37 protein-coding genes, 1 pseudogene and 1 riboswitch are annotated in these 47,526 nt (G+C 50.3%); of the genes and pseudogenes, 13 read left to right on the forward strand and 25 right to left on the reverse strand.

What is annotated here, in order from left to right:
* The first annotated feature begins 130 nt into the window (after window positions 1-130).
* A complete protein-coding gene (locus tag ACPV3A_RS20110) occupies window positions 131-991 on the forward strand; it encodes a helix-turn-helix domain-containing protein (RefSeq protein ID WP_426200793.1) in 861 nt (286 codons plus the stop codon).
* Between the two features lie 26 nt (window positions 992-1,017).
* Here ACPV3A_RS20110 and ACPV3A_RS20115 read toward each other — a convergent pair whose 3' ends face one another.
* The 3 genes from ACPV3A_RS20115 to ACPV3A_RS20125 all read right to left on the reverse strand — a co-directional run bounded on the left by ACPV3A_RS20115 (window position 1,018) and on the right by ACPV3A_RS20125 (window position 4,090).
* Window positions 1,018-1,812: an SDR family NAD(P)-dependent oxidoreductase gene (locus tag ACPV3A_RS20115; RefSeq protein ID WP_071220423.1), complete on the reverse strand. Its 795-nt coding sequence runs from the start codon at window positions 1,810-1,812 to the stop codon at window positions 1,018-1,020.
* A 118-nt stretch (window positions 1,813-1,930) separates the two neighbouring features.
* A complete protein-coding gene (locus ACPV3A_RS20120; protein WP_426200795.1) occupies window positions 1,931-2,776 on the reverse strand; it encodes an aldo/keto reductase in 846 nt (281 codons plus the stop codon).
* Between the two features lie 108 nt (window positions 2,777-2,884).
* Complete coding sequence (locus ACPV3A_RS20125; protein WP_194543314.1) at window positions 2,885-4,090, reverse strand: MFS transporter; 1,206 nt, start codon at window positions 4,088-4,090, stop codon at window positions 2,885-2,887.
* A gap of 192 nt (window positions 4,091-4,282) precedes the next feature.
* Between ACPV3A_RS20125 and ACPV3A_RS20130 the strand changes: the two genes are divergently transcribed.
* Window positions 4,283-4,687: a winged helix-turn-helix transcriptional regulator gene (locus ACPV3A_RS20130; RefSeq protein WP_194543315.1), complete on the forward strand. Its 405-nt coding sequence runs from the start codon at window positions 4,283-4,285 to the stop codon at window positions 4,685-4,687.
* A 169-nt stretch (window positions 4,688-4,856) separates the two neighbouring features.
* On the opposite strand, the gene ACPV3A_RS20135 is transcribed toward ACPV3A_RS20130, so the two are convergent.
* From ACPV3A_RS20135 to ACPV3A_RS20150, 4 genes and pseudogenes are all read right to left on the reverse strand, one after another.
* Window positions 4,857-5,855, reverse strand: coding sequence for an ABC transporter substrate-binding protein (locus tag ACPV3A_RS20135; RefSeq protein WP_426200798.1), 999 nt, complete (start codon window positions 5,853-5,855; stop codon window positions 4,857-4,859).
* Between the two features lie 33 nt (window positions 5,856-5,888).
* Complete coding sequence (locus ACPV3A_RS20140; RefSeq protein WP_071220418.1) at window positions 5,889-7,604, reverse strand: ABC transporter ATP-binding protein; 1,716 nt, start codon at window positions 7,602-7,604, stop codon at window positions 5,889-5,891.
* A gap of 94 nt (window positions 7,605-7,698) precedes the next feature.
* Window positions 7,699-8,733 (reverse strand): FecCD family ABC transporter permease, encoded by a 1,035-nt coding sequence (locus ACPV3A_RS20145; RefSeq protein ID WP_426200801.1) that lies wholly within the window; start codon window positions 8,731-8,733, stop codon window positions 7,699-7,701.
* Window positions 8,733-9,757 (reverse strand): annotated as a pseudogene (locus tag ACPV3A_RS20150) (FecCD family ABC transporter permease). The gene ACPV3A_RS20145 and the pseudogene ACPV3A_RS20150 overlap by 1 nt, the downstream one beginning before the upstream one ends.
* A 233-nt stretch (window positions 9,758-9,990) precedes the next feature.
* Window positions 9,991-10,051, forward strand: a riboswitch (Fluoride riboswitch).
* A 72-nt stretch (window positions 10,052-10,123) separates the two neighbouring features.
* Between ACPV3A_RS20150 and ACPV3A_RS20155 the strand changes: the two are divergent.
* Window positions 10,124-11,449 (forward strand): voltage-gated chloride channel family protein, encoded by a 1,326-nt coding sequence (locus ACPV3A_RS20155; RefSeq protein WP_220684771.1) that lies wholly within the window; start codon window positions 10,124-10,126, stop codon window positions 11,447-11,449.
* 17 nt (window positions 11,450-11,466) lie between these two features.
* Here ACPV3A_RS20155 and ACPV3A_RS20160 read toward each other — a convergent pair whose 3' ends face one another.
* The 3 genes from ACPV3A_RS20160 to ACPV3A_RS20170 are packed head-to-tail and all read right to left on the reverse strand — an operon-like array spanning window position 11,467 to window position 13,405.
* On the reverse strand, window positions 11,467-12,150 hold the full coding sequence (locus ACPV3A_RS20160) for a hypothetical protein (RefSeq protein ID WP_194543320.1): 684 nt from the start codon (window positions 12,148-12,150) through the stop codon (window positions 11,467-11,469).
* Window positions 12,147-13,037, reverse strand: a complete 891-nt coding sequence (locus tag ACPV3A_RS20165; protein ID WP_194543321.1) for an ABC transporter ATP-binding protein — start codon at window positions 13,035-13,037, stop codon at window positions 12,147-12,149. The genes ACPV3A_RS20160 and ACPV3A_RS20165 overlap by 4 nt, the downstream gene beginning before the upstream one ends.
* Window positions 13,037-13,405: a GntR family transcriptional regulator gene (locus ACPV3A_RS20170; protein WP_009591066.1), complete on the reverse strand. Its 369-nt coding sequence runs from the start codon at window positions 13,403-13,405 to the stop codon at window positions 13,037-13,039. Before ACPV3A_RS20170 ends, ACPV3A_RS20165 begins: the two co-directional genes overlap by 1 nt.
* Before the next feature lie 234 nt (window positions 13,406-13,639).
* Here ACPV3A_RS20170 and ACPV3A_RS20175 point away from each other — a divergent pair, with 234 nt between their 5' ends.
* The 3 genes from ACPV3A_RS20175 to ACPV3A_RS20185 all read left to right on the forward strand — a co-directional run bounded on the left by ACPV3A_RS20175 (window position 13,640) and on the right by ACPV3A_RS20185 (window position 17,539).
* Window positions 13,640-14,773: a phosphodiester glycosidase family protein gene (locus tag ACPV3A_RS20175; protein WP_426200803.1), complete on the forward strand. Its 1,134-nt coding sequence runs from the start codon at window positions 13,640-13,642 to the stop codon at window positions 14,771-14,773.
* Window positions 14,774-14,964: 191 nt separating this feature from the next.
* Window positions 14,965-17,118 (forward strand): restriction endonuclease fold toxin, encoded by a 2,154-nt coding sequence (locus ACPV3A_RS20180; RefSeq protein WP_426200805.1) that lies wholly within the window; start codon window positions 14,965-14,967, stop codon window positions 17,116-17,118.
* Window positions 17,119-17,137: 19 nt separating this feature from the next.
* Entirely contained in the window at window positions 17,138-17,539 is a 402-nt protein-coding gene (locus tag ACPV3A_RS20185) for an immunity 7 family protein (protein WP_194543323.1), read from the forward strand.
* Between the two features lie 170 nt (window positions 17,540-17,709).
* Here ACPV3A_RS20185 and ACPV3A_RS20190 read toward each other — a convergent pair whose 3' ends face one another.
* From ACPV3A_RS20190 to pxpB, 4 genes are all read right to left on the reverse strand, one after another.
* Window positions 17,710-18,348, reverse strand: a complete 639-nt coding sequence (locus ACPV3A_RS20190) for a pyroglutamyl-peptidase I (RefSeq protein ID WP_426200807.1) — start codon at window positions 18,346-18,348, stop codon at window positions 17,710-17,712.
* A gap of 63 nt (window positions 18,349-18,411) precedes the next feature.
* Entirely contained in the window at window positions 18,412-19,170 is a 759-nt protein-coding gene (locus tag ACPV3A_RS20195) for a LamB/YcsF family protein (protein ID WP_194543324.1), read from the reverse strand.
* A 6-nt stretch (window positions 19,171-19,176) separates the two neighbouring features.
* On the reverse strand, window positions 19,177-20,178 hold the full coding sequence (locus tag ACPV3A_RS20200; protein ID WP_426200810.1) for a biotin-dependent carboxyltransferase family protein: 1,002 nt from the start codon (window positions 20,176-20,178) through the stop codon (window positions 19,177-19,179).
* The gene (gene pxpB, locus ACPV3A_RS20205) at window positions 20,175-20,894 is read right to left on the reverse strand and encodes a 5-oxoprolinase subunit PxpB (protein WP_194543326.1); all 720 of its coding nucleotides are present in this window, start codon (window positions 20,892-20,894) and stop codon (window positions 20,175-20,177) included. Before pxpB ends, ACPV3A_RS20200 begins: the two co-directional genes overlap by 4 nt.
* Before the next feature lie 235 nt (window positions 20,895-21,129).
* On the opposite strand from pxpB, the gene ACPV3A_RS20210 reads away from it, so the two are divergent.
* Entirely contained in the window at window positions 21,130-21,306 is a 177-nt protein-coding gene (locus ACPV3A_RS20210) for a hypothetical protein (protein ID WP_181469919.1), read from the forward strand.
* Between the two features lie 164 nt (window positions 21,307-21,470).
* Here ACPV3A_RS20210 and ACPV3A_RS20215 read toward each other — a convergent pair whose 3' ends face one another.
* The 7 genes from ACPV3A_RS20215 to yqeK all read right to left on the reverse strand — a co-directional run bounded on the left by ACPV3A_RS20215 (window position 21,471) and on the right by yqeK (window position 31,151).
* Entirely contained in the window at window positions 21,471-22,682 is a 1,212-nt protein-coding gene (locus ACPV3A_RS20215; RefSeq protein ID WP_426200813.1) for a VWA domain-containing protein, read from the reverse strand.
* Between the two features lie 3 nt (window positions 22,683-22,685).
* A complete protein-coding gene (locus ACPV3A_RS20220) occupies window positions 22,686-25,058 on the reverse strand; it encodes a DUF5682 family protein (protein ID WP_426200814.1) in 2,373 nt (790 codons plus the stop codon).
* Entirely contained in the window at window positions 25,037-26,140 is a 1,104-nt protein-coding gene (locus ACPV3A_RS20225) for an ATP-binding protein (RefSeq protein WP_339218071.1), read from the reverse strand. The genes ACPV3A_RS20220 and ACPV3A_RS20225 overlap by 22 nt, the downstream gene beginning before the upstream one ends.
* Window positions 26,141-26,155: 15 nt before the next feature.
* Entirely contained in the window at window positions 26,156-28,018 is a 1,863-nt protein-coding gene (locus tag ACPV3A_RS20230) for a HEAT repeat domain-containing protein (protein WP_426200816.1), read from the reverse strand.
* A 26-nt stretch (window positions 28,019-28,044) separates the two neighbouring features.
* Window positions 28,045-29,475 (reverse strand): SWIM zinc finger family protein, encoded by a 1,431-nt coding sequence (locus ACPV3A_RS20235; protein ID WP_426200818.1) that lies wholly within the window; start codon window positions 29,473-29,475, stop codon window positions 28,045-28,047.
* Between the two features lie 286 nt (window positions 29,476-29,761).
* On the reverse strand, window positions 29,762-30,493 hold the full coding sequence (locus tag ACPV3A_RS20240; RefSeq protein WP_194543332.1) for a metallophosphoesterase family protein: 732 nt from the start codon (window positions 30,491-30,493) through the stop codon (window positions 29,762-29,764).
* Window positions 30,494-30,515: 22 nt separating this feature from the next.
* Complete coding sequence (gene yqeK, locus ACPV3A_RS20245) at window positions 30,516-31,151, reverse strand: bis(5'-nucleosyl)-tetraphosphatase (symmetrical) YqeK (RefSeq protein ID WP_339296702.1); 636 nt, start codon at window positions 31,149-31,151, stop codon at window positions 30,516-30,518.
* 438 nt (window positions 31,152-31,589) lie between these two features.
* Here yqeK and ACPV3A_RS20250 point away from each other — a divergent pair, with 438 nt between their 5' ends.
* The 3 genes from ACPV3A_RS20250 (at window position 31,590) to ACPV3A_RS20260 (ending at window position 34,725) form a co-directional block, all read left to right on the forward strand.
* Window positions 31,590-32,846: an ABC transporter substrate-binding protein gene (locus tag ACPV3A_RS20250; RefSeq protein ID WP_339218075.1), complete on the forward strand. Its 1,257-nt coding sequence runs from the start codon at window positions 31,590-31,592 to the stop codon at window positions 32,844-32,846.
* A gap of 81 nt (window positions 32,847-32,927) precedes the next feature.
* Window positions 32,928-33,887 carry a carbohydrate ABC transporter permease gene (locus ACPV3A_RS20255; protein ID WP_071220399.1) on the forward strand — a complete coding sequence of 320 codons (960 nt, stop codon included), beginning with the start codon at window positions 32,928-32,930 and terminating at the stop codon, window positions 33,885-33,887.
* 16 nt (window positions 33,888-33,903) lie between these two features.
* Window positions 33,904-34,725 (forward strand): carbohydrate ABC transporter permease, encoded by an 822-nt coding sequence (locus ACPV3A_RS20260; RefSeq protein ID WP_113061135.1) that lies wholly within the window; start codon window positions 33,904-33,906, stop codon window positions 34,723-34,725.
* 110 nt (window positions 34,726-34,835) lie between these two features.
* Here the strand turns inward: ACPV3A_RS20260 and ACPV3A_RS20265 are convergent, their stop codons facing one another.
* A complete protein-coding gene (locus ACPV3A_RS20265; RefSeq protein WP_220684761.1) occupies window positions 34,836-36,422 on the reverse strand; it encodes an MDR family MFS transporter in 1,587 nt (528 codons plus the stop codon).
* A gap of 205 nt (window positions 36,423-36,627) precedes the next feature.
* Here ACPV3A_RS20265 and ACPV3A_RS20270 point away from each other — a divergent pair, with 205 nt between their 5' ends.
* The 3 genes from ACPV3A_RS20270 to ACPV3A_RS20280 all read left to right on the forward strand — a co-directional run bounded on the left by ACPV3A_RS20270 (window position 36,628) and on the right by ACPV3A_RS20280 (window position 39,598).
* Window positions 36,628-36,999, forward strand: a complete 372-nt coding sequence (locus tag ACPV3A_RS20270) for a MerR family transcriptional regulator (protein ID WP_194543336.1) — start codon at window positions 36,628-36,630, stop codon at window positions 36,997-36,999.
* A gap of 126 nt (window positions 37,000-37,125) precedes the next feature.
* Complete coding sequence (locus ACPV3A_RS20275; RefSeq protein WP_339218077.1) at window positions 37,126-38,355, forward strand: aminopeptidase; 1,230 nt, start codon at window positions 37,126-37,128, stop codon at window positions 38,353-38,355.
* Window positions 38,356-38,647: 292 nt separating this feature from the next.
* A complete protein-coding gene (locus ACPV3A_RS20280; RefSeq protein ID WP_426200898.1) occupies window positions 38,648-39,598 on the forward strand; it encodes a glycoside hydrolase family 43 protein in 951 nt (316 codons plus the stop codon).
* A gap of 102 nt (window positions 39,599-39,700) precedes the next feature.
* On the opposite strand, the gene ACPV3A_RS20285 is transcribed toward ACPV3A_RS20280, so the two are convergent.
* The 3 genes from ACPV3A_RS20285 to hemG form a co-directional block, all read right to left on the reverse strand.
* Window positions 39,701-44,923, reverse strand: coding sequence for an S-layer homology domain-containing protein (locus tag ACPV3A_RS20285; protein ID WP_426200822.1), 5,223 nt, complete (start codon window positions 44,921-44,923; stop codon window positions 39,701-39,703).
* 795 nt (window positions 44,924-45,718) lie between these two features.
* Window positions 45,719-46,282 carry a DUF1697 domain-containing protein gene (locus tag ACPV3A_RS20290; RefSeq protein WP_194543340.1) on the reverse strand — a complete coding sequence of 188 codons (564 nt, stop codon included), beginning with the start codon at window positions 46,280-46,282 and terminating at the stop codon, window positions 45,719-45,721.
* Window positions 46,282-47,526, reverse strand: a 1,245-nt coding sequence (gene hemG, locus ACPV3A_RS20295) for a protoporphyrinogen oxidase (RefSeq protein WP_426200824.1), incomplete at its 5' end; no start/stop codon positions are given. The genes hemG and ACPV3A_RS20290, both read right to left, overlap by 1 nt.

Raw genomic sequence — 47,526 nt, forward strand, 5'->3', positions numbered from 1 at the left:
CCCGGGCGGTGCCCTATACACAGAAACAACATCTTTTTATCCGATTGCAACATGCTGGCGTATTGAATCCGGACCGGCAAAGCGATTATCATAGAGAAAAGTCCGTTTTGAGGAGGAGGCCTGGTCGCAGATGATCTTCCAGTTCATGGCGCCGCCGTTGCCCCACTATATCATTTGTGGAGAAGATACCTATCAGGTAGGAGACAAACATCCGGATCGCTATAACATTGGGGTCTTTGATCTGATTCTGGTGACAAAAGGGGCGCTTTTCCTGGAGGAGAACGGTGCTGCTTACAGGGTGAAGGCCGGCTGCTACTTTATTCTTAGACCGGATGCAGCCCACCGGACATTTGAGCCCTGTCAGGAGGAAACCCACTTTTATTGGCTGCATTTTCAGACGCTAGGGTCTTGGATTGAAACAGAGGAGCTGACCCTTTTTGCCTTATCGCAAACCAATCAGCCTTATGTGCAGATCGAGCGTTTCTCTTTTTATATACCCAAGTATGGAGAGCTGCCTTCGATAGAGCAGGCGAAACTCCTGTTAGAGCAATTGCAGAACCTTCAGTCATCGTCTTCTTCCGCGGCACGCTGGAAACAGGAGCAGCTGCTGCATGAGCTGCTCCTGCTGCTTCAAGCCGAAGAGGACGGGATCCAGCATCAGAATCCTCAATATGCCATAGCCGAACGAACCGCCAACTATTTGAGACAACATTACAAAGAACCGGTTAGCTATCAGAGATTATCCGAGGCCATGCACTTCCACCAGAACTATCTGTCGATCTGCATGAATAAAACGTTCGGCTGTACGCCCCTGGAATTTCTAACACGGCATCGGATCGAACAAGCCAAGCGACTATTAATCCACACCAACGATCCGATCGGACGCATTGCCGAAGAATCCGGATTCGGTTCTTTTCCGTATTTCATTCGCAGCTTTATTCGGTATACAGGCTTCAAACCCAAATCCTTTAGGCAGAAATACCGTTCCTAACAAAGCGTTCACAACACCTCGGTTGCTTAGAATACGCTTCGTACCAAGCCCCCGTCGATTCGAAGCGCTGAACCGTTAATCGCCGAGGATTTGGGACTGCTGAGATACGTAACAAAATCCGCAATCTCCTCCGGTCGAATCAATCGCTGAATGATGGAAGTCGGCCGATTCTCCTTCATAAACCGCTGCTCTGCTTCTTCGATCGAAAGATCCTCATCCGGATATAGCGTATTCAGCATCGTTTCAACGCCTTCCGTAAGCGTGGAGCCAGGCATGACGGTATTCACCGTGACGCGGGTCCCTGTCGTCAGCTCAGCCAAGCTTCGGGAAAGGGACAGCTGCATCGTCTTGGTTGCGCTGTAATGTGCCATCTCCTGGGACGGCATGATGGCCGCTTCACTCGCGATAAATATAATTCGACCTTCATTGCGATTGATCATATTCTTCAAATAGTGCCGGGTTAAGCGAACTCCGCTCATGATATTGGTCTCGAAGAACCTGAACCAATCCGCATCAGGGATATCGAAAAATTCGGCAGGCTCAAATATCCCCAAATTATTGATCAGAATATCAACGACCGGAGCAGCTTCCCTGACCTGATGACAGCCCTCCTCCGTTCCGAGATCCGCCACGGCAATACGCAGCTCGGCATCCGGATGCACAGCGTGAATATCATGGATCGTCTGTTTTACTTTGTCCTCATGTCTTCCATTTATAATGACGGACGCTCCCTCGGCTGCAAGCGACATGGCAATCGCTTTGCCGATGCCGGACGTTGAACCTGTTACCAATGCGACTTTTCCCTTCAGATCCAAATTCATTAAACATCTCTCCTTCCGTTATGTAGGAATGACCCTCCCGATTCCCGTCGTTACCGCCCGAGGTTCGGGAGAGCCACAATATTCATTAAACTTCTGTCCTTACTTAAACGAAGATTCCTTAGAAATCAAAATTGTCCGGATCCGGTCCCACCCTGTGATTTTGATTCAAGCTATCGATGCGCTGCATATCCTCAGCGGACAATTCAAAATCAAAGATATCCGCATTCTCGGCGATCCGATGTTCTTTGGTCGATTTCGGAATCGTGACAACGCCGTTTTGTAAATCCCAACGAAGAATAATCTGCGCGATCGATTTATGATGCTTCTCTGCGATGTGCTGAAGATCCTCTTGATCCAGCAGCTGTCCTTGCATTAATGGAGACCATGCTTCAAGCTGAATTCCATTCGCCTGGCAGTACGCCTGCAGTTCTTTTTGCGTTAGTCTTGGATGATATTCCACCTGGTTCACCATCGGTTTAATTTCCGTTTCCTTCATTAAACGCTCCAGATGATGGATCTGAAAATTGCTCACGCCAATGGCTTTAACGCGTCCTTCCTTGTACAACGTTTCTAACGCCTTCCACGCATCTATATATTTCCCTTCAACCGGCCAGTGTATAAGGTACAAATCCAAATATTCCAGACCCAGCTTTCGCAGACTTTCATCGTATGCCTTCAATGTCGATTCATAACCGAGATCGGCATTCCATACTTTAGATGTGACAAACAGATCTTCCCGTTTAATTCCGGCAGCTTCCAAGCCCTCGCGAATGCCTTGTCCAACGCCTTCTTCATTGCCGTATATGGCGGCAGTGTCTATGCTCCGATATCCATGCTGGATGGCCGTGCGAACGGCATTCACCAGCTCCGGTCCTTCTTCTACTTTAAATACGCCAAGTCCAAACCAAGGCATGTTAACTCCATTATATAAAGTGGTTGTATCTTGTAAGTGTTGTGCTGTCATGTTGATAAACCTCCGAACATTTTTTTGTTTTTGTTGTAAAAAGTTAGCCTATACAGCAGTATCCCCGATAATACGCTTAGACATCACCTCCCTTCATAAAATGATCATTTAGGCCGCTTGCTTACTCGGCTTATCCGTCTCCTTCCGTTCCAGCTTCAAGCTCCATCCGGTGAGAACCACCGCGCCGAGCACCATCAGCGCCCCGATCCATGCCGTATGAATCAGGCCCATGGAATTCGTGATTAAGCCGCCCAGAAAAGCGCCAATGGCGATGCCGGCATTAAATGCGGCAATGTTCAGCGCGGAAGCCATATTCACAGCCCCCGGTGCAAACCGTTCAGCCAGCATGACGACATAAACCTGTAGTCCCGGCACATTCATGAAAGCCAAAAATCCCATGAGAAAAATCGTGATCAGTCCGGCCACTTGAAACGGTGCGGTAAACGTAAGCGTGATCAGCACCAGCGCTTGGGCGATGAACATATAGAATAGTGCTCGAAGCGGGTTGCGATTGGCTGCCTTTCCACCGATCACATTACCGACTGCAATGGCGATCCCGTATACCAGCAGGATGATGGCCACCGTATTTTCCTTGAAGCCTGTTATATCCTGCAGCAATGGGGATAAATAAGTGAAGACGACGAAGGTCCCCCCATAACCGAGGGCCGTAATCAGGAGCATAAGCAGCAGTCTTCCATTCGTCAGCAATTTAGCCTGGTCACGGAATGAAGTGCGTTCTCCCTTAGGCAAGTCGGAAGGGACCAGGATACTGTTCGCGATCAACGCAACAATACCGACCACGACAATGGCGACAAAAGCAAGTCTCCAGCCCCACTGTTGACCTATAAACGTACCAAGCGGAACGCCGGTAACCGTCGCTACCGTCAGCCCCGTAAACATAATGGAGATCGCGGATGCCCTGCGGTTCTCAGGCACCACGCTTGCGGCAATGATCGAGCCGATCGACATAAATACGCCATGCGAAAAGGCCGAAAATACACGTGCTGCTAGCAGGATACCAATAGAAGATGCGCCCGCTGCCAAGCTGTTACCAATAATAAAAATGATCATAATCCAGAGCAGCAAAGTCTTCCTGGACATCCTTGATGTCAGCGACGTTAGGATCGGCGCACCGAAAGTAACGCCAAGCGCATACATCGAAACGGTCAATCCGGCGGTCGTGACGGATATGTTCATATCCTCCGCAATCAACGGCAGCAGCCCTACGCTGATAAATTCCGTAGTTCCGATGGCGAAGGCACTGACGGCAAGCGCCAGCAGCGCCAGCATACTTCTTTTTTTATCGATCATCATGATGTTGATATTTCCCCCTATCCTATTCTCTTGCTTATATATTGTAAAAATATTGAGTATGGTGTAATCCAGCTGGCAAATGCTATTATGATCTATATCATTTCTTGTGTGAAGAACGTACTTTTTTGTAATGTAGGTACCTGACAGTACCCTAGGTACTTTTTAGTGCCTATTAAGAATAGGAGGATGAATATGCAAACGAAGAAATACAACATCGCCGTCGAAGCGACATTGGAAGTGATCGGGGGCAAATGGAAATGCGTGATCCTCTGCCATCTGACCCATGGCCGTAAAAGAACCAATGAGCTGAAGCGTCTCATGCCGCACATCACCCAAAAAATGTTGACGCAGCAGCTGCGGGAGCTGGAGGACGACGGTGTGATCAATCGGATTATTCATAATCAAGTACCGCCTAAAGTGGAATATGAGCTGAGCGAGTACGGCATGAGTTTGAGCGGAATTCTGGATATGCTCTGTGCATGGGGCGAAAATCATATTACGAAGGTATACGGGGACAAATTCAGCGTGCTTGAGGACAGTATCCTGAATGATAAACTGAAAGTCTCGGACGAGCCCACAACCACAGATGCACGCTAGACTTGATTTATAAGCACTCTTGATACAAATAGCAAGGGCAAGGTCCGTGATCACGGACCTTGCCCTTTTCATATTCTCTCTATGTTATCAAACCATAAGATCAATTCAGGGAATGAAAGAAATGTAATGCCCTCCTGCACATTCCATGCGTAAGCACCGAGACCGCTGACTATTTCGCGTTCTCTTTCTCTTTTTGGCTGACGATCATTTCCGTCACTTCCTCAGCCTGGGCCAGGACAGCAATGGGATCAAACGGCCAGAACCGTTTGGCATCGAGATAAAACACGCGATCCTGTTTGACGGCCTCAATCGAAGTCCACACCTTGTCCTTCTTATCCAACTCGGCACCGTTAGACTCATCAAAGAAGATATAATCGCCTGCGTAATCATTCAGAACTTCCAGGGAAACCTCTTTGTAAGTCACGTTGGCATCAATCAATTCTTTTCGAATCGTTGCCGGAGGCGTTAATTGAAGCTCCTTGTATATTGCCAATCCTCCCCGATAAATGCCGTCGCCGTACAGGTAGAAGGTTTTGCCGAAAGCGCCAAAGATGGAAAAAGTTTCACCCTCTTCAATAACGCCATTCACTTTCACGCGCAGTTCTTCTATTTTCTTATCAAATTCAGCGAGCCATTCCTTCGCTTCTACTTCTTTGCCAAGAATAGCACCCAATCCCTCTACTTCTTCGTGCACGCTTCGATAGGTTTCATAAGGCAAAATGACCGTCGGCGCGATTTTAGACAGCTTCTCGAAAACTTCCGGATCGGAGTTAGCGCTGATAATCAGGTCAGGGTTCAGTTCCACTATCTTTTCCGGAGCGCTTTCCCCCGTATTTTCTATGCCCTCAATCTTGTCTTGGATATGGACGTTCTCGAGATCCGTCGCTGTCGCGCCGACCGGCTTTTCTCCGAGCAGCAATAAGGTAGGTAAATATGCATCGACTACAATTCGCTGTGGATCGGCGGGATACTCGATCGGACCATGAATCGTATCCACCTTTCTAGTCGTAGGAGCTGCGGCTTCAGTCTGGGGCTTGTCCGCGCCTGCAGCTGTTTCGCCTGAAGAACCCGCTTCGTTGGTGGTATTTCCATTCCCGCCACATGCGGAAATCAAGAACGAACATAGGATGAGCATGGAGAGAGTTACCCGAAATTTAGATGTGAACATAGTTTCATCCTCCTCATAAAGTTTAAGCTTGGATCAAGCACCGAATTGAGCCCGATGCAATCGGCTGTATATACCATGCGCTGCGAGCAGATCTTCATGGATACCTTGTTCGGCGATACCTTTGTCTGCAACAACCACAATGCGGTCTGCATTCTTGATCGTTGCTAGTCGGTGTGCAATCACCAGGGTCGTACGTCCCTCCGACAGTTCGGCCAGCGCCTGCTGAATCGCCGCTTCGGTCTCCGCATCCAATGCAGACGTTGCTTCGTCCAAAATAAGAATCGGCGGATTCTTGAGGAACATCCGGGCGATCGACAGGCGCTGTTTCTGTCCGCCGGACAGCTTAACGCCTCTCTCGCCAATTAAGGTGTCCAGCCCATCCGGAAGCGAAGCGACCAGATCCTCAAGCTGGGCACGGCTCACGGCTTTCATAATGTCGCTATCTGCAGCATCCAGTCGGCCATAAGCAATGTTTTCGCGAATGCTGCCATCAAACAGGAATACATCCTGCTGCACGATGCCAATATGGGAACGAAGGGATTGCAGCGTCATGTCCCGGATATCGATTCCGTCAATCGTAATCCGGCCAGCAGCAGTATCATAGAAACGCGGCAGCAGAGAACACAGGGTGGTCTTGCCCGCTCCGGACGGACCCACAAGCGCAACAGTTTCACCAGCTCGAATCGATAAATTAACATCCTGCAGCACTTGATCTTTGTTCTCGTAACCGAAGGATATCCCGTGAAAGGCAATGTCTCCCCGCAAATGGTTAACTGGCTTGGCACCCGGCGAATCCGCAACGTCCGGTTCACTCTCAAGCAGCTCCAAATACCGCTTAAAACCGGCGATTCCCTTCGGATACATCTCAATCACCGCATTGATCTGTTTAATCGGACCAAGGAACACGTTGGACAGCATGACAAAAGCGATAAACTCCCCGTTGGTCATCCGCCCTTCGATCACGAACCAAGTTCCGCACACCAAAACGAACAGGGAGATGAATTTCATCAGGATAAAGCTGATCGAAGAGTTCCAAGCCATGATGCGGTAAGCAACCAGCTTCGTTAAGCGGAAGCGGTTGTTGTTCTCCGCGAAACGAGCCATTTCATGCTCCTCATTCGAGAAGGCTTGTACCACTCGGATACCGCTGACGTTGTTCTCCACCCGTGCGTTGTAATCGGCAATATCGGAGAACATGCGCTTGAACGCAGCCGACATTTTCCCGCTGAAATACAGCGATAGATAGACCATCAATGGAACAATCACAAACGTCATCACCGCGAGCTCCCAGTTAAGTCCGAGCATGATGCCCAAAGCTCCGGCAAGCGTCATGACGGCGATGAACAGATCTTCCGGACCGTGGTGGGCAATTTCTCCGATATCCATCAAATCGTTTGTCATCCGCGAGACTAGATGTCCCGTCTTGTTGTTGTCAAAAAAACGGAAGGATTGCTTCTGAACCCGATCAAACAGTTTTTTGCGCATATCCGTCTCAATGTTGATGCCGAGTTTATGCCCCCAATAGGTGACAACGTAATGCAAGAAGGAACTGACAACATAAATGCCGAGTAGACCCAGACAAGCGTATAAGATCCACTTCCAGTTGCCGCTTGGCAGCAAGTCGTCAATCACGCGGTTGACGGCAACCGGGAATATCAATTCAAGTAAAGCCGCAAAGATAGCGCAGCAAAAATCCAGGATAAACAGCCCTTTATAAGGCTTGTAATAGGAAAAAAATCGACGCAGCATAAGGACCTCCTTAATCCGATATTCCGCTATTGAAATGAGCAAGTCCTTTCTTTTTAACAATTGCCCCATTTAGATCCGTGACGAACTTATCCTTTTATGCCCTCGATCTGGATAACAGGTACAGGAAATAAGGAGCACCGATCACCGCAACCACGATCCCCGTCGGAATCTCAGATGGTTGGATGATCCAACGTCCAAGGGTATCGGCTGTGATAACCAGCAGTGCACCAACCAGTGCCGTTACCGGCAGCAGCAGCTGATGCTTCGCACCGACCAAGCGTCTGGACAGGTGGGGTGCGATAAGTCCGACAAATCCAATTCCGCCGCTTACTGCGACGCACGAGGCTGCCAAGCCAACCGCCGCTGCCAACAGCTTCAGCTGCTCCCTCGTGACAGAAGCACCGAGTCCGGTCGCCATCGGTTCTCCAAGATTGAGAACGTTCATCACCTGCGCTTTATACATGACGAAGGGCAGAAGCACAAGGATCCATGGGAGCAATGCCAATACAAACTTCCAGCTCGAACCCCAAATGCTGCCCGCCAGCCAAGTGGCAACAAACTGATATTTTTCAGGACTCAAGCGCAGCGTTAGCACAATCATTGCCGCACTAATGCCAGCCGCAACGGCAATCCCTGTTAAGAGCAGCCCCGTCGGCTTAAAGCCCTGATTCTTCTTATAGGCCAGCACGCATATTAATGCAGCGGTTAAACTCGCTCCAATCAATGCAAGCACCGGCAGTAGATAGACAGGGGCCGCCGTCGTACTTGGAAAAAATGAAATGAACAGCATCACCATCAAGCCTGCACCTGCATTAATCCCCAAGATACCCGGATCCGCCAGCTCATTACGGGATATTCCCTGCATCACACATCCCGATATCGCTAAGCCTGCCCCAATCAGCAGCGAGATGACGATACGCGGCAAGCGGAATTCGAACAGCACCAGCTCCTGCTTATCCGTCCCGCCGCCAAACAGTGTCTTTATGACCTCAAGCGGCGTCAAACGAATGACCCCTGTGTTCATACTGATTAGAAATACTAGAACGATCAGGGCAGCCAGCACAGACAGGGTGATGATTTTGCGCTTCTTGTCTTTTCGCCCATGCATGGTATTCGTGATGGTCTCCATTACAGCTCCCTCCTTTCTTTGCGTGCCAAGTAGAGGAAGAAGGGCACCCCGATCAATGCGATGATCGCGCCCACCGGTGTCTCGTAAGGAGGGTTCACCATTCTTGCTGCTAAGTCGGCAATGACGACCAGCAAGCTCCCAAGAACGGCCGAGCAAGGAATGATGAGGCGGTAATCCACACCGACCAGCTTGCGGGTGACGTGCGGAATCATGAGACGGCAGCCCCTGCCAGCACAAGCACAATCACCGTTCCGGCCAGCTTGACGAGACCCGTTCGCTGCCCGAGCCCGCGGGCGATCTCATCGCCGAGGCTGAGCATGGTAATAGAGCGTGACAATGCAATAGCTCCCAATATAGCAGCGACGATCCACGGCAGCATAATCTTTAGGTGGACCCACTTAATCCCCGCGGTTCCGCCGGCATACCAGAACGCCATGTCCCGTCCGACCTGAAAATACAATGCGATGCCTTCGCTAAGCGCACTTAACAAAGCACTAAGGGCAGCACCCGCAAGAACGAGACGTACCGGCGTTAGGCCTCCTTTTGCCATGGAACTGACCCCATACACGAGAACCGCACCTAATCCTGCTCCAAGGAATGAGAACAGAATCAGGTACATATAAGGCAGCCCCGGAAAAAAGGAAAAACAGAGGGCAATGGCAAAACCCGCTCCCGCATTTAATCCGAGCAAACCGGAATCAGCGAGCGGATTGCGGGTCATCCCCTGCATGATCGCGCCGGATACGGCAAAGCAGGCGCCCACCATCGCCCCGCCGAGGACTCTCGGCAAGCGCAGTTCCTGTATGATCTGATGCTCCGTCACGTCGGGATTAAAGAAGAACACCGCTTCCCAAACATTTCGCAGATCAATATCGGCCGCTCCGAGCGGTATCGATAAAGCTATGCCAAGCACCAGCGCTGCAACGCCGCCCGTAAGAATCAGGGTCGCAGCCCATGGTCGCCCCTTGAGTGTAACGTCGGTCTTGGAATCTGTAAGACTTGGATTGGACGTGTTTGCTGACATCATTTTCCCCTCAATAATATGATATTGATTCTCATTATCAACTGTAACTATAAAATATAGGTCTTTCCTGCGTCCATGGACATCTTGAATTTCTCACCTGAAAAAAGTCCATGCCCAAGTCAAGCGTTTTTTTCCAAATATAAGCGATACTGCTTTGGGCTTAACTAAATGCCCCGCTCCTAATGGATTGTGCCATTGACACGGAAACCTCTATTCCATTACAATAAATGCTAATTGAATGAGGCGATGGAGTTCGCCATAACCGCTTCGATAGCTAATGACTCCTACCAGAGGTCGCTTTCCTGGTAGGAGTCTGTTTGTGTATTGAAGGGTTAGCGGCGAATATATAGAAACGGGTGAAACTGCATGATTAAAAAATGGTTTAACACTGCCGAAAAATGGCCATACGCCTTGTTGTCCGGTTACTTCATCAAATGGATCGTTCTGGGAAGTTTTGTAGGATTGATGACGGGCAGCGCCTCCGCCTTCTTTCTTTACAGTCTGGACTATGTAACCTCCCTTCGCATGGAGAATCCTTGGCTGCTGTTCTTCCTTCCCTTGGGAGGGGCCGGGGTCAGCTTCCTATATTACAAGTTTGGCAAGAGTTGCACCAAAGGGAATAATCTCATCCTTGAACAAATCCATGGCGGTACAGAATCCGTACCATTGCGCATGGCGCCATTAGTGCTAATCGGGACATTGATCACGCATCTGTTTGGGGGATCTGCAGGACGTGAGGGCACTGCCGTTCAGATGGGAGGAAGTTTATCGGAGGGGTTCGGCAAGCTTATCCGCGTAACGCCGGCGGATCGAAAAATACTGCTAATCTGCGGAATTAGCGGCGGCTTCGGATCCATCTTCGGCACGCCGCTGGCGGGAACCCTATTTGGACTTGAAGTGCTTGCCATCGGACTGATCTCGCATCAAGCCCTATTCCCTGCATTCGTAGCCAGCTTGGTCGGGAATCTGATCGCCACCTCCCTATGGGGCGTCAGCCATCTGCATTATCCAATCGGAGAAATTCCGGCTTTGAGTTTCCTCGTAATCCTAAAGGTGATTTTCGCCTCGATTCTCTTTGGTCTGACAAGCCGGCTGTTCAGTGAGCTAACCCATTCCTTGAAGCAGTGGTACGGTTATTTCTTCCACAATCCGATGATCAAAAGCGCTGTCGGGGGCATCATCATCATTGCGCTGGTTTATCTGCTTGGGACACGCGAATATTTGGGGCTGGGACTCCCCCTGATTGAAGCCTCCTTCACAGACGAGGTATCGCCTCTCGCCTTTCTCGGCAAGATCCTCTTTACCTCGCTGACGCTCGGAGCAGGTTTCCAAGGAGGGGAAGTAACCCCGCTGTTTGCCATCGGTGCAACGCTGGGCAACGCGTTATCCGAATGGATCGGATTATACGCTCCGTTCCTGGCTGCACTAGGATTTATTGCCGTCTTCTGCGGAGCGACGAACACCCCGATTGCTTGCTTTATTATGGGAATCGAACTGTTCGGCGGGGAAGGCGCCGTGTATATGTTGATGGCCTGCGTTATCAGCTACCTGTTCTCCGGGCACTCCGGCATCTATACCTCCCAACAAATCGGCATATCCAAACACCCGCTTCTCTCGTTTCCGCTGGGCACAACGCTTGCGGGTGCAAAAACGTTAAATAAACAGAAGCACAAACAAAAGACGTCCAAGTAATCGGACGTCTTTTGCCTTTACACCGAGCTTTTGCGAATCGAACGGTAACTAAAGAGAGCAAGGATGAGCGTGATCGGAATGAACCACAGCGACAATTCAAAAGCAGTGTTTTTCACAACCCAGTCAATCACATGTCCCCACCGGCCATATTGGGTAATCAGTACGCTGAGCCCCGATAATAGAATGAAATAGGCCGCAAGCATGACAAAGGTTTTAATACCACGATGCCGAAGATAGAAAACACCGATTCCCATCCCGATAAAGGCAAATGAAACAAGTACTATGAAATAGATCATAAATTGTTCTAGCAACGTGCCGTCATTTAAATACGGCAGTTTAAAGAAAGATACCCGATTTCCCCAAGAACCCGTTGACCGTTCAACTTCAGCTAATATCAATAAAATGATTGACGTAAAGATGCTGTACGAAACCAACATAAGAACAGATCCTGCAAAGAAGTCCGTTCTTCGAATACTGAACCCTAGGGCGAATGGAAACAGCTGCAGCACCGAAACCAAAGCCCCGACAAAGACATAGATAAAAATCGTAGCCAAGCCACCGGCATAGAATGAATCTCCATTAACCATTAGGCTGATAAAATAGTTAGTCAGAAAACTGAATGCCGTGATTGCCCAAGGCAAGTAAATCCAGGATAATTTCTGTTTCGTATAAATACGCAGTACGCCAGGAATTCCGTTCATAGTTGGCCCCCCACCTTTTCACGCTTAGTCAGATATACGATTAACTGCTGAAGGGAGACGGGGGCTGTTTCCAAACCCAATTCTTCCGCCTCTTTTTTTAACTTCGTTGATGCGCTTCCCATTAACGTAACGGACAACATGGAAGCGAAAGACTCCCGATGGATCACTTCCTGCCCCTGGATGAACGATTCGACCATCCCGGAGGGACCGACGATCGTATAAGCGCGTCCCCGCAAATCATCCGTGGCGTCGTCCAGCAATATTTTCCCGCCATCAATGACAATGATATGCTCCAGCAGTCTGCTAACCTCGTCGATCAAATGAGTGGACAGAATTATCGTACGCGGATGATCGGTGTAATCCTCGATCAATTGATCATAGAACAGCTCTCTGGCCACGGCATCCAGACCCAGATAAGGCTCATCAAAGATCGTAATGGGTGCGCGGCTGGCGAGTCCGACAATGATGCCAACCGACGATAGCATACCGCGGGACAATCTTTTCACGAGTCGCTTCATGGGCAATCGAAATACCTCGATCAGTTCCTTGGCATATTCCGCATCCCAGTTCGGATATACGCTCGCTGCAGTTTCCATCACATCCCTGACCGTGAACAGATCCGGATACTTCTGACCTTCCTTAATAAAGCATACCTGCTGGATGACCTTTAGATTTTCATAAGGATGCTCACCAAATACGCGGATCTCACCCTGGGTTGCGAATAGTTGCGCTGTGATCATCTGCATGATGGTCGTTTTGCCGGCTCCGTTCCTTCCCAGCAATCCGTAGATCTTGTTGGCTTCTACCGTAAAGCTCACATTATCGACGGCCATAGTATCCTTATATTTCTTACTCAAATTCTTGACTTCAATCACGGTTTGGCTCATCAGTCTTGCTCCCCTCTGCGGATCATTTCCGATAATTGATCTTTGGTAATCCCAAGCTTCGCCGCTTCCTTAACCATGGCGACAACGTACTGCTCATAAAACTCCGTCTTGCGCTTCTCCATCAGCAATTCACGAGCCCCTGAGGCTACAAACATGCCAATCCCCCGTTTCTTGTACAAAATCCCTTGATCCACCAGCAGATTTACGCCTTTGGCAGCCGTTGCCGGATTGATCTGGTAAAAGGCTGCAAACTGATTCGTTGACGGAACCTGTGTCTCCTCAGGCAGTCGTGCTTCGATGATGTCGTCTTCGATTTTGTCGGCAATTTGCATGAATATCGGTCTGCTGTCATCAATCTGAAATGCCATTTACCTCACCAACTTTCGTTTATAACCTTCATTGCATCATTGGTTAGTTACTCATGTAATTAACCATATAAGAGACGAAGCCCCTTGTCAATGGGTTGTCGGAATATATTTACAAAAATCAAGCAAACACAAGACTTTTGTCCTAAACAAATAGTCCTTAACTTCCGATAAAGTATAGGCGCAAATCCAGCGTTGCCCACTACAGATAAAGAGAAGAAGGAGCTTGAGAGGAACATGAAAAGAATCATTGCAATCGTTGTACTAGCCATGCTGACGGTAATAACGCCGCTGTATGCCGCATCCGCCGCCAAGAATTTGGCTTATGTGGACAAGAACGGCCAGTCCTATATTTCGGTCGGGGTCCTCAAGACCTACGATGGTGTAAAAGTGGCGTATACAGCCACTGAAAAAAAACTCCATATTACTCGCGAAGATACTGCTCTCACCCTATACCTGGGCAGTCGGAATGCCTACGTAAATGGCAAGAAGGTTCAGTCTAAAGCAATTCCGTTCTCCGAAAACGGCTCTACCTATGTACCCCTGCAATTTGTCAGTCAACACCTGGGCTTAAAGCTATCCTGGGGCCATAATAGATCCACCCTGAAAATTACGGACGGGAATGTAGCACACACGCTTCCTGTTCTATCTGGAACATTCATATCCAGCCAAACCAAGCCCGTGACGTCGACTAGGAAAACCTTCAAGGTAGGCTCCCGTTCCTTCAGCGCACAGGTGGTCACCGTTTCACTTCTCCATCCGAAGGTGGAACTGGACGTTGTTCTGGCAGGCAATAAAGCAGGGAAAGTCGAGGATTTGCGCAGTATAGCCAAGCGCAGCAAAGCCGTAGTAGCTATTAACGGCACATTCTTTGATGCCTACACTTCCGGTGCATACAAAGCGCCTTACGGCTATTTGGTCAGCAAAGGCAATATTTTGCACAAGGCCTCGGGGGATAATCGAACGATCTTCGCCTATGACAACAACAGTCTGGCCGCCATGATTCCAGGACTTGATTTCAAATCCGTATATGATGCCGGACATATGGAAGGAGCCCTTCAAGCTGGCCCGCGTCTGCTGACTGACGGCAAGGTGACCCTGGACGTCAAGAAGGAAGGCTTCAAAGATCCGAAGATTCTAACAGGCGGCGGCGCACGGAGCGCGTTAGGTATCACGAAGGATCATAAACTGATCATGTTAACGACTGGCGGAGCAACCATTCCACAGCTTGCGGAAATCATGAGGCAAGCCGGGGCATACCAAGCGATGAACCTGGATGGCGGTGCCTCCAGCGGCTTGTATTATAATGGATCGTACTTAACGACGCCTGGGCGGCAGATTAGTAATGCCATTGTCGTAAAATATAAATAGTTACCTACTCTCCCCTGTTTATCCGGTTCTTCTGCCGGCTGATCAGGGGTTTTCTTTATAAGCAGCACTACCTCCGCTTCGAGCTGCATATGCTGATCAAGAAAATGTTTCACCATGAGCACCTATTGTGTAAATATATAGCAAACTGTCTTTTGTGAACGATTCGTAGGCTGTGGTTCATTCAGCGGGGGGTGGATTCCATTACATCGTCTATTGCGGTCATACGGACGAAAATCAGGGACACGATCGAGGGGATATATCGGGTTTGGAGGGAATGGATTGGGAAATACCCTTTCATTGCCAAGGTGTATCACTTATTTTCCTGGCTTTCCCTACTTGTGCTCGTTATTAGTCTGGTGCTGATCGAAGAATCATGGACCATGCTAGTTCAATATTTATGGTCTTTCTACGTATTGCTGCAATTTTGGCTGCTAAGCCGAAGCAAAACCGTTGCCTGGAAGCAGGTCAGCTTGTTTGTTCTCTCAGGGGTTCTTATGGTCATTCCCTTGACCAATGGGACCATGCAGGGACTTCATTTGATTTTTGGAGGACGGACTACCGATACATGGTCATTTGCCGTCATGACCCCGGTTGTTGAGGAAATTTACAAGCTATTGCCTCTCGGACTATATTTGTTTTTTTCAAGAAGAGCCACGACGTTAAGCCTTAGCGATTATGTATTGTTAGGGGCTGCTCCCGGCATTGGCTTTCAATTTATGGAGGAGCTGTCGAGGCGCCTGGTCCAAAGCAATTACGGGGTGTCGTTTCTCGGCGGCAAAACGCTGCATTGGGAGTTCTTTGATTTATTTCCGGGCTACTTCGAGGAAAGTTTTATTCCGACCATGATGAATGTTACGCATCCTGTACATAGTGCCATGATCGCCCTTGGAATCGGCATCGCTTTCCGGTACGCCAAGCGTCTCTCTCGCTGGACCTATGCTTTTCCTGCTGTCCTTCTCCTCTGGGCGATCCTGAACCATGCGGCTTGGAATGGGCAGAATCGGCTGCCGGAGTGGATACTGACTCTTCATGAGTGGACCGGTGAAGGCTACCGAACCGAAGGCTTCTTCCTGCTCCTGCTGGTTGCAGGTTTGTTCATCGACTACTTTGATTTGCATCGAATCCGTGACCGTCTCCCGGTTATGAAGGGTGAGGGCCTTATCAATCCATTAACGGAGTGTTGGCAAATGGCGCGGGCTCTCTTGACAGACCGGAAACGCCTAGGTTACCTGATGGCATTCTACCGAGAACGGCGCGAGCTCGGATATTCGCTATTATATGGCAATCTTGAAGCAGCAAACCAAAGGGATCAGATTCAGGAGAAGGTTAGACAGTATACTGCCGTTCTGGGAGCTATCGGCATCCTCATGCTTGCTGCAGGGCTTCTCTCCGGTATCGGCACTTCGATGATCGCTGCCGACTCCTCCTGTTTCGCATGCTTGTTCGACTCACTCCAGAACTGGTGGGATCGCCTTAGCGGCTGGGAACAAGCGGGTATCATACTCGGAGCCTTTGCCCTTTCGCTGCTGTTTGTCAGCTTCTGGCCTGCTCTTGGCATTGCCTTGACCGGTGCAGGCATTGCCGGTGGCGGACACGAGATTGCCGGATACATCCGCGACCCGAAAAAGCTGCTGTCCCCACAAAATGCGGCAGCTGCCGTGTTAGCCGTCATCCTCAGCCGCATTCCGATAGGTAAAGGGGTATCTTGGCTGTCCAATAAGCTGGGTCCCACTGCGAGAAGGTGGCTGGATACGCTTTCCGAGAAGCTAGGTTTGAAAACGCGCAATGAGCCGGATGTTCCCACTGGCGGAACTCGGGATCCGAAGCCGGACACTACGAATGAACAGCCGGAAGAGGCTCCGAGGAAGCCGGACGATGACCATGAGCATAAGCCGGAGGAAGATAAGCCTGATAACGAAAAGCCCGATGACAATAAGCCAAATGATAAACCGGATGAAGAAAAACCTGACGAAACGGAAGGAACCCCGCAAGAGGTACCGAGATATTCCGGAGAGCTGCAGAAGGTTAACAAGCCGGATGCTGCCGCGGATGCGCTTGCGGAGCGACTTGGCGGCGAATCGAGAATGAAGTTTGATTCCGACCCGATCGGCAGGGAATTCGACGCCATTAGCGATGAGTATGTTGCCCAGACCAAGCCTGCCCTGCAGCAGGTTAACAAAAAGGTCCGCGACCAAATGAAAGCGACCTTCGAAGCTGCGGAGCAGACCGGCAGAAAGGTCTATTATCATTTTGAAGGGGAGCCCGCCCAATCGGTTATTGACAAATTACATGAATACAGCCAAAGATATGGGATAGAAGTCCACATTGATACCGATCCATTATAACGACAAGGAGTGAGCATTCATGTATGAATTTCACGGCTGGGCTGCCATTCAGGAGAATCCTGCGGAGGCGGATGCCGGGCAGCTCGACATGATCATTCAGAAAATACAGCTTAAGATAACCGAATTTGCTTGGGGAAGCGGCTTGTTATCCTTAAATGCGGCTAACGGCTCCTATTACCTTCATGTCGGAGGTTTTACGAACCGCAAGGGAGCCGAGGCTGCCGAGATCGTTGCGCTGTACCAATTGATTGGCGAAATCGCGCCCGGTTCATACGGTCTTCTGTATACCAGGGATGATGAGAATCTGGAAGGTTATGATAACGAGTTCCGGGTCCAGGTGCTGGCACGCGGGCAGTTGAAGGAACAAAGCGATCCGTTTCTCTCCCCTTGCGTCCCGGTGATCGAAGACGAAGTCGATTAATGACATGATAACTAAAGCTAGATAATAAAAGAAATCCCGTTACTCGCTACGTCATGATGTTCTCATGGATGGCGGGTTACGGGATTTATGGTTTATCTGGATATGGATCATCTATTCAATCAAGTATCTACATACTCTTTGCACGAATAGATTGTGTTTGCCACTGTGACTTAAGCTCGTCCGTTCAATTCATCCATCGTTGCCTGTATGATGATCCGCAGGCCATTCAACATCGTTTCATGGGATAAAGTCGGCAAGGACGGCTTCTCCACGGCCATCTCCGTCGATGCCGGAAAATGTACAAAACCGCCAATGGCAGATTTTTGCTTTAGGCGAATATCGTTCAAAATCGCATACATCGTATTATTGCAAATATACGTTCCGGCTGTATTAGATACCGCAGCTGGAATTCCCGCTTCCTTCAGCCTGTTGACCATCAAACGGATGGGAAGGGTTGAAAACAGTCCGTCCGGTCCATCGGCGTCTATCGGCTCATCTTGAGGTCTTGCCCCCCGATTATCCGAAATCGTCGATTCCGGCGGTATGTCCTTGATATTGATGGCGATGCGTTCCGGGGTAATGGCGGTCCGCCCACCCGCTACGCCGCAGGCAATGACCGCATCGGGCTCGTATGCCTTCATCTCTTGCAGCAGAATCTCCGCACACTCATCGTAATGTACGGGAAGAAGCAGCGTTCTGATCTCTGCGCCGGGGAAGGAAACGTGCTTGATGTCCTCAACCAGTCTCTCCGTTGGATTAACTGAGCTGCCGCCAAAAGGTTCAAAGCCTGAAATTAATATTTTTAGCATGTATCATATCTCCTGTACTCGTTTATGTAAACTGCCGGGTCACGAAAATCGTACCAGCTTTTATTATAGCAGTGCTTGAACGCTTACGCCTTCAGCTTCAAGCCGTGATCGCAAGGCGCTCGCGAATAGCGTTGCATGCGGTCCATCTCCATGAATGCAGACGGTATCTGCCGCAATGGGGATCACCTTGCCGCTCAGGGTAACTACCACTTTGTTTTTCACCATTCGGACTACTTGCGTGACCGCAGCTCCGGGATCGGTTATGATGGCATCCGGCAGATGTCTCGGCGTGAGTGTGCCGTCATCCTGGTAGGTACGATCCGCAAACACTTCACTTGCTGTGCGAAGCCCTGCCTTCTCCCCCGCTGCGATTAACTCGCTGCCTGCCAACCCATACAGAATGAGAGTTGGATCGATATCCTTGATTGCCGATGCAATCGCATCCGCAAGGGCTCTGGATGTCGCTGCCATATTATACAGGGCACCGTGAGGTTTTACATGCTGCAGCCCGGACCCTTCCTGTATCGCAAAAGCCATCAAAGCTCCAATCTGATAGGTTACCATATCATAAGCTTCGGCAGGCGTAATCTCCATTCTTCTTCTTCCGAAGCCGGCCAGATCGGGCAAGCCCGGGTGCGCGCCGATTGCGGCACCACTCTCGATCGCTTGACGGACCGTTGCCCGCATGACCGCCGGATCGCCTGCATGAAATCCGCAAGCGATGTTGGCCGAAGTTATACTGCGAAGAAGCTCCGTATCATTGCCTAACCTGTAAGCACCGTAGCTCTCTCCCATATCACAGTTCAGGTCCACTCGAACCATGCTGACTCACCACTCCTTTAATTTAAGCTTGATCATGGACTCCAACATTCGAAACTCCCGAACATGAGCCGTATAGAGCTGTTCTGCTTCAGCCAACGAAATACCCGCAAAGCGAATCGCTGCTCCAGGCGACAGCTGAGCGATCAGCGAAATATCGACGGTTGCCACTTGCGCAATTTTGGGGTACCCTCCAAGCGTCTGCCGATCCGCCATTAGAATGATGGGCTGGCCATCTGCAGGTACCTGTACCGTTCCAAGGGCCACCGGCTCGGATATATATTCCTTTTCATGGGTCAATTGAAGCAGCGGACCGGACAACCTGTAGCCCATACGGTCCGATTGCGGAGTTACGGTGAACCGTTCTCCGAACAGCGCCTGCTTGCTGCCGTCGTCAAAGTCATCATATTGACGCCCTTTCAGCACACGTATCAACGTCTCCTGTCCTGGACCAGGATACCTTTCAGCAGAGACGGCCCATTTTGCGGTGAGGAAACCGCCATAATCATCAAGGTATCGTTCAGACGAGACCACAGGAAGCATAGAAAGATGGGCATGCAGCGTATCCCCCGTCTTCAACGGCCTCCCTTCATACCCGCCGATTCCGGCCCTTAAATAGGTGCTGCTGCTGCCCATTACCTGGTTGACATCAAATCCGCCCGACACCGCCATATAAGCACGGCAACCCGATACCGGCTGTTGAAACCTCAGAACACGGCCTGCTTTGATCAACACGGGACGCCACATCGGAACCTTCACTCCTTCTATCGAGGGTGATAAATCCCCGCCGGTAATGGCAACCCACCGATCGCTATGAAATTCAACCGCAAATCCTGACCATGTAATTTCCAGAACGGCCTGATCATCCTCATTGCCAACTAGTCGATTGGCGATCCGATAAGCAGAGGTATCCATTGCTCCAGCCGTGATAATGCCGTATTTGCCGTAACCCCGTCTTCCCGCATCCTGAAGAGTCACAAGAAGTCCCGGCTTTATAACGGTTATACTCATAGGCCCACTTCCCTTAACTGTTCGTATTCCTCCGCTTGAATAGGCCGAAACCGGATATATTGCCCGCTCTTCAACAGCGTTGGAGGCTCCGCTTCGGGACGAAATAAACCGAGCGGCGTCCGGCCGATAATCTGCCACCCACCCGGCGTTTCGATCGGATATATGCCGGTTTGCGTGCCGGCAATTCCTACGGATCCAGCCGGAATTTGCAGCCGGGGAGTCTGTTTCCTCGGTGTCGCAATCTGCTCCGGAACACCTCCAACATAGGGGAAGCCGGGCGCGAATCCAATGGCGTATACCAAGTAATCCTGCCCGGAATGAATACGAATGACATCCCTGGGGGTAAGGTCGTTCTGCTGAGCTACTTCCTCCAGATCCGGCCCATAGTCGCCCCCATAACAAATCGGTATGTCAACAACCTCATATTTCGTGATGTTCTTCTCTTCGGCTCCCGCCTCCATCCGCTGCTCGAGCATCGAACAGACGTAAGCAAACACGGTATCGAATCCGTCCGGTTTGCCGATCTTATCATAATCATAGTAAACCGCTACGCTCGTATACGAAGGGATGCATTCGATCCAGCCTGGAAAAGGGTTCTGCTCTATTCGTCTCGTCATAGCCGTGACCTGGCGATGCACCTTCTCACTCACGATATTTTCGAATTGTATGTGAACAGCCGAATCCCCTAAAGGGAAGAACGAATAAGACTTGCTCATAGGATATTCTCCATTCCATATGTACTGCTGATTATCGTCAATATTGAATGATTATTCCTATGATAGCAGAGAAACAGGCATCCGTTGAATATGCAATTTTATTATTTGTCGATGGAATCAGGAACAGTTGACTCTGACGGATCAGGCCAAGCGTCCAATGCTGTATATCTGTATAATTTTAGGGAATGGTTGGCAAAATACTGAAGACGTACTTTGATAAGGAGGTGCCACCAACATGAGCCCACAAAACCAGAACAGTAACGAACCGACAAAAGCAGAAGTTCAAACCACGAAATTGAACAAAATGCCGATTCCAGGTGAATTCGACACTGAGATTTCTGCCGAAGAAGCAGCCGAGGTGTTTCAACAGCAGCAGCCAAACGCTGGTCATAGCTCCGAGAACCAGCAATAATACAAGTAGAAGACCTCACGGAAGATCCGTTGTTCACAGGATCGTCCGTGAGGTCTTTTTAGGTGTATTATTTACAAGTCATTCGGGTTTGTGGTTTAAATGAACCAACCACGAGACTTCATTTATGAGAGAAGAACACCCAGCCGAGCCCCGTATTCTTCCGTTTATATCCCCTTGGTGCCTAACCGCTTCGCTAGTTCGGCCAGATCATGCCCTTTCAGTGCGCCTTCCACCAGCTGCGGGAGAAGAGCAGGGGTGCATGCAAAGCAAGGTGTTCCGTCCCTGGACAGCAGCTTGGCTACCTGCTCATCATAGAACGGTTTTCCCTCGTCGGATAATGCGAGGAGACACATCGTCTTGACTCCCGCTTCCCGCAGTTCACGCATTCGCCGGATCAGCCCGGCTTGATTGCCGCCTTCATACAGATCCGAAATGATAATAAACAGCGTTTTTTTCGGTTCTTCAATAAACTGCTCGCAATAAGCGACCGATTTATGAATATCCGTTCCGCCGCCAAGCTGGATGCCGAATAACATATCCACCGGATCATTGGCACACTGCTCCGTCAGGTCAACAACTTCCGTATCGAACACGACCACACGGGTGTCTAGCGAGGGGATGCTTGCAAATATGGATCCGATAACGGAAGCCCAGATCACGGATTCCGCCATGGAACCGCTCTGGTCGATATCCACAATAACGGTCCATTCTTTGCTCCGTCTTGCCCTGTCAAAGTAATAAAAACGCTCCGGCACGATCTGCTTGCGGTCCGCATCATAATTTTTCAGATTTCGCTGTATCGTCCGCTTCCAGTCAATACCGCTGAGCGAAGGAAGCGGTGTATGCTGTCTGCGGTTTAAGGCCCCTGTCACAGCCCGGCGAATATCCTCCTGCAGACGCTGGACAAGCTCATCCACTACCGCCTTCACCAGCAGGCGCGCCGTATCCTTGGTTTTCTCGGGAATCTTCCCTTTCAGGGACAGCAGCGTGCCAACCAGCTGTATATCCGGCTTGACCGTAGCCAGAACCTCCGGTTCAAACAGCAGCTGCTTCCAGCCCTTTCGTTCCATGGCATCATTCTGGATAATGGACACCACGTCTTCGGGGAAAAAGGTGCGGACATCCCCCAGCCACTGCGCAAGCCGGGGAGCGGACTTTCCTTGCCCGGCTGCCCGCTGCCCCGCGGCCGCACTTCCGGCTTCCGCCCCGCCGTCCGTATTATCATAAATCGCGGCCAGCGCGCGGTCCATAATCATCTCTTCCTCCGACAGCTGTATGCTTCCCCCTGAGCTATAGCCCGCTAGCTGAGGTTCAGCCGACTGGCCCAGAATGAGCCGCCAACGCGATATTTGGTTGGGTTCCGGTATGCAGCTCATCGCCTAAAAGTCCTCAAATTCAAAATCATTCAAGTCGTCAATCATCTTCGCTTCTTCCTCCTTCAGATCGCCGGTCAAAATCTCGGCAGCCTGCTCTGCATTCACACCCCATAGCTCGCCAAGCAGCTCGGCAATCATCGTCTTCTCCTTCGCCGAAAAGCTGCTGAACGCCCGGCGCAGAAAAACAAGCGCACGAGTGAATTCATCATCCTCCAGGGCCTGGATGTATTCATTCAGCTGCTCCCACAGACTTAACCGCGAGAGAAGAGCATACCGGTTCCGCATCGATAAGCCTTCAAACCATCCTGCCCCCAAATCGGCCGGAATGCCGGGGGATAATCTCCGCGACACTTCTTCGGCACACTGCCGGGCGGAAATCGCATTCCGCTCCATCAATACTGCACATGCATATCCCGACAAACGGGCGTTCAGGTCATCTCTTTCGGACAAATGCCCGAGCTCTTGCAGCCAAAGTTCCTCGTCCACCTGCTCCGCATGCTCCAAGGCGACGCTGTTCAGCTCATTCATGGCGGTTATCATTGAGCCGGATACCTCGTCGCTGCACTGGCTGCCATCGAGCAGAAACAAGCAAGCGCGCATAAAGAGCTGCTGCAGCAGCGGTACAAGGGGCTCTGTATCCATCCGCCTGATCCCACCATAACGGATCAGCACGGATAACTCCCGGGAAGCTGCCGCAATCTGAACGACATCGCGGCTGTCCACAGCAAGCTTTTGCAGGGTCTGCCGACCCGCTTCCATCTGATGAATCATCCCGCATTCATACGCGATACGAATCAGCGCAGAGGCTTCGGCAATCGAACTGCAGCCCGCCAGCTTTTGCTGGAGCATATAAGCGGCAGCCACCTCTACCGTCTCACCCAGCAGCGTCGATTCAACGACCTGAATTTCAACCTCCGGCGTCCATTGCACAACCCAGTGCTCCGCCCATGCTCCTTGCTCCTGCCCGCTGGGTCTGGCCTTAACAAATTCAATCTCCAGCAGCTTCAGGCGATGAAACAAAAAGGACCGGTTCAAATCGAGATACGCGGACTCTTTCGAGGTAACCCTCCGGTTCTCGCGCAAATCCAATATTAAATCGTTGGCTACAACCGATTTATACTTCTCCAGTTTCAGCCTCTTCAGCTGGCGGTTCAGGTCGTCCTGGATCGGGGTCTGGCTGACGCCTTCCGCCAGCTCGCCGATCGCCGTGCCGATCTCCACACGTGCAAGCTCCTCAGCCACGACCGCAAGCTCGCCGCGCCCTAGCAGTGTCTGGGCCGCATCCCGCAAATCCCGAAGTGTCGGGAGACTGCCCCCGTGGAGCGCTGCCAGCGACTCCGCCAGCCGGACGGCTTCGATCACCTCCGCCGTGGAGCGGTGGGTGCCGTTCTTTCTCATCGAGCCCGCCACCATGGATAAATAATGATTCGGCAATTCCGCTAGAGTACCCTCCTGCATTCGTTCCCACATCATCTCAAAATAATGGGGAGCGATATTCCCGGCACCATAACCGGAAATGGACGACAGCTTATAATAGGAATATGGCATAAGCGTCAGCTTGGTTATCCGGGAAGGAAGCTGATTCAATTCCTCGTCGCTCATCGGGCAGGACAAATCGCGAAGGGCCGAGACATGATAGGCCCCGCACACGACTACGATGCGCTCGGGGTCATGCCCGGCCGCAATCGCTTCAACAATCTGGCGGCGCATATACGACTCCCGGACGGCATTGTAGGCGTATTCCACAGTATCCTCCCGCCGCTCTTTCTCCTCCGACAGCTCTCGCATCTCCATGGAAAAAGCCGATATGGATTGCCGGTAAGATCCTTCGCTCAAATTATGCTCGTAGCTCCGCTCCCAGTACATATCGTAATCGTATTCACCGGCAAGCTCGGCAATCCGCTCATATAGGGATTTTTCGTCCGGCCGACTTTCGTCCATCGGTCCAGCTGGTACCGAGTCGGAACCAAGTTCCTCGCCTTCAAGTTCTTTCACGCGCGTTTCGTCATCCGAGCTGCGGCGCAGATCCTGCAGACAGACAGCAGCAGATGAGGGCAGGTCGATAAATGCGGCATAAGCTCCGTGCTTCTGCGCCCATCTCATGGCCTGATATTCCGGGGAGTATACTGCAAAAGGCCACAGAATCGTTCGTACGGGCAGTTCTTCGGTAAACGCCAATATGGCTACCGGCGGCTTGGTTGTTGCCTGAGTCAGATTCCGTATTTCCCCGCTTGCATCCGACGGCCCTTCGATGAGCACGGCCGTGGGATTGATCCCATCCAGAAAGTCCAGTACATGCTTCGCACCGGCGGGCGACAAATGCCGAACTCCAAAAACATGTATGCCGGCAGCATTCACTGGTTGATCTCCTTGCATGCGTTATATAAGCCCCGCCACTCCGCTCCGCGTTTTTTCATAATGTTATCAAGATATTCCTTCCATACGAGCCGGTCTTTATCATCGTCCTTCACAATCGCCCCTTGAAGTCCCGCTGCCAAGTCCTCGTCCGTCAGCTCACCGCTGCCAAAGCTCGCTGCCAGCGCCATGCTGTTCGTCAGGAGCGATATCGCTTCAGCCGTCGAGATCACTCCGGCCGGGGACTTCACCTTTTCCTTTTTATCCAGCGTCATGCCGCTGCGCAGCTCACGAAAGATCGTCACGACCTTAAGCAGTGCTTCATCTGCGGGAGCAGCAGCCTGCAGATCATAAGAGGAGGCAATCTCCGACACCCGTTTCTTTACGATTTCGATTTCGGTATTCAGATCCGCTGGAGCGGGAAGAACGATAATATTGAAACGGCGCTTGAGCGCAGTGGACATCTCATTGACCCCGCGGTCTCTTGTATTTGCAGTGGCGATAATAGAGAATCCTTTCCGGGCGTTCATTTCTTTACCGAGCTCAGGCACCGATATCGTCTTTTCCGACAAAATGGAGATCAGTGCATCCTGTACCTCGGAGGCGCAGCGGGAAATTTCTTCGAAGCGGGCTATCCCTCCCGCTTCCATCGCCCGCATGATCGGACTCTGCACCAACGCTTCGGGAGTCGGGCCTTGAGCGAGCAGCATGGCATAGTTCCAGGAATAACGGACATGCTCTTCACTCGTTCCTGCCGTTCCCTGAACGACCAGACCGGAATTCCCGTAGATCGCTGCGGCCAAATTTTCGGACAGCCAGGATTTGGCTGTACCTGGTTCCCCGATCAATAATAGAGCACGGTCGGTGACCAAGGTAGCGACCGCCATCTCGATCAGCCGCTTGTTCCCGATATATTTAGGCGTGATTTCCGTTTTGCCTGCCTTGCCGCCAACAATGAATTTGAGTACGGATTGAGGCGACATCTGCCATCCGGCTGGAATGTTTCCCGAATCCTCCTTACGCAATGCTTCCAGCTCGTGACGGAACAGTAATTCCGCGGGCTGCCGCATGATATCTTGTAATTGCTCTTGTCCAGCTGCCATGGGCTATTCACTCCTTTAATTTTCTTGCTCCTTCATCATCCGGAGGATGTAACGAAGCTGATCCTCGGCGTTGTCCCGAAAGTTGCCTTGCACCGCAAGAACGCGATCATAATACATTGCCGGTAATCGGCAAAGCTGCTTGAATATAAAAGGTTCAATCATGTAGCAGTCCTGATTGCGCTTATCCTCCAGTGCGACCACGATCGCTTCAAATAACGCCTCATCCTTCATGCCGGAGCGAACAAGCCCCATAATGATCAAGTTGGCAAAACGGTTGCGGAATTCCGGCGAGTTCTTCAGTTTCGCCAGTAAATACGACTCGGCTCCGTGATGTCCCCGGCGGGCGAACGCGCTTACCAGCGCAAGCTCATCCTGCTCGATAAACAGCTCAAGCCATCTGTCATCCCAGCTTGCTTGCAGCTGCTCCTGCGGAAGCATTTCCACGTAATACGTGTAACTTTCCTTCCCCGTAAACGGCATAACTTCCTCATACGGTTTATACTGCCTATGGATAACCATATCTGACAGGGTGTCCAGAAACCTTTTTCGTTCCTTGGCCGCGTTGCCAAGCGACGAAGAGCCGAAACCTTGCAGCAGAACGTCCTTGTATTGTTCATATACGCGGTCCGGCGGCAGCACGCGCGCGGCTTTTTGGAATACCTCGCGGACATATGAGCTGCTATGTCTGTATTGCTCCAAATCGTTCTCCGCGTTTTGGCGAAGCAGTTCCCTGGCTTCCTCGGAATCTACATGATTCATGTAAATGACCGCTTCATTCATAAGGTATGCCCAGCCCAAAGACTTGATATATAAGGAATACTGCTGAAGGACGTTCCGGTACAGCTCTTCGAGAGCAGAACTTTGTTTATCGTGCAGTGCCCACAAGCAGCGCTTCACCTTGCTCCAGCTCTCCTCCAGCTTTGACTTGTCATCCGGAAATTCGGAAACCGCTTGAAGCTCGGCGGACATGTCTCGTACAAGCCAATCCGTCAACAAGGCGGAGCGGCATTTGCCAAGGGCAGGGTTAACCAGCTCTTGGTCTTTTCCTTGAGCGGCTTCATACAATCGCTCCACAGCCTGCTCCGAACCGTTCTCTGCAAGCGCGTCGTATGCGGCTTCGCGGATAACTTTCTTCTTACTCTTACTCCATTCCATTAGATCAGCTTCATACTCTTCGTAGCGGGCAAGCAATTTGATCGCCATGCACCTCACCTCGTCGCTGCCGATCTCGGCTGCTTGTCGGATCAGCTCCGCTATTTCCTTGCCGCCAGTTTGGGCCATCACCTTCAGCTTGCGCGACTCCGACTTTCCGCCCGCGGGATTAAAGCTTTCCATCAGAAATGGAAGGATTTCCGGTCCATACGACGGCAAGATCTCATTGGCCGCTAGCTCGCCAATCTCCACATAAGGGTCATTCAACGCTTCAATCGCAAGGTATACCAGCCGGAAATCACGGAACAAGCCCTCCTTCCATGCTTCTTCTATGATCTCGTAACGGCCGCCGCCCGTTGTAGTCAGCGCTGTCTGTACAGCGGAAAGCTTGCGGAAGGATAAATTAGATGACAGTGAAACCGAATGATGGTCTACCGGATGGAGCTCTCCTTCAGGGGCTGTTGTTCCTTGTGTATGCAGCACGGAGCTCAGCAGCTGGTTCAAATCCTGAAGCAGCTGAGCCGATGAAGTCTCCTTCCCGGATTCCGGTTCGATTAAAGCGCTGATCCCTTCACCCAATCTCTTGAACACGGGAGCGCGCTCTCCCAGCTGCTGAAACTGCGGCAGCAGCCTCTTGAGGCGAAAGTCGCCGGCTGCGAGTTCGCTGCCGGCAATATATAAACGCCTAACCTCCTGGTTAAGCTCCTGCAGTAATGCCGTACTCATGGTCGTTCCTCCTTCGTTATCCCTGCTCAGTACAACAGCCGGATGATTTCGTTATTCGTAACAAGGGTCAGCGGCTGCGCCAAGAGTCGGCCCGTCGTCAGGCTGTGCTCAAACATAACCAGCATGGAGACGCCGCTCAGCTTCTCCTCCGGCAAATACCGCAGCATCGGGACCGTCGACTGTAAAAATACGTCGCCAAGGGCAATCGACTGTCCGGCTTCATCCGTGATGGCATACTGACCTTCGTCGTTCCGGCTGATCCGGGAAACATGTAGCAGCATCACGGGATGGCTGTCAGCCAGCGAATTTTTCAGCTGGTTCTTCACCTTTTTAACTGCGTCAGCATAAGAGTTCGCCGCATATTCGTGAATCCAAACGAAATCCTCCGCTGTCAACGGAATTGAAGCCATCTCTTCAAAGCGGACTCGTCGGTTCATATCCCCCGGATAACGATAAAGCACTGGGACTCGGGCTTTTTTGAAAAAGCTGTCTTCCTCACGCATCAGCTTGGCGGCCTTATAGGGACGGTACTGAATCGTTCGGTGAATTTCGCCGCTGTCCTTCTGAATCCAGTATCCGATATCCACATGCTCCAGCCGTGCATCGTCGGCATAACTCAGAAAGGAAAGCTGTATCAACTCCGCCTCTTCACTTACGAGTCCGAAGCTTTGCAGCTCCGTCAGCTGCCAGGCGTGCCCCAGCCATTCCTCAATCGTCGACTCATGGTCCAGCGCCATATCCGGATCCTCAAGCTTCGAAGTCAGGTATTGTCTGCCTTTTTTTATGATTGCGTTCATAACAGCAAGCTGCTCCACCGCATATGTATAAGCTTTCTCCTGGTCTTTGTCTGACAGCACCAACGCCAGGCGGCGAAGTTCCGACTGAGCACCCGATAAATAATAGTTGCCCATCTGCTTTACATGTTCCTGGATCAGCTTTTGTTCCTTTTTATCCAATGTTCCTAATCCGTTCCGGATCAACGAGTGGATCAGCCTCTCTAATACGTCCAGACCTTCCAGCTGCGCATTGATTTTCTTTTTTAATGCCGATTTGTTGACCTTCTTCGGTTTGGGCGCTGCCCCTTCGGTTGTTTCTTTGAGCTTACGCTCTTCCCGCTTCTCCGCTTTCTCCCGTTTGGCGGCCAAATCCCCCGGCACCTCGGCGGGTGTAAACGATGCTCCGCCTGCATACGCATAGAGCAGACCAAGCACATGCTTGCACGGAAACTGCCGACTCGGGCAAGTACACCGCATAACCGGCTTCTCCGGTACCGCAAAATCGGCGGACGGCTGGTAATTGGAACTTCCGCTGCCAGCACATGTGCCGAAAAGTACGGCATGATCCACCGAATGATGGAGCTGCAGAAACCGTCCTTTTTTGACAAGACCCTGCCCATTCTTTATGGCCGCGCTATTCGGTGCTTGCGAATCGATCCATGACTCTGTAATCTCAACCAAACTCATACCCTCCTAAATCAAGTCGCTGCCGGTCATGCACAGCAAAATTATCCATTAACTTAATCATATCGAATCCGCGCCAGACTCCCTACCCTTCTTAAGACCTATTTAAGAACACTCATTCTTATTTATTCAACCATCCTAATCCTTTATTGGGTAATAAAGGAAACTGCATTGAGCGGAAGTTTTTCTTGCGAGATAAGGATGCTAAGCCTTGGAAGTTTATACTTTCTTATCTCTAAAAAAAGAGCCGGCATAACCGGCTCTTCAGAAATCGATACCATCATTAATCTTTTCTTACTTGATACCGCCCTGTTCTAACCTCGAGAATATATTCTTCAGGGAAAGGCATGCCGGATTCCAGGGCATCCTGTACGGCTTGTTCAATAGGGTAAGGCACGCGAATAAATTGAATGTTGAGAGGAGCCGGATCTTCGCTGTCATAGATTCCATCCAAAATGACATAGGAGGCCTCAGGCATTTCAAGGGGATTGCCAACGCTGCCGGTATTAAATAGCGTTCTCCCGTCCAGATGCTGGTGATATGCATTATGAATATCCCCGTAACCAGCAACGTCCGCGATTCTCGGATCCCCGCCCAGCGGGGAACTGTGAAACAAAGTTTCAAGCTTCTCCTGGCCATCCCATGGTTGTATTCGCTCGTACACGCTGCGGGGCGATGCATGAAACAACCGGATCCATTTACCGCTCATCATGAACTCAAGGATATACGGAAGATCGGCAAGATATTGAAGCCTCTCGCTTCCGAGTCTATGCTGATGCCATAGGAGGACCGGATCATCGGTTTCCTTACCTATAAAGTCGTCCCAATTCCCCTTGATGACATGCTGGCAATGGGTTCTCACCATATCAACCGCGATATCTCCGTGCGGGCCCTTGCCAATCAAGTCGCCCAGGCAGTAGATGGTTTCGATTCTGCGCTGTCTGATATCCTTCAGAACGGCTTCCAGCGCAGGGATGTTTCCGTGAATGTCGGAGATCAATGCAATTTGCGTCAATGAACCCGCCTCCAAGCTTCGTTTATTTCGAATTGCTGTGGTTATGGCTAAGTGAATCCCTTAATTCATCATAAGCGTCTCGAAGCCAGGGATGGACTACCTTCAGCAATTCACGTCGATTCCATAAGTATTGAATATATTCGAATGCCGCATGATCCAGCGAGATTTGCAGCTGGTCCGTAACCTCCTCTGAATACGGGGGGATTCCCGTTTGATCCCATTCCAATTTGTCAGCGACGAACAGTACCTTGTCTAGCAAAGAAGCCTTGGATCTCAACGTCGTATGGCAACCAACAGCGTTCAATATTTCCGGTTCTGTAATCTTGAACAAATCCTCAGCCATATATGCCGATATTTTCTGATGGACGATCATGGGAAATAACTCTTCTTCGGGCAATACTTCCAAACCGATCTCACGGGATACTTGAATGCGGACATGATTCGGAAAAACGGCACTAATATCATGCAGATACCCGGCATATTCAGCAGCGTTCGGATCGGCACCATAGAGAATTGCAATTCTGCGGGCTTCCTCCCCCACTTTAAGCACATGCTCTGCTGTTTTTAGACATTGGTGTTTCTGCAGAAAGCGGACCACGTCATTTCTAAGATTTCCGGTGAGATCGTGTCCCCCAAGCTCACGGTAGGAGCTGATCATCAAGCGATGCTTACGCGGGTCATTCACTCTTTTCACCTCACCCAATTCCTTGAATTTACCAATCTAGCACTTCATTTTCCATACAATATTAACTTATACTGAGAATAGTTTGAAGCTATTATACAAGAAAGTCAAAGAAAGGAGGTCATCCGATTCTACGCATCATCGACCAAACCCATTCGTGCAGATGATGCGGGATATCAACGTTGAGTAAGACATAACGAACCTATTGGAAGGAGGAAGCAATGATATATTAGGAAAGACTTGATCGATCCGTGATATGGCCCCCGGTTTGTCCATTTATTATTCCTTAATATGGAATGTTTCGATTTTTAGTCTAATGTTTATTAACGTAATCATATATTTTACTCACGCGAGCTTGGTAACTGAATAAGATTTAAGCATCACCGACTTCACCACGTTAGGAGGCTGACGATAGTGAATACACGCAGGATGGTTAGCTTGGGGTTACTGATTCTTGTTATGATCATCAGTGGTTGCACGGGAAATGCTTCCACCGAAAAAACGAAAACGCTTACACTCTGGTACTGGAACCGAAGCCTGGACGATGAGCTGATTAAGTCTGTTGAAAAGGAATTCCCGGGGATTCGAATCGATGCGCAAAAAATCGGTGGCGACTTCAAATCGAAGCTAAAGACAACGCTGGCGGCCGGTTCCGGAGGACCGGACATCGTCGCTTTTAACGACTGGGTGGCAGAGCTGTTTACGAGCTCGGACCGTTTCTACGATCTGTATGAGCTGGGCGCCAAGGATATTGAGCCGGATTTCCTGGATTGGAAATGGAAGCTTGGCGTTACCCCGGAAGGCACCATGATTGCCCTTCCGATCGATACGGGGCCAACGGCCCTATATTACAGGGCCGATTTGTTCGGGGAAGCCGGGCTGCCAACCGAACCGGAAGAGGTCCACGCGCAGCTTGGCACGTGGGATCAATACTTCGAAGCCGGGCAGAAGCTGCAGGAGCATTTTGATCAAAAAGTGAAAATGCTCGACAACATCACCAACATTTACACGCAAATGAATGCTCAGTCTGAACGCATATATTTTGCCGAGGACAATACGTTTATCGGCGAAACTCCCGAGTCCTCCATGAAAACGGCGTGGGATACGGCGGTGAAGGCTTCCCAGATGAAGCTAAGCGCCAACGCCAATACGTCCTCCTCCGAATGGAATGCCGCCATGAACAATGGACGGGTCGCTTCCTTTGTCGGTGCGGTGTGGATGAAGGAAATATTGATGCAGGCGGCGCCGGATACCAGCGGCAAGTGGAGAGTAGCACGCGCCCCTGGCGGGGACGGCAACAATGGCGGCTCCTTCCTGGCCATTATGAAGACGAGTAAATATCCGCAAGAAGCATTTGAAGTGATGAAATATATTCAGAGTCCGGAAAATCAGGTTCAATCCTTTAAGAAGATCAACCTCTTCCCTTCCGCCAAAGACGCGCTGGATGCCCCCGTGATGAAGGAGCCCGAGGAATTTTTCGGGAATCAGGCAACTGGCGAGGTGTTCTCGGAATCTGCGCGTAACGTCAAACCTGCTTATTTCGGTGGTAAATTCGCTAATGTAAACGGCATTGTCAATCGAGAGCTGTCATCCGTTGCGCTCCAGGGCAAAAATCCTGATAAAGCCTGGGCAGACGCGCTGGCCAGAGTCAAAAAAGAACTGCTGCGCTGACCAAGGTTCTTGTTTTGCGAGGTATGGCTTTCCGATTGTTAGGAGTACTTAAATACCAACCGCTACAGGAGGTACAGTACGATGGATAATCCAATGCTGAATCGCACGCCCGTGGAACAGAAGCCTGTTCCTAAACATCCGAAATCTCAAGACCGACTGTCTGCACAGATATGGAAACACCGCAAAGAATATTTGGCGATCTCCCCATTTTACATTCTATTTGCCATATTCGGCCTTTTCCCGATTGCCTTCTCGATGTTCCTATCCTTTCAGAAATGGGACGGCATCGGGGAGATGACCTATAACGGGCTGGGCAACTACCAATTCATGCTCACCGATCCGGAATTCTGGAGAGCCGTCGGCAACACGCTGCTCATCTGGATTTACTCCACGATACCGATGCTGTTTATCGCGCTGGTCGTTGCCTTCCTGCTTAATGCATCATTTGTCCGGTTCCGCACGTTCTTCCGGATCGGCTATTTCCTGCCGAACGTCACCTCACTCGTGGCGGTTGCCATCGTTTTCGGCACCGTATTCTCGAACAATTACGGCCTTCTCAACTATATGCTGTCCCTGCTCGGCCTGAACTCCATCGAGTGGTTGAATAAGACATGGGGCATACAGCTCGCCATTTCGGTCATGGTCATATGGAGATGGGCAGGGTATAACGCCATTATCTATCTTGCCGGGCTTCAGAGCATCCCGACCGTCCTGTACGAAGCAGCCAAGATCGACGGAGCCTCCGGCATTCAATCCTTTTTCAAAATCACCATTCCCAATCTTAGGCCCATCATTCTCTTCACGGTCATTACCTCGACCATCGGCGGCATGCAGATCTTCACCGAACCGCAGGTGCTTGTTGGCAATGATGGTGGCGTCAGCGGCGGCGGTATGACCATCGTCCTCTACCTGTACCGTGAAGCCTTCGTGAATAACTATTTCGGATATGGCGCTGCCGTCGGCTGGGGAATGTTCCTGCTCATAGCGATCTTTTCCATCGTGAACTGGAAAATGGTGCAGGGCAGTCCGTCCAATGACTGAAATGGGGGTGAATCGTATGTTCAAATGGAAATCCATATTCCTTCACATCGGGTTAATCGCCGGACTGCTGCTGTCGATTTTCCCCTTCTATTGGCTGCTTGTCATGGCAACCCGAACCACTTCGGATATTTACAGCTTTCCTCCGAAACTATGGTTCGGTCCTCACTTGCTTGATAACGTGTCGAGGGTGCTGAGCAGCATTGATTTCTTCGGCGCCTTCTGGAATACTCTGTTCGTGGCTTCCGCTTGTACGCTGTTAGTCTTATTCTTTGATTCCCTGGCCGGATTCACGTTCGCCAAATTCCATTTCCCGGGCAAAAAATGGCTGTTTGTGCTGCTGCTGGCTACCATGATGGCGCCGGCCCAGCTGTCCCTGGTACCCTCCTTTGTCATTATGGCAGAGTTCGGATGGGTAGGAACTTATAAGGCGCTGATCATTCCCGGAATGGTAAACGCCTTCGGGATCTTCTGGATCAGGCAATATGCACAGGAGTCGGTGCCCTCGGAGCTGCTGGATGCAGGCAAAATCGACGGCTGCGGATTCTTCCGCCTCTACTGGAATATATCGCTGCCGATTCTGCGTCCCGCCCTATCGTTCCTGGCTGCCTTCACGTTCATCGGCGTATGGAATGACTACCTGTGGCCGCTAATTATTCTAAATGATGAGAACAAATTCACCCTGCAGGTTGCGCTTTCCTCATTGAACGGAATATACACGACCGACTATTCGATGGTCATTGCCGGTACGCTGCTCGCCGTCATTCCGCTGATCGTTTTGTTCCTGTTCATCAGCAAGCAATTCATTTCCGATATTGCAGCAGGTGCCATTAAGAGTTAACGGCAAAAGGGTATCCCAAAAGATCTTAGATCTATTGGGATACCCTCTTATTTGTTAAAAGCAGCCTTTTCTTTTATTTTACCCCAGATCATACCGCCATACCGAAACCATTACGGCACCATCGCCAGCTTCTCATGGTCCGGAGTTTCACTCTCCTCTTCTGAACCAACGACCGTCTCCCGCTTTAACTCCGCTGTTTCATCCAACTTTTTGCGCCCCATTACCGTTGCTGCCGCAAGCGCTAACGCTGCAGGAACGATAGCCCAAGCAAACGTAGCCGCAATGGAGGAAGCAAGCGAGTCCGAGATCGGCTTGAGCAGCTCGGCCGGAATCAGCGACCTCGTCTCCGGCGCCAATAAGATGTGAGGGTCCTTGAGATCGAATCCTTCAGGCAGCGACTCGGTGTTCATCACGCTCGATCCCGAGGATAAGGAACCGGCAAAGGATCGGCTCTGTATCAACCCGAACACCGTAATCCCAATCGTCATCCCAAGCGACCGCGTAAAGTTAAAGGTAGAACTCGCCATTCCACGCTGCTTATAGGATAAACCATGCATCACGGCAGTACTCAGCACGGAGAACGAGCCGCCGATGCCAAGCCCGATCAGCACCATGTACAGGGTTACGATGAACCTGCTGGATTCCGCCGTTAGTGTCGAAGCAAGCACCATCCCTCCCGTGAACAGGACAAGCGTCGGGATCATGATGTTACGATACGATATTTTACTCATCAGAAAACCGCTCACCGTAGCCGTGATGACCGAACCCACCATCATTGGCAGCAGGACGAGCCCCGAGTTCGTTGCGCTTCCGCCAAGTACGCCTTGAATGAAGATTGGAATATACACGGAAGCCACGATGAAGGATCCTCCGCTGAATAAGCCGCACAGCACACTGGAGGTATAGAGTTTATTCTTGAACAAACGAAACGAAATGATCGGTTCTTCCGCCCTTCTCTCCGCAAGCACGAAGAGGACCAGCATGACAAACGCCGCAGCAAACAACGTCAGGATAATCCAGGAATTCCACGCCAACTGCTTGCCGCCAAGCTCTAAAGCAAACATGAAACAGATCACGCCTGTCAGGAGCGTAGTGGCGCCCATCCAATCAATCGGCTGTTTGGAGCGTTCATGCGATTCTTTATAGAACAGCGTTACCATCATGAAAGCCACGATGCCGATTGGCAAATTAATATAGAATATCCACTGCCATGTAATCTGATCGGTAATATACGCACCTGCGAGCGGTCCGAATATGCTGGATAATCCGAACACGGCTCCGAATAACCCGGTAAGCTTACCCCGCTTTTCGAGGGGAACCGTATCGAACATAATCGCGAATGCAATCGGGATGAGCGCACCGCCACCAATACCTTGCACGGCACGATATAGCGCCAGTTCCGTAATGGAGTTCGCCGTACCGCACATCACGGAACCCAGCATAAATACAATCATCCCGAATACAAAAAACTTTTTGCGCCCATACATGTCGGACAGCTTGCCGAAGATCGGCATTCCCGCAAGCTCAGCGACCATATAAGCGGAGGTCACCCATACAAAATGATCAAGTCCTCCTAGCTCCCCGACGATATTCCCCATAGCGGTCGCTACGATCGTATTGTCCATGGAGGCCATTAATATGCCGAGCAGCAGGCCGGCAAGCACGATGGGTAATTTGTTGGTTGATTGTGTCTTCAAGTTCTCATACACTCCTTCTAAGTAGGTTTCCTTCTTCTTTACTGTCGTCATTGTAATTCAGAAAGTATGACAGGTGACTGTCACACTTTTATCCCCGATTCCTCTTTTTTTCAAAATACATATAAATACAGCCCAGAGACTTTATGCACTCATCCCTGGTAGCGTATAATCGGGATATCCAACTCATGAAGGAGGTTCATGTGGAATGAAGATCAGTGAATTATCGCAAATCAGTCAGGTCAGTGCACGCTCCATCCGGCATTATGAACAAAAAGGCCTGCTTGAAGCCCACAGGCTTGAGAACGATTACCGTCATTTCGACAGATCTGCCATCGAGCGGGTTAAAATGATTCAATTGTATTTGAAGCTGGGATTAACGACGGATCAAATCAGAGCTTTATTCAAAGGGGAAATCTCTTCTCCAGATGATTACGAGTACTGCGAGGAAATGCTGTCCATTTACCAAGAGAAGTTAAGTCATGTGGATGGTCAGATCGCTGCTCTCCATGAGTTGAAAAGGCTGCTTGAGCGGCAAATTTCCCTTACGATGAAGAAAAAGAACCAGGTCCCCGTCTAACGACATACGCGGCCCCGAGCGTCATGATGCTCGGAGCCGTTCTTTTCGATGATGAGATCCGTTATCTGCATACCTCCTTAACGTGTTAAAATAAAGGTGTACATCTGAAATGGAGGAAATCTACATATGGACAATTTCGAGAAAAATTTGGAGAAATACGCGGAGCTGGTCGTTAAGGTAGGCGTAAACATTCAGCCAGGCCAAGTGCTGATCGTCAATGCTCCAATCGAAACCGTAGAGTTGACACGCCGCATCGTGGCCAAGGCATACGATGCAGGTGCCAAATATGTGCAAGTCGACTGGGAAGATGAGAGAATCACCCGCATTCGCTACGAGAAAGCACCCGCTGACTCCTTCGGTTATTATCCGCAGTGGCAGGCCGACGCCATGCAGCAGCTAGCCGAAGGCGGAGGAGCCATTCTGCGCATTAAAGTCCCGGATCCGGAGCTGTTCCGCGGCATTGATTCGACCAAAGTATCTACAGCCGTAAAAGCCGCTGCCGTAGCCAACGAGAAATACCAGGTTTACGTGCGCAACAATAAAATCAGCTGGTCGCTCATTAAAGCCCCTACCCGTGCCTGGGCCGATAAGGTATTCGCGGATCTTCCCGAAGAGGATCGGATTCAAGCCATGTGGGATGCGGTATTCCAGATGAACCGGGTGGGCAGCGAAGATCCGGTTGCCGCTTGGCGGGATCATATAGCTCAGCTGAAACTGCGCCAGAACCACATGAATGCCAAACGCTATAAAGGCTTCCACTATCGTGCGCCTGGAACGGATCTGCGCGTGGACATGCCGGAAGGGTATCTCTGGCTCGGCGGCGGCGACGAGAATGAAGCCGGCGTATATTTCGTGGCGAACATGCCGACCGAAGAAATCTACACGATGCCGCACCGTACAGGCGTGAACGGAACCGTAACGAGTACGCTGCCGCTTAATCTAAACGGCCGCCTGGTGGAGGGCATGAAGCTCACGTTCAAGGACGGCAAGGTTGTCGAGTATGAAGCCGAATCCGGGCGGGAGCATCTCACAACACTGCTGGAAACGGACGAAGGCGCGTCTTATCTGGGAGAAATGGCACTCGTACCGCATGATTCGCCAATTTCCCAGCTGAACCGTGTCTTCTATAACACCGGTATCGATGAGAATGCGTCGTGCCATTTTGCGCTGGGCAGCGCCTACCCTGTCAATATCGAGGGCGGTACCAAAATGAGCAAGGAAGAACTTATAGCTCGCGGAGCCAATGTCAGTCTGACGCATGTTGATTTCATGATCGGATCGGCCGAGCTGGACATTGATGGCGTGCTGGCTGACGGCACGATTGAACCTGTATTTCGCGGTGGACGATGGGTTTAACTACACTCTAGATCCGTGTTCAGATTCACAGCTGTATACTTGAAACAAAGCCCTGCGGGAATTCGCGGGGCTTTACTAATATCCGTAACTCTTTGTGCTGATTTAAAAAGAAATAAACGAAGTTGATTTTTTTACTTTACTTATATTGGAAGCGCTTTTATAATTTAATATAACATAAAACATTTCACATAATTATGAATTAATATCGCAAGATGTTGGAGGTGATCCGGGAAAAGATAGGCGCTGCACGGATTAGCAATGCCCATTTCACAATGAAGGGAAGAGAACAATGATGAAACAAAAAGGGAAATGGCTTACCTCGCTTTTGCTTGCCATCAGTTTATGCACAGCAGGCACGCAGTCCGCTTTTGGTGCATTCTGGAACCTGAGCGGCGATATTGTTGTACATGACCCAACCATCATCAAGGAAGGAAACACATGGTACACTTTCTCTACCGGTCAGGGCATCCAACTGCTGAAATCGACCAACGGCACGAACTGGTCCAGATCGAACCAGGTATTTGCTTCCCCGCTGTCCTGGTGGAAAATCTATGTACCAAACCAAAGCACCAACGATCTATGGGCGCCCGATATTGAATATTTCAACGGCCGCTACTGGCTCTATTATTCGATCTCCTCCTTCGGTTCCAACACATCCGCTATCGGCCTGGCTTCCACGACCAGCATCTCCTCCGGCAATTGGCGAGATGACGGTCTCGTCACGCGTACGACCTCCTCCAATAATTACAATGCGATTGATCCGACGCTGACAATCGATAAGGACGGCAATCCGTGGCTGGCCTACGGCTCATTCTGGAGCGGACTCAAGCTGACCAGGCTTGATGCAAATACAATGAAACCGACCGGAAACCTGTATTCCATTGCCTCACGCCCGAACAACAGAGGTGCCGTTGAAGCGCCTACCATCGTTTATAGAAACGGTTACTATTATCTGTTCGCCTCCTTCGATTCCTGCTGCCAAGGGGTCAACAGCACCTACAAAATCGCTTACGGCCGTTCCACCAGCATAACAGGTCCATACGTGGACAAGAACGGTACCAGCATGTTGAATGGCGGCGGCACGATTATGGACAGCGGGAATGCAGTGTGGAAAGGTCCCGGACATCAGGATGTCTATAATAACCTCATTATTAGACATGCGTATGACGCAACCGATAACGGCACGCCGAAGCTGCTCATCAATGATTTGAACTGGGATTTCCAGGGCTGGCCCACTTATTGACTGCTCCATACCCATAATATGAATCTTCCTTAGACATCCACCCGAAAAAGGCTGACACTAAAGCTCCAGCTCTAGTGTCAGCCTCTTATCCGTTCTTATTTCTTACTTCTTCTCCATGATATCCAGCATACGAAGAATCATCATGACGGCTTCCGCCCGGGTCGCGGATTCCCGTGGGGCGAACCGGTTACCTAAGCGCCCATTCACGATGCCAGCCGCGGTGACGGCAGCGATTTCCTTCTCTGCCCAAGCCGGAATGGCTTTCTGATCAAGGAATTCCGTTTCTGCTTCTGGTAAGGAAAGGCCCAAATAACGTGTGATCAGGACCGCCATTTCAGAACGGTTGACAGGTTGATTCGGTCTGAATGTGCCATCTTGATATCCCTTCACAATACCTTCGGATAAAGCCCATTGAATCGCTTTAAGCGCCCAGGTTCCGATGAGGGAACTGTCTTTGAAATTCAGCTTCCCAGCATCCCCTTGTCCATTCAATGCTTTGAACATCATCACCATAAATTCAGCGCGTGTTACTTGCCGGTCCGGCTTAAAGGTATGATCCGGATAGCCGTCAACGATACCGAGCTGAACGGCTTCCTCTATCGCCGACGAAGCCCAATGTCCCGCGATGTCGGTTAACATCACTGGCTTTGGCTCCGGCTTCGGTTCTTCGGTCCCCGGCTTCGCCTTACGATGAATGGTTAACTGGTAAGTTCGGGTCGTTCCGTTCTCAGCCCGAATCACCAGCTTCAACAGGTTATCCCCTTCCTTCAGCTCGATAACCTGATCCTTCTTCAGGGATTCTTCCCCCAGAAGGACTGTTGCCTTGTTATGCGCCGCATCCACACGGAGCTGCACGGATTCGGCTTCCGTCTCAAGTCGGTACTCTGTCGTATTCTCATTAAATGCAGGGGTGAGTTCCGCTGCTTTGCCGCCGATGATCACTTCGAGTCCTTTTAAACGGTTGTCTCCAGATAATACGTGGCCTCCAGAGGATCCCGATCCCGACTCTGATCCCGATGATGGCGGGTTCTCCGTTGAAGGTACCACCGAAGCGTTATAGGTACGGATCGCGGCTTGCAGAGCGCTGATCGCAGCTTGTACTTCCTTGGCTGTTGCCTGATCCTGCTGCGCTATGGCGCTGGCTCTTTCAATGGCAGCACGGAGTGCAGACCTTGCTTCTGCCGGATACTGCCCCGGCGATGTGCCTTCCTTTGTTTCGTCAAGCCTTTGCTGTGCCGATGCGATTAATCCGATTAACTCGCTCTTGTCTACTGCTGCTGCCGGCGTTGTAACCGACTTATGAAGTCCGGCGCTCTCTCCCGCAGCGTTATAGGCTTTCACGGTAAAATGATATCGGGTGTCAGGAACCAAACCGGAAGCGGTATGCGAATACACATCATTTGTCACGGTAACAACCGGTTCACTCTGCCCTTTCAGATATACACGATATCCATCCACGCCATCATCTGCGGTCGCTTCCGGCCAGCTCATGGATACAGCGTCTGATGTGATGTTCGAAAATTCAAGCTCCCCGGCTGTCCACACTGGCGCTCCCGGAATGTCTACGGCTTGAGTGACGACCGTTAATATCTCACTCGGAGCCGATTCCGTGCCTTGCTTGTCCACGGCGGTTACTTTGAATTCATACAGCGTGTCCGGGGTCAGCCCCGTCGCTTCATATACGCTATCCGTGACCGTTGCTACGCGCTTTCCGTCCTGATATACATTATAATTCATCGCTTGTTGGTCTGGACTGCTCACGGGATCCCAACCGATTTGAACCGTTGACGATGTCACATTCAGTGCTTTCAGGTTGGTCGGAGCGTCTGGATTCCCTCCATCTGTCGTGAATGTCCACACATCCGAAAGGGTTCTCCCCCCGAATTTGTCTTGTGCGACGACATACCACGAATAAGTTCCATCGGATTGCAGTCCTGCCCATTGCTGAACAACCTCAGTGCCGCTAGCTACGTTCTGCGGCGTACCGATGGACTCTCCTCTCAGATGATTCACTTGGATCGAATCCGTTGCTACCCGCTTTAATTTCGGTTCAAGATCCAGATTCATCTTGAACTCATCCGAGCCATTCGTATAATAATTGTACTTGTCCAGATAAGGAGAGTACGTATTCACGTAAATCTGATTGCTATCCTTATCAAAATGCAGCAGTCTCAAGTAACCACTCCCGCCATCGGCATGTCCTTGATAGTCTGCCAGCATCTGATATACGGTTCTGTCCGCAGTACCGTCACCATTATCATCCAATTCATTTTTAAGCAGACTGGCTCCCGTGTAATGGCCGCTTAGAACGGCAACCACGTTGGGATTCGGTACGACAACTTCCTTGTACAATTTGTTGCCTATACCGGAACGAGTTCCGTTCGCGAGCATGTAATCGTGGAAATTCAGAAATGCGATACGGTCCGGATATTCTGCGAGAACCTCGTTCATCCACTTTATGTCCTCGTCTTCAACGCCCCATCCCATATACATCATGATAAAGTCGTTGCCTTCAACGGATACAAGGTCATAATGTCCGCGATTGTCCTTGTAGGAACCTCCGTAATATGGCTGATTCTTGTAACGGTTCTCCCCGAAATATTGACTGTAGGTCGTGTAGTCCCAATCGTAGCTTCCCACATCATGATTTCCGGCGAGCACGCCATGCGGCAGATTTGCATCCTCCAGCATCTTCATGTAATCATCGGCACGTTTCCATTGATACTCAGCTGTCGGGTCGTTCACGATATCACCGGTATGGAACAAATATTTGATGTTCATATCATCGATGGAATCGACAATCCAGTTGAATTGCTTCTGCTGAATATGCGGGTACAGCTCCGTTAAGAATTGGGTATCCGATACCCAAACAAAAGTGTAGTCATAATCTCCACGTGAAGGGATTTCATCCTGTACAATGACATCCACTTTGCTGTTTTGTACGTAGTCTGCTGCCGACAGTTCGCCTCGAAGGGTAAAATCATCTTTAGACTGCGCAATATGTTTGGTGATCTCCATCCACTTATTCAGGTTGTGGTTCCACGCATACATCGTGACCTTGCGGCCCGACACCGTATGTCCTTCCCAAGTAACTTCAACGCGGTCACCCGGCTCCACGGCATGCTCCAGCTCTACCTCAAACCGGATATACGGGAACTGGGACGTGGAATCCACCGTGACATATTGATCGTTGGATTCAGCTACCAGCTTCAATTCCTCTTCGGTCAGCGCGGTTTCGCCAGCCGGGAACCTATCCTTAGGAGGCTCTTCATCCGAGGCGTACTTGGATAACTTTACCCGATCGCCACTTAATGCATGATACGGATATGCCTGGTGGAAGGAGACCTCAAGCTCGTCATCCGATGGATCGCTGACTTGAACCTTAAGCTCCGGCGATAACCCGGTTCCGCTCTCCATATCTGCTGGTGAGACCAATTCGGGTGCATTCGGATGCTCCGGTGCGGTGTTAAACGTTACCGTACGTTCCGAGATGTTGCCAATCTTATCCACTGCCCGAATGTCCAGCTTATGGACGCCTGGTTCAAGCTCGGACGATGAAGTATCGTATGGCACCTGGATGGCTCGACCATCTAGCAGTACCTCCACCTGTTCAACGCCGGATACGCTATCCTGTGCAGTCACATCAATGGGAATGCTTCCCTTATAGCTCTTGCCCTCTTCAACAGTCACGTTAATTTCGGGTCCATTGTTATCTACCTGAATGTTGGCCATTGCTTCAGACTTACCCTTTACATGCAAATCAACCTTGTGCTGCCCGTCTGTAACCGTCGTGGTATCCCATGCGTAAGAGAGGGCTTTTACCTTATCGGCAGAAATATCAAATTGAAACGTTACAAATGGCAGAAACCGTCCATCGTCCCCTAGGTCATGAATAAGCGCAGGATCGCTAAATTGCGGATCCCGGATTTCTGTTCCGTCTCCTAACAACAGCCGTACGTTGCGGACATTAAAATCATCCATATTCCCCGTCGGCTTGTCATCCTCGAAATAGGTCTTCTCATTATCGCCGGCCCGCAGGGTAATTTCGTTTGTGCCGCTTGTCAGCCATTGCGGTTCGACGGGGACAACGATGGTTTGATAACCGTCAATATTCGGCTCGGTCTTGAACAGAACGTTCTTGCCTACGGTCACCGTGTTGATCCCATCGTCAATACCATCGCCTTCAAAAACAAAATAAGCGGAATGCTCCATAACGGCTGAACCTTGAACCGGCTGCCCGTCGATATGAAGCTCGAGATCCGCAGGCTCTGCCCCGTCTGCCGCACCCCGAATATACGTTTTCCCGGTGACGGTCTGTTGATCGTCAACATTCAGGCTGGCGCTGGCCCCGTTCCCCGTGAGGTCGACTTCATATTTAGGACTCTCTACTTTCTTAAAGGTATTGGATACCGTGAAAAAGTACTCCAGCTTGTTGTGTCCCAGCAGCTCCAGATAAGAAATCGTATGACGAAGGCCTTGCTTCCCGTCCTGAAGCTGTACAACCTTGTAATCGTTCTGTCCATCGACACGATAAGATAGCGCAAGTGAAGTAACCATACGATCATCGTGCGCTTCTGCCGTAATCTCCAGATTTTCGCCCGGCTCCACATTGGTCGTTGTCGTCAGGTTGGTGACCGCCGGTTCCTTGGTCACATCAATATGTACCGGCTCCGCAGGCACCTCGGAATGCTGCAGCGAACCCGGCGTAGCCTTATGCTCCAGCTGGGAGATCCGCTGCATCTTCAGGCTGCCATCTTCGGGATACTTATAGAAAATCCCCTGATCGGCTTTGTTATGAACCTCCCCGTCATTGTAAAATGCGGACACGATCGGACGGCCGGTATTTGTTACAACCACGAGCTCCCGCATGCGTGAATTGGACATGCCGCCTGAGAATATTTTGACAACATCGGTGTTTTCAATCAGATTGGTGCCGTAGTTTTTATTAAAATCAGCAATCGTGGATTTGCTGTTCTGAGCATTAATGATCCAGAACACCAGCGTGCCTCTGGATGGAATCTTCACCTCATCGGGAACATGAGCCCAAAGGGTATCACTCTCCAAGTAACGATAACGAATTTTGTAATGGCTGAAATCGATGTCTTGATCGGTATTGTTATATACTTCAATAAATTCATATCCGTCGGCGGTTCCTACATTCGTGGAATCAGGAACAAGCTCGGTGATCAGGAGTTCAGGCACGTTGGTAGGCGCGGTGGATGACTGGGCTGAAGCCTGTCCTGCGAAACCGGTAAACGAGGCCGACAACACGATACAGAGGATCAAGAAGCAGGATATACATCGATTCAGGACGATCTTAGACAATGGAAAACCTCCTAGAAATGATTTTTTGAACAATCAATTCAGTTTCCCAATTCTCCAGGTCTCCATGGGATCTCCAAATTTTAATTAAAGCGCTTTCAATATCAAATCCCTCACTCTATCAGATTTAGGCTATTCCCTTGAGAGATCCATTTAGCACGTCACCTCCTAAGATCAATAATTGCATATTCCCTTCGTTTTTTAAACCACTTTATGTAAAATATGATAAATGATACGCAAGTCCCGGAAATCAGCTAGCCTTCTAGTAAAATAGGATAATATCCGAACAGACCTTCATCACTATATCTTAAGTAAGCATCCATATCTCAAGATCCACAAACGAAACCGGCATGGCGTTTAAAGATCATTACTTCCGATCTATTCATTTCTTATCCGTTTCATCTTTGAGCAAGCATTGTTCATCATCCTTTCTCATAGGATGCAGTTTGTGCTTATTCTGCACAAAAAAAAAAGGACCCCGCGAATATTATCGCAGGATCCTTATCAGTGGGAAGCGATTTTGTTACTCATTATGCAGCAATTTTCCAATTGCTAGGGTGCCTTACCAGAAAAGAATCGAAGAAACTTCGCTCTCCTTCTCCTTTTACGAGTGTTCATGGCGAATCAACTGCCTTTCGGAATGACATGATGTTCTTCCGTCCGTCGATTGACAATACCACTTCCCACTTGTTCTATATTTACCCGGTTCTCGGGAAGTGAAACACTTTTGACCCGAACTTTCTTTGAATATGGAGATCAGCTATGTACCCCTTTATTTGTTTAAATGATTGCGGCTGCTCACACACTCTTCATCGTCTGGGACAGTTGTACCAGCTTGTTCATCGTTTTCCAATTCCGCATCGTCATCGGCACGCCGAGCTTCGACAACTGAACCGCCAGCTTGGAATTCCGAACGCTTTCCTTGAACAGCAAGTAAACCTCTTCACCGATCACCTCGAAGATTTCCTTTTCGTTCACATAAAGCTTTAATTTCTCCACATCTTCAACAGCAGGCGCTTCCGTCAGCATGGCAACATAAAGACTCTCAAACTCCGATGCTGCCTCCGCTTGACGCAGCGTTTCTTCCGAAAATGGACAGTTCCGAACGATCCCCTCGATTTCCTCGGAGGTTCTAAGGATCACCGATATCGGGAAGCCGAACGTTTCAAATATGCCCTGCTCGATTTGAACGCGCAGCGTTTCCTTGGATTCCCCGGATTCAAAGAGCACGTTTCCGCTCTGGATGTAGGTCTGCACGCGAGCTAGTCCCCTAGATTCAAGCATCTTTCTTAAATCGGCCATCTTGATTTTATTGTGTCCGCCTACGTTGATCCCTCTAAGCAACGCAATATAGATTGTCATTAGGGCATCCTTTCCAGAATCAGACCTGCCGTCTTCTCCCCGTTCGCAATGCAATCCGGTATCCCCACTCCATAATAGGAGCATCCCGCCAAAATAACGTTAGGATACTGGTCATCCATTTTCTGTTCTAATGATTCCACGATTTGCCGGTGCTTCAAATGATAATTCGGCATATTGTCATGCCATTTGGTGACTTCACAAGAGATCGGCTCAGCCTTAATGCCAAGGCTTTGGCTGATATCCCCCATCCCGATCTGTTTCAATTCTTGATCGGATAACTGGATCAGCTCCTCATAATGCGGATTGGAGCTCTTGTAGAATAATCGCATCAATAACCGCTTGTTCTCGGAGGTATGCTCCCATTTCCGGCTCGTCCAGGTGCAAGCATCACACTTCAACCGGGTTCCCTTGGCCGTAATGAATCCCGTTCCATCATAGGGAAGCTCTTCGTCTTGAATGTCATAGGCAAGATACACGCTGATGAGCGATTTGGTATACATCTGGTCAAAGTCCTCATTAAGCAGCGGATCTTGCAGCAAATCCTTCGCGGCGGATCCCAGCGTGCTTAAAACAACAAAATCAGCTTCAAGCTTTTCGCCATTTGCCAACGTCACCCCGTAGCCGCTGGCTGCTTTCTCCAGCTTCTCTGCGGCAACGCCTTTGTATATCTTCGCGCCTGCTTGTATCACGGTCCGTTCCAATGCATCAATCAATACGGAGACTCCGTCTTTGAAGGAAAGAAATTTCTTATTGCCCGAGCCAAGGAATTTCTGTTTATTCTCGGCCAAACCGCCCATGATGCTGCCGCACGTATTTTTGTACTCCAGCAAATAGGGAAACGTTGACGCAATTGTCAGGTCATGAAGCTCCCCGGAATAGACGCCCGATATGACCGGAGCGATCTGATTCTGAACGATTTCCTTGCCAAGGAAGGCTTCAAGGAACTCCCCCAAAGAATCGTCCTTGGTATACGTTTCATTCGGCGTGTAATAGTCCTTGAGCGCCTCCACCTTCCCCTCGGCAGACACAAGCTCGCTTTCGGCCAAGGATTTCAGGCTAAGCGGTATGCCGAATACGCTCTCATCCGGGATTCTTTTCAAACCTGCAGTCGTATATATAAAAGAAGTCCCCGTGGCGTTATACACAATCTGGTCTGTTAACTGAAGCTCCTCCAGAAGTGGTGCCACATTCGTTTTCCGGGATACGATCGAATCCGCTCCGGTTTCCATAATAAATTCACCGTT

Origin of the sequence: Paenibacillus sp. Dod16 (genome assembly GCF_049893405.1) — a bacterium.
Classification (GTDB): Bacteria; Bacillota; Bacilli; order Paenibacillales; family Paenibacillaceae; genus Paenibacillus_AQ.

What these genes read in the sequence shown, in the direction of transcription:
- ACPV3A_RS20270 (WP_194543336.1), top strand. Translation starts at nt 36,628, where the DNA reads ATGAAGATCAGTGAATTATCGCAAATCAGTCAGGTCAGTGCACGCTCC.
- ACPV3A_RS20135 (WP_426200798.1), bottom strand. Translation starts at nt 5,855, where the DNA reads ATGTTCACATCTAAATTTCGGGTAACTCTCTCCATGCTCATCCTATGT.
- ACPV3A_RS20170 (WP_009591066.1), bottom strand. Translation starts at nt 13,405, where the DNA reads ATGGCATTTCAGATTGATGACAGCAGACCGATATTCATGCAAATTGCC.
- ACPV3A_RS20290 (WP_194543340.1), bottom strand. Translation starts at nt 46,282, where the DNA reads ATGACAATCTATATTGCGTTGCTTAGAGGGATCAACGTAGGCGGACAC.
- ACPV3A_RS20210 (WP_181469919.1), top strand. Translation starts at nt 21,130, where the DNA reads ATGAGCCCACAAAACCAGAACAGTAACGAACCGACAAAAGCAGAAGTT.
- ACPV3A_RS20230 (WP_426200816.1), bottom strand. Translation starts at nt 28,018, where the DNA reads ATGAGTACGGCATTACTGCAGGAGCTTAACCAGGAGGTTAGGCGTTTA.
- ACPV3A_RS20215 (WP_426200813.1), bottom strand. Translation starts at nt 22,682, where the DNA reads ATGAGCTGCATACCGGAACCCAACCAAATATCGCGTTGGCGGCTCATT.
- ACPV3A_RS20190 (WP_426200807.1), bottom strand. Translation starts at nt 18,348, where the DNA reads ATGCTAAAAATATTAATTTCAGGCTTTGAACCTTTTGGCGGCAGCTCA.
- ACPV3A_RS20275 (WP_339218077.1), top strand. Translation starts at nt 37,126, where the DNA reads ATGGACAATTTCGAGAAAAATTTGGAGAAATACGCGGAGCTGGTCGTT.
- ACPV3A_RS20255 (WP_071220399.1), top strand. Translation starts at nt 32,928, where the DNA reads ATGGATAATCCAATGCTGAATCGCACGCCCGTGGAACAGAAGCCTGTT.
- ACPV3A_RS20200 (WP_426200810.1), bottom strand. Translation starts at nt 20,178, where the DNA reads ATGAGTATAACCGTTATAAAGCCGGGACTTCTTGTGACTCTTCAGGAT.
- pxpB (WP_194543326.1), bottom strand. Translation starts at nt 20,894, where the DNA reads ATGAGCAAGTCTTATTCGTTCTTCCCTTTAGGGGATTCGGCTGTTCAC.
- ACPV3A_RS20280 (WP_426200898.1), top strand. Translation starts at nt 38,648, where the DNA reads ATGAAACAAAAAGGGAAATGGCTTACCTCGCTTTTGCTTGCCATCAGT.
- ACPV3A_RS20130 (WP_194543315.1), top strand. Translation starts at nt 4,283, where the DNA reads ATGCAAACGAAGAAATACAACATCGCCGTCGAAGCGACATTGGAAGTG.
- ACPV3A_RS20110 (WP_426200793.1), top strand. Translation starts at nt 131, where the DNA reads ATGATCTTCCAGTTCATGGCGCCGCCGTTGCCCCACTATATCATTTGT.
- yqeK (WP_339296702.1), bottom strand. Translation starts at nt 31,151, where the DNA reads ATGATCAGCTCCTACCGTGAGCTTGGGGGACACGATCTCACCGGAAAT.
- ACPV3A_RS20220 (WP_426200814.1), bottom strand. Translation starts at nt 25,058, where the DNA reads ATGCAAGGAGATCAACCAGTGAATGCTGCCGGCATACATGTTTTTGGA.
- ACPV3A_RS20145 (WP_426200801.1), bottom strand. Translation starts at nt 8,733, where the DNA reads ATGGAGACCATCACGAATACCATGCATGGGCGAAAAGACAAGAAGCGC.
- ACPV3A_RS20185 (WP_194543323.1), top strand. Translation starts at nt 17,138, where the DNA reads ATGTATGAATTTCACGGCTGGGCTGCCATTCAGGAGAATCCTGCGGAG.
- ACPV3A_RS20175 (WP_426200803.1), top strand. Translation starts at nt 13,640, where the DNA reads ATGAAAAGAATCATTGCAATCGTTGTACTAGCCATGCTGACGGTAATA.
- ACPV3A_RS20225 (WP_339218071.1), bottom strand. Translation starts at nt 26,140, where the DNA reads ATGGCAGCTGGACAAGAGCAATTACAAGATATCATGCGGCAGCCCGCG.
- ACPV3A_RS20140 (WP_071220418.1), bottom strand. Translation starts at nt 7,604, where the DNA reads ATGCTGCGTCGATTTTTTTCCTATTACAAGCCTTATAAAGGGCTGTTT.
- ACPV3A_RS20195 (WP_194543324.1), bottom strand. Translation starts at nt 19,170, where the DNA reads ATGGTTCGAGTGGACCTGAACTGTGATATGGGAGAGAGCTACGGTGCT.
- ACPV3A_RS20160 (WP_194543320.1), bottom strand. Translation starts at nt 12,150, where the DNA reads ATGAACGGAATTCCTGGCGTACTGCGTATTTATACGAAACAGAAATTA.
- ACPV3A_RS20120 (WP_426200795.1), bottom strand. Translation starts at nt 2,776, where the DNA reads ATGACAGCACAACACTTACAAGATACAACCACTTTATATAATGGAGTT.
- ACPV3A_RS20260 (WP_113061135.1), top strand. Translation starts at nt 33,904, where the DNA reads ATGTTCAAATGGAAATCCATATTCCTTCACATCGGGTTAATCGCCGGA.
- ACPV3A_RS20125 (WP_194543314.1), bottom strand. Translation starts at nt 4,090, where the DNA reads ATGATGATCGATAAAAAAAGAAGTATGCTGGCGCTGCTGGCGCTTGCC.
- ACPV3A_RS20155 (WP_220684771.1), top strand. Translation starts at nt 10,124, where the DNA reads ATGATTAAAAAATGGTTTAACACTGCCGAAAAATGGCCATACGCCTTG.
- ACPV3A_RS20165 (WP_194543321.1), bottom strand. Translation starts at nt 13,037, where the DNA reads ATGAGCCAAACCGTGATTGAAGTCAAGAATTTGAGTAAGAAATATAAG.
- ACPV3A_RS20115 (WP_071220423.1), bottom strand. Translation starts at nt 1,812, where the DNA reads ATGAATTTGGATCTGAAGGGAAAAGTCGCATTGGTAACAGGTTCAACG.